Below are 56,377 nucleotides of genomic sequence, written 5' to 3'. Positions count from 1 at the left end.
GTCGCTGGAGTCCGCTCTAGCCAGCGATGTTTATGACACGGACGGATCCGCGCACGCTCAGGGCATCGACGGGGACCGGAACGACCGCGCCGCGTCGCAGGTGGCCACCCTCCTGTTCATCTCGTCGCTGTCGGACAACACAGACGGGATCCGGGGCCTGCCCCGCGACACAGTCGTGGAGTACCTGGTCTCCCCCGGCCAAGAGCCGACGCGGTTCATCGAGGCGTTCGACCAGCTTCGGGACCGTTGCTGGTACCTGCATAATCGGGACGGGGATCGGTGGTACTTCTCCGACATCGCCAACGTCCGCAAGCAGATCGAGGACAAGGTCGGAAAGATTCCGCAGGACCGGGTCGACGAGGAGATGCGTCGCCGCCTCACGGACATCTTCCGTCCCGTCAACAAGCTCGCCTACTCTGAGCTGGTGGTCCTTCCGCGGGTCGATGAAGTGAACCTGACCCCGTCTAAGCGGACCTGTCTGGTCCTCTCCCCCGACGCGAAGTCCCCGCCCGCTGCGGCAGCGCGGTTCTTCGACGACGTGGTTTACAAGAACGCGTTCTGCGTGGTCGCCGGGGACGGGTCGAAGATGGCCAGCGCGGAGGACAGCGTCCGTCGCCTCCTTGCGATCGCTGCCGTGAAGACGATCGTGGCGGACACCCCCCGGCACCAGCGGGAAATTGAGACGGAGCAGGAAACGACCGAGATTGGGTTCAACTCCACCGTCAAGAGCCTCTTCAACGCGGTTTGGTACCCGCAGACGAAGGAGCTGAAGAGCGCCCGGATCGACCTCGGCCACTTCCAGGAGCGGGGAGTGATCCAAGGGGAGAAGGCGGTTGAGGCGGCTCTCGCGGGAGGAGGGGCAAAGAAGCTCGTCGAGCTGGACCCGGAGAAAACGGACGGGCTGATCCAGCGCTGCGAAGACCAGCTGTTCCCGGAGAACCAGTCCCGCACCCGCTGGTCGGACGTGCTGGAGCGGGCCGCGTCGAACCCTCGCTGGATATGGCTCCCCCCGAAAGGAATGGAGGAGATCAAGGCAGCCGCCCTCGCGGAGGGCCGCTGGGTCGAGGAGAACGGCTACGTAGACAAGAGCCCGCCCCCACCACAGCCACTGATCAGGGTCACTCGGATCGGCGGGGACGAGGCGACCGGGGAGAGCGAACTGGAGCTCGCCGTCTCGAACGCCGGGCGGGCACCCGAAGTGCTGGTTGCACCGACCCGGGAGGGGCTGGACGCCGGTGAGATCATCACGGACCGAACCTATCGGACCACGGAGGTGGAACTCTGGTTCCAGGCCCGTAACCCGGAAACAGGGGAGGTGAGCGAGCCGTACCGCTGGGCCGGGTCTATTACGATCACTCATGAGCGGCGTGATAACGCGGGCATGTGGCAGGTGACCCTCGCAGCGCGTCCCGAGGCGGAGCTGCGCTGGAACACCTCGGGGATCAACCCGAAGGACGGGTCGCTCTATAATGGCGGAGCGATAGAGATCGACGGGAGGCAAAAGACCACCCTCTACGTCTACGCGGTCAAGGGGGGCGTGTCCGCGCAGCGGACCTTCGCCTTCGACGCGGTCGGCGCACAGCGAACCATCAACAACGAGCGCCCCGCCAAGGCGAAACGTGACTTCCAGTTCGCCTCCAAGGGGGAGGTTCTCCGGGTCGTGCGGGCCGCGAAGGGGAAGGAGAGCGTCCGGTTCCACGGGGTCAGCGTCACTGTTGGTGAGGGGGAGCGGAGCCTCCGGGTCCGCAGCGGCGGGGACGTTGCCCTGTCGGGTGCGGACATCGAGACGATGATCGACGGGCTGCGCGGTGCGCTCGGGCAGCCGGACGCGGAGGTGCAACTCCGGTTTCGGGAGGCGGACTTCCCTGATGGGTATGCCCTGAAGGACTTCGCGACCCAAGTCGGGATCGACATCCCGGTTGAGGACGTGGAGCAGGAGGCCTGATGGCGGATAAGGTGATCACCCATGGGTTTGGGGTCCCGAACGACCCCCTGCCGCACCAGTTCTTGGTCCGGATCCCAGCGGGCCGCACGGACACTGTCGAGGTCTGGGAAGACTTCGGCGCAGCCGGGGTCGGGACCGCCGCGCAGCGGCTCTGCCGGGCTACGGTGCAGCGCGACACGTGGCGCCAAGTGGCGGAGGGGGTGAAGGCCCACCTAAACCGGCGCCTGAAAGAGAAGGACCTGAAGGCATCTCGCTTCAATGCTGGGGACAACCGGGTCGAGCGGATCCTCGGGCGCGAGCTCTGTGTACTCGCCTGGGCGATCGAGGACGCGACCCCGGACGAGGCGGCGATCGCCTTCACCCGCTGGTCTTCGCACCGGCCGGAGGAGCTCTGGTGGCTTTTCCAGCAAATCGACCGGGACGGGGGGGAGTGGGACAGCCCCAAGACCGGGTGGCGGGTCGCGATCCGGCACGCCCTGATTCGGGACGGGGAGGAGGCGCCGAAGACGCCCCGTCGCCCGCGTCCGGTGGATCCGGCCGAGAAGACACCTGACCTGTTCAGCAAGTTCTGAGGATTGATGATGACGATGACCGCCACCGAGAAATCCGCCGTTGTGCCGTTAAGCTTGCGGGACGCTCCGTCCCTAATCGAGCGGGCCTGGCCGACGGCGAAGATCTCGGCGGAGACCCAGAAGGAGCGGAAGGCGGTTCAAGGGCAAACATTGACCGGGCTTGGTTCCTACTGGAAGGGACGCAAGCCCCTGATTTTAACCCGGGCCTGCGTCCTCGCGGCACTGATGCCGGCAACCGATGATCTGGAACGGGACGTCGAGATCTTCGAGAAACTGATGGGGATGGCGGACGAAACGTTCGGTCGTCGGTATGACGGTGGGCCGACTGCCTTCGTGAAGACGTTCCCGGATCACGCGCTTGAGGTGGCCGAGGATACAGGGCGTTCTTGGGTGTGGCGCGATGATCTTGACCCGCGTGAACGTCAGCGTCGGATCGCGCAAGCCTTTATCGACATCCCTTACGGACAGCGCCTGGAGAAGGTGAAACGTCCTGAGGAGTTGGCGGAACATGAGCTGCTAGACGGGATCTGGGGCGAGGTGAACGCTCATCTGCGTACGCGTGCCAGTTCGATTGCCGAACTGGTTGAACAGCTCGGGGTCATGCGGTTTGGGCGACGCCCCCTTTTGGCCGACACCTTCTCCGGTTCGGGATCGATTCCCTTTGAGGCGGCCCGGGTCGGCTGTGACGTCATCGCGTCAGACCTGAACCCGATCGCCTGCATGCTGAGCTGGGCCAGCTTCAACATAGTGGGTGCCAGTCCTGAGCGGCATGCGGAGATCGTGCGCGAGATGCGTCAGATCGCAAACAACGTGGACAAGGCGATCACGGACATTGGGATCGAGCATGACGCCGACGGGAACCGGGCGAAGCTCTACCTTTACTGCGTTGAGGTCCGGTGCCCCCGGACCGGCTGGATGGTGCCTGTTACCCCCACCTGGATGATCTCCAAGAAGCGGAACACCATCGCCCGGCTCATCCCCGACCACGCGAACAAGCGCTATGAGATTGAGATACTTAACGGGGTCACGGATAAGGAAGTCGAGGCGGCGGAGGTCGGAACGCTCCGGGGCGGTCGTCTCCATCACCCGATGCTAAACGATGACCTAGGCATTTCCATGAAGGAGATCCGGGGGGACTTCCGGGTTGACGACGGCACGAGCGGAAACCGGCTCCGGCTGTGGGAAAAGGATGACGTCCGGCCCCGTCCGAACGACATCTTCCAGGAACGCCTCTATGCGATCCAGTGGATGGACGGGCAGGACATCAAGAAGGGGAAAGCTAACCCTAGAACCTGGTTCGCTTCCGTGACGCCCGAAGACCTCGCACGTGAGGAGGAGGTCGTCGAATATGTTGAGCGTCATCTGGCCGAATGGCAGCGGGATGGGTTCGTTTCTGACATGCAAATTGAGCCTGGGAACAAGACAGATGAACCGATCCGGACACGCGGCTGGACCTACTGGCACCATCTGTTCTGCCCACGGCAAATTCTCTTTACAGCTCTAATACTGTCTGAGGCAAAGATGTCGCCAGAAGGCCGCGCCTTCGCAGCAAAATTCATTGATTGGAACTCTAAGCTCTGTCGCTACGGGACAGGCGCCGCGCGAGAGTCTGTGGCCCAAACCTTCTATAATCAGGCCCTCAACACGTTCCCAAACTACGGCGTGAGGTCATTCGGTTTCGCCCGCTCGTATCTAGAAGACGTGCCCAATAATTCCCCGCTATCTGGCCAGAGTAGGCTGATCAGTCGTCGTGCAAGTGAGGCTGATGAGCACGTAGACATCTATCTCACAGATCCTCCCTATGCGGACGCGGTCCAATATGACGAGATCACCGAGTTTTTCATCGCATGGCTGCGGAAGAATCCGCCTGCACCGTTCGATAAGTGGATCTGGGATTCCCGCCGGAACCTCGCCATCAAGGGCGAAGGGCAGTCCTTCAAGACAGCGATGATCGACGCCTATGGCGCGATGACCAAGCATATGTCGGACAATGGGATCCAGATCGTGCAGTTCACGCACCAGGATGCCAAGACCTGGTCCGACATGGCTCAGATTTTCTGGGGCGCGGGTCTTCAGGTGGTTCAGGACTGGTACGTGTCGACTGAAAATATGACTGAGCTAAAGAAAGGTGGCTACGTCCAAGGGACCCACATGATCGTCCTAAGGAAACGCCAGGGCGAGCAGTCCGGCTACCAAGATGAAATTGTCCACGAGATCCGGGACGAGGTGGAGCGCCAGATCAAAGACATGATCGGGCTGAACGACCAGATGGACGCGGCGCGCGGCGAGAATATCTTTAACGACGCCGACCTTCAGATGGCCGGCTACGCGGCCGCCCTCAGGGTTTTGACTGCTTACACGAAGATCGATGGCAAGGATATGACGCAGGAAGCGCTCCGCCCACGCAAGAGGGGAGAAAAGACCCTGGTCGACGAGCTTACTGAGTTCGCGGTCCAGACTGCCAACGAATTCCTGGTCCCGGATGGGCTGGAACGGGAGCTATGGCTCGAGCTGAACGGAGCCGAGCGGTTCTATCTTAAGATGATGGACATCGAGGAGGCCGGTGAGGCCAAGCTCGACCAATTCCAGAACTTCGCCAAGGCGTTCCGGGTTGGGGACTACGATGACCTGATGGTTTCGAAGACTCCGAACAACTCGAAGCTCAAAACCGCCAAGGGTCTCGGCCGCGGCGCCATGGCCGAGGGGGTTCAGTTCGGCCGCGACAGCACTGTCCGGCTCGCTTTGCGCGCAATTTGGCGCGTCGGCAAGGAGGACGAGGTGGAGGACGTGCTAGACGAGCTACGCGACCTGATCCCGGACTACCTACGCAAGCGGGACGTGCTCCGCCAGATCGTGGCCTACGTTGCCACGAAGCGGGAGCGGAATGACCCGGCAGAAGCGAGCGCAGCTCGGATCCTCGGGACCGCGATCCAAACGGAGCGGATCTAATGAGGAGACGCGCGTCGTGCCTGACCTGATCTCCCGCTTTTCCTCGCGCAATCACCGCCTCTCCCATGTCTTCTTGAAGGACCGGCTGAAAGGGGCAGAGACCTATGACCGGATCGCCGGGTATTTCCGCTCCTCCATTTTCGACCTGATCCACGAGGAGATCAGCACAATCGGTCGGGTCCGGATCGTCTGCAACGCGGACCTAGACCCGCGTGACCTGACGGCGGCCACGCTCAGTCAAAAGGCTCGCGACCAGGCGCAGGTCGAGCGGTGGCACGAGCAAGGGGACGAGGTCGACGCACTCTTGGAGCGGCCCCGCTGGCGGCGCTTGCACGAGCTGTTGACCGCCGGGAATGTAGAGATCCGGGTCGTCTCACGCGATAACGCGCCCTTCCTGCATGGAAAGGCGGGGGTAATAACCCGCCCCGACGGGACCACCTCTAGCTTCATTGGGTCCATCAATGAGACCGCAAATGGGTGGGTGCAATCCTACGAAATGATCTGGGAGGACCAGTCCCCAGAGGCGGCCACTTGGGTCCGGTCCGAATTCGACTGGCTCTGGAAAAAGGGGGTGCCCCTTTCACAGGCTGTGATCGACGAGATTGGTCGGACAGCCAACAAGATAGAAGTTCAGGTGGAGGAGATGCAGTCCGACCCGGTCGGACTGGCTAAATCCGTCACCGTCGAGAGCCCCCTCGTGCGCCGTGGAGAGGGACTCGCCCCATGGCAGAAGGCTTTCGTGAAGATCTTCGTAGAGCACGACCAGAAATACGGGGCAGCTCGTCTCCTGCTCGCCGATGAAGTAGGGGTCGGAAAAACCCTATCAATGGCCGCAACTGGCGCGCTCTCGGTCCTGATGGGGCACGGGGCCTTCCTCATCCTCTGCCCGGCCACCCTGACCCTCCAATGGCAGATGGAGCTCTGGGACAAGCTGGGTCTCCCTTCCTGTGTCTGGGCGCGCGCGCCTCAGAAGGGTTGGTTGGACCATCGTGGCCACCTCTACCGGTCACGGGATCCTGATGACGTGCTGCGCTGCCCAGCGCAAATCGGGATTGTCTCAACCGGCCTCCTTGTACGCGGCGGCCCGGAGGCACAGGCACTGTTGCGCGGGACCTACGGAATGATAGCGCTCGACGAGGGGCACAAGGCTCGGGTCAAGCGTGGGATCGGGATGGATGAGCCGGAGCCAGGTAAGCTCTACCAGGCCATGGAGCGCCTTGCCGGGCGAACACGCCACCTAGTAATCGGGACTGCAACCCCGATCCAGACGCACCGGGAGGAGATCTGGGACCTTATGAAGCTACTCGCCTACGGGCAGGATCATGTCCTTGGGCGGCCGAGCGCGTCTCGGTGGTGGGACTCAGAGCAGGCACTCGACCTAGTTTCTGGTCGGACGGCCCCGCCGGAACCAGAAGCGGCCTGGCCTTGGCTCCGCTCACCACTCCCGCATGCCCGCGAGGCAGCCGTGTTCCGGGCGATACGAGAGGACCTGAAGGTCCGGGAAGACGAGTTTTTCACTGACCGCGGCCTCGCGGATCTGGACGATTTCACCCGCGAGGACCTGGCGGAGGTGCTCGAAATGGGAGAGATCGCCCGTAAACTGCCGTTCATGCGGTACCACAACCCGCTTGGCCGCCATGTAGTCCTGCGCCGCCGTAAGACGCTTGAGGAAGCAGGACTGATGGACCGGATCGCGGTCAACATCCACCCGCGCCCTAGCACCTCCCCGGCGGTGTTCGAGCGTGGTGCGGTCCGCACACCGCATTTCTATGACCGAGCTTACGAGGAGGTCCAACTCTTCACAAAGGCAATGAAGGCGCGTCAGGCTGGAACTGGGTTTCTCGGAAATCTGATGATGCAGCGCATATGCTCCTCCATCGCGTCCGGAATAGCGACCGCTACGAAGATGCTGGAGCGCCGCCGCGAGGGAATTCTAGCCGAAGAGGCTGAAGATCCTGACCTGCTGGAAGCGATCGAAGAATTGGGAGCGGAGGCTTATGCTGCCGCTGTGGATGTCGAGGCGATCCATCTCGAACGGGTTTTGGAGATTCTGTCTTCGGCTAAGCAGGAAGATCCAAAGGGACGTGCTGTCCTGCACTATCTTGACCAAGAGGGGTGGCTTGCGCTCGGCTGCATCATCTTTTCCCAGTATTATGACACTGCTCGCTGGGTAGGTGAGTTAATCAGCGAGACGCACCCCACAGAGCCGGTCGCGGTATATGCCGGGGTTGGAAAGTCAGGTGTCTTGCTTGGCGGGGAGTGGCGGTCGATCGACCGCGAGGACATCAAACGGGGGGTCAAGGAGCGGAAGCTTCGGGTCGTCTGTGCGACTGACGCCGCCTGTGAGGGTTTGAACCTCCAGACTTTGGGCACCCTAATCAATGTCGATTTGCCGTGGAATCCGTCTCGTCTGGAACAGCGGATCGGTCGAATCAAACGGTACGGCCAGCAGCGTCGCGAGGTGGATATGGCGAACCTGGTGTATTCAGGCACTATCGATGAACGGGTTTACCAACGTCTCTCGGAGCGCATGCAGGACCGCTACGACATACTTGGCTCGCTGCCCGATACCATCGAAGACGATTGGATCGAGAATATTGAGCGACTTGAGGCGGAGCTCAAATCTTTCACCAAGCCGGAAAGTCCGGCTGATGTTTTCAGCTTGAGGTATGGAGATTTTCTCGAAGTTGGCGATGGCGACGCTGACTGGGAGCTTTGGACTAAAGTAGTTTCACGCAGAGATATCGAGACTTTGCTTGAGCGTCCCTGGGGCTCTGGCAGGTGAACGGCCATGCGATACCGACCTCAAGGGGAACCGCCTTTGCACGCCGGTTACCGCGGAAACATGGGAATATGCCTTTAGCCCAGCAGAGAGTGCATTCTACGAAACGCCGAGTGCATTCATCCTTGATGGGCGCGCCTATGCATCGATCCTCGATGGGTGGGCCCAATCCGCGAGGATGCACTCACTCATAGCACTGCAGACGCTAGCGGCGAGTTCGATTGCTGCGATCCAAAGCGCTTTGACCAAATGTTTGCCGACCGTCGCGGACAGTATGACCCGTCCCGGCATCCGAAGCGAGATGATGCTCTTGCCGGATCAAAACGCCGATACGTGACGGCCTAGACCGAATTGGAGGAGAGGCTGCGCACTCACCGCTGCGGGGCATGTTTTACTGGTTACTGTCCTCGTTTCTGCTATGTTCCAAGGAGCAGCGAGATGAATGCGATCATGAGCAACTTTGACATCGATACTGGCAACCGATCTGCATCCCAGAATTGGGAGGGTCTGTCGGAGCTTGATCAGGCGCTCCGCGAGAATCGTCTGATGGAGTATCGTATCAAGAAGGCCTGGGCCGACCCTTGGGGGCGTAAGCTGACGATCATCGGCGGCTTCGTCATTGTTGCCGTTTTCGCATTCTTAGCGGGCGCGTCATTCGGACTGTGGTGACCGTTGCAGGTCACCACTCCTTCACATCATCGGCTGCTTCTGCACTGGCACCTTGGGCTCCCTTGGTGATCGCGTCTAGACGTCCCCTAGAGCCGGTAATCTTCTGGCGACCGGCCGCCTGAGCCTTTTGCACCTCTTCATGAAGATTGCCGGCACCCACGCGGGGCACTGAATCGGAACCCCCGCCGCCGGTCTGTGCCCGGCCGCGCACTGAGCCCGCGCTTGAGATAGCCGGTCGGGATACGGGCTGTCCGGGGACGAGTACGAGGCGATCGTCGATTCCGTCGCGAAGCTGCTCGGCATAACTTTCAATGAACTTTGCCTGCAATGCTTGGCCTTCCGGGCTGAGCTGGAACGTGACATCGTCGAACCGCGCATTGCCATAGAAATCGCGGTTGCTTTCGATCTCGGCGAGACCCCATTCGCGGTAGGCTTGGGACAAATTGAGGCTGCCTGCAGCGCTGTTTCCTTCGTAGAAAGAAGCCTGGCTCTCGAGACGATTGGCAAGCTCCTCGGCCCGACGAGCTTCGATTGTGAAGCTCTGGGCTTCTGTCAGAGATGCGTTCATGCCGCTCGCGGTGCTCGAGATCGACGAGCTTGATGAAGTGCTGACTGAGCGAACGAACCCATCGCGGGTGCTCGACCAATTGCGGCTGTCAGACATCTGGGACAGGCTCCCAAAGATGCGTGAGCGGTCTTCGGATGCGATACCGATGTCGCTGTCGGTCCATGTGCGTGTCCCACCGCCCTTCGCTCCTACGCTTCCCGAGAGCACGCCATTAGAAATCCCAGCTTTTGCCCCGGCCTCGCCACCCAGGAACCAAGCGGTAGAGATGTCATCTGCGGCCCTGCGCGACAGCCCGAATTGCCGCTGCAGACTGGTCGATGCCTGATCGACCTCGCTGAATGCGGTCTGTATGCTGTCGGAATTCGAGGTACCGGTCGCGCTCTCGAAGGATGCGCCCCGGCTGAACTGGTCCCTGAGCTCGCGGAACTTCGTGACCGCGCTGGTCGTCGATTCCGTTGCGAAATTGGTATAACTCTCGCTGTTGGCGCGGGCCTGCGATGCCATCGTCGAAAGGCGCGCCGTGAATTCCTGGCCCAGCGTCGGCGTGAAGGGATAGCTGGAGGTCGGGATCTGGTCGTAGCTGCCGTCCGGAAAGCTCGTGGTCATTGCCCCGGTGTCGCTGAAGGTCCGCGTCTGCGGCGCGCCGTACGTGAAGCTTGGCGCGATCGTGCCTTGTGCGAATTGGCGGGTGAGGACGCTCGAGTTTTCGAAGCTGGTGTTGCCGAGCGAGACGTTGCCGGTACTCGCCTCCCGGGCCGCTTCCTCGGCCGCGTTCTGGCTCGGATTGAGGTAGCTCGTGGCGTGGTGGGAAATCGCCATGGCGCCCTTGGCCACACCGCCTGCCAGGAACGGCACCGATGCGATGAGATAGCCGGCCAGCAGACCGATATCGCTGTTGACGTCGGCCATTCCGGTAAAGCTCGCCAGGCTGAGGCCGTTGCTGCCTGTGACCGCGCTCATGTCGGCCGCGCCCTTGTACATCAGCATCATGTGGAGGATCACGAACAGCGGCCCCCAGGCCGCGAGATAGAAGAAGCCCGTCACATAGCCCTTGAGTGCGACAGGTCCCGTCTTGGGGAGCAGGAAGAGCGGGAAGAGCACCGGAAACAGCGCATAGAACAGCACGGTCAGCACGACGTTCAGGAGTGGGGCCCACTTCATGGCGTTGCTCGCAATCGAGCCATAGGTCCGCTCGGTCTGAATGTCGGCGCGGGTCTGGGCGTAGACGTCGACATTGCCCGCGCCGCTGGTGCCGGACATCGAATGCATCGCCTGGCTCATCGCATTGATAGTCAGCGTCTGCTTGAAGATTTCGGTCGCGTTGGCCGAGACGCCGGTTAGGTACTGATAGGCCACTGGCAGGTCGGCAAAGAGCTTCGCCTTGGCGAGCGCGGTCGTCTGGTTGGGGTAAAGCTGACGGCCGAACACCGATCCCATCGCATCGACGAGGCCGGCCCACTGCGCATTGAGCGTGTCGTAGGCCTCGCGGCAGGTCACGATGTTCGAGCTCACCTGGCCTGAAGTGGCATCCCGGGTCAGGAAGCGCTGTGCGCGCGCCTGGCTTCCCGGCGCGATCGTCGCCCAGATGTCGCCGGTTTCTGCCAGCTCCTTCATCGAGTAGCGGCCGAGCAGGACGTCGTAGAACACGCATTGCCGGAAATGCTCGTCGAGATTGGCAGCAAACTCCGGATCGGAAATCCGCAAGGACCGGGTCGCATCGTAGAGCCGCGCGCCGTAGATCATCCCGTTTTTCGAATAGTTGAGATCTCCGGGCAGGCCGAACACCACTTCTGCCGAGCCCGTCAGATAGTCGCCGACCTGGCTGGTAAAGCTCGCCATCAAGGCCAGGCCCAGCGGCACGTTGCTGACATTGGCCGGGGCAAGGCTCGGATTGAGCCGGTCGGTCACATGGACCTCGAGCCGCGGCACCATTAGGCAGGAGTAGATGAGCGTTGCGCCGAGGAACCAGTTGATCCAGGCGCGCCAGTCCTGGTTGAACGCAAGGGTCAGGGCAGACAGGCCAAGCCCCATTACCATCACCACCTGGAGCAGGCTCTTGTAGCCCCCGTTGCCGGTCCAGGCGGCGACCGCCTGGAAGACGTTGACCAGATAGTCCCCGCCGCCGACCGTGAAAATCTCGACCATGTCTGTTGTCCCGCCTTGATGTGGTTGGCCCGGTCAGTGGGTAAGGGCGCGGCTCTGGACGCCGCGCGACCAGTCCAGCGATGCGGCCATTCCGGGCGACATCGAGGCGGCCAGCACGTTCTCGATGAACGCCGTCTTCTCGATGATCTGCAGCACCGCATTGACCTTGAGATGCGTGTTGGCCTGCCGGTCAGCGAGCGCCTGACGCACGACATTGACCTGATTCTGCCACATGGCGATCTTGGCTTCGTCGGCCCCGATGAAGCTCGACATCGAGCGGCCCGCCTCGCTCACTATCCGGTCGAGCACAGCAAACAGCAGGTCGACACTGGCGATCTCGGCCAGGGTCTCCCGGTCGTCGGTCGGCATGCCCCGGCCATAGGCCGCCTGGACGGTCAGGATCTTGTAGAGCGGGATAGACGCGACTTGCAGCAGTTCCTTTTGCTCTTCGCTGATCGCGGTGTCGTCGCGGATGGCCTGAACCATACCGCCGATGAGCGCAGCCACGCGCGGCCGCAGCGCTTTCGATGCCGGCAGGCTCAGCGACTTGAAGCCCGGGTTGAGGCACTTTTCCGGCTCGTCGCAGTCGAAAATGAGGACATTGCCATTCGCCGTGCCATCCAGCAGCGAAGTCACGAGGGTGGACGAGGCTTCGCCGACGATTGGCACGAACTTGCCCGGCTCATCGTCCTTTGGGGGCACGTATATTATCGTGCCGAGCAGCGTCATCGCATATTCGGCGAGCTCTTCGTCGAACCGGCCGCCTGGCGAGAAGAACGCCGACTTCTTGAGGATCGTCCAGGTGTAGTTGCGCGGCACCCCGGGATTGACGTCATCATATTTGCCTGAGCCTTGCGCGGTCGTGCTCGATCGCTGCCCCTTGGTGCCGCACCCATGCTTGGCCGCGGCATAGTCGGTGAAAATCCCTTCGGAGTTGCCGATCGCTTCGCAGATCGCCTTGTCGGCAAGGTCGCCCTTGGGCCAGATCCCGCCCACCAGACCCTGGGCCATCTCGCAGGAGTTGATGTTGAGGTTGTTCATGAGCTGAGCCTTCTGGCTGAACTCCTGCATGATCTTCGAGCATTCCGGGCAGACCGTGTCGATCGCTAGGCTGAAGGCAAAGCCGACAGCATTGTTCGCGACTGCCTTCAGCATCGCGACGATCTCGCTCGCGTTGATGAAGCTGAAGGACCCCGCAAAGATGTCGATGCCGCCGCAACCGGCGCGAGCGCGCGGCAACTGCAGATTGGCGATGTTGGTCGTCTTCTGCGGGAACCGCGTCCAGACATTGCCGAGGCTGTAATAGCCGGCCGACTGCCCCTGGAACGCGGTCGGTCCGTTGACGTTGGCAGCGCCCCCGACGTCGTTCAGAAACGAGTCCATCGAACTGCCGACGTCGGCCGATGCGCCAGACAGCGGGAGGGCGAAGGGGAGGGCGGCTGCCAGAAGCGCAGCGATGGCTCTTTTCATCCTAGTAGTCACGTCCAGCTTCCTTCGATGTGAGGAGGTAAATCCGGTCCTGAAGCTCGTCGGCGCTCATGACGCCGTAGCCGATCGGAATGGGGCGGCCGGTCTGCGCGTCCCAGAGCACGACCGCTGGCGTGATCTTGGGCTCGAGCCCCATGCGGCTGCGCTGGTTGGTCTCGACCGTGTAGTTCGGGAAATGCCGCGACGGGCCGCCATCGGTCGAAATCGCGCGCACGGCGATATGCCAGGTCGAGGCAACGCTCTGCACGATTGGCGACATGACTTCGCAAGCGCCGCAGCTCTGGGCGAAGAAGTAGAACAGCCCGTAGCGCTCGGAAAGCTGGGCCATCGCGGCGTTCCGTTCCGCGCTTCGCGAATCCTGCCACTGGCGCTTGCCAAGTGTCGAGACCGGGCGCTGCAGCGTGTAGTCGAGCTCGGGATCCTGCCAGATCGCCCGCTGCCAGACGTCGCTGAAGAGCGATGCCCGGTCGAGCTGCGCGCGCTGGAACCGGATATAGGCCGTCACATTTGCCGGCGTCGGCTCGAGGATCGCCTTGGCCTTCAGTTCGCGCAACGTCGCCGTGATCGCATCAAGTTGACTGGTCGCGCTGGCCGCAGGTGCTGGCGAGGGCGAATTCTGCTCCGGCGTCTTGGGCCGCTCGCAGTAGAACCAGTATCCGAGCCGCCGTTCCTCGCAATAGAAGCTATCTTGGCGCTCGGCCGATTGTGCGCTGGGCGGCGCATCGGTCCGGCTTGCGACCGACTGGGCGGTCGCCGGAGACAACTGGCAAACGGAATTGGCAATCGCGCAGGCGGCAAGCAGCCACCACGCGGCCTTACTGGCGGGCGCGGGCATAATAGTCCTCGATCTTCTGTTGGATGTCCTGGGTGGCCTGCAGCTCGTCAGGCAGGCGAGCAGCGTCGGTGAACTCGGCGTAGACCTCGCTGAAGTCCATTTTCGAGAGGTCGAGCCGGGCAAACTCGTCGATGGTGAAGCCCTGGCATTGCTCGGTCTTCGGCTTGCCCCAGGGCTTGTTCAGCTGCTGGCGGCCCTGCTCCTGAAGGATCCGCGAAAGCTTGGATTCAAAGCAGCAGTAGACCTTGCGCTTGGTCAGGCACACGCCAAGGAACGAGGACGAGCAATAGGTGCCGACGTAGGCGCACAGACCCTGCGCATCCTTCTGATGCAGCAGCATCTCCTCGCGGCTGCAGCCCAGCGCCACGAGCAGCTGGATGCCCGGGATAAGCGGGAAGCCCTTGCCCTTGCAGCAGTTGAGCACGCCGAAGACCTTGGACGAGCAGCTTTCTCGGGTCCCCTTGAACAGAGTGAGATTGTTCGGATCGAATTCGCGGCGCGCCTGGTTCATCGCGTTCAAGGCGACGGCCGCGTCCTTGAACTCGTCGTTAGCCTCGCGCTGAATGGTCTCGCACGAGCCATCGATGCAGTAGACATCACCGTCGCAGATGAACTGGCCGGTCGTTGCAGGCTGGTCTGGAACTGGGCAATCATAGACCCGCTCCCAGGTGCGGCAGGGCTCGCCCGCGAGGCAGTCTTCGCGCATCAGCTTGCAGCCTGGAGTGGCTTCAAGTGTCTGGCAGTCCTGTGCCTCGATGAACTGCGCACAGCTGTAACTGCGGCTCCACGCCCAGCACGGCTGCGTCACGGCGATGCCATCGATGATGCGGGTCACCGGATCGCTGTCCGTGCACGTCTCGGTGTCCTCCTGGCACGAGTTATCAGCCGCAAGACCAGCGCACAGGCTTTCATCGCGCGTGGTCGTGACGACGTTCTCGCCTGTCACCGTGTAGGGCGTCGCGCCATCGACCGGCGCCGTGCAACTGACGAGATCGACCCTCAGATCGCCCGAGTTACAGCCCCAGTAGATCCCGAAGTAAGGATCGCACAGGTTGATCGGATAGGACTGCGTGACCGTGCATTGCGGCGCGGGGTAGCGGTTGCAGTTGTAGACCGAAGCCGGGTCCACACCGCTGCCGCCTACGCAATAGTAGCCGTAGACCTGCCGCTGCTCGACACGCGCGGTCAACGTCACTGGGCAGGTCCGCGTTTCCTGTGTCGCCGTATAGCCGACATTGCAGGTCGCTATGTAGCGCGCCGCGGTTCCGCTGGCGGGCGGCAAGGGCACGCACCGCCCTTGTGCGCCGCCAATGGCCATTCCGCTCGTATAGGCGAGCGGGTCATCGCTGATCATATTGCTGCGCGCGATCGTTGCGTCGAGATCCTGCGGCGCAAACCGGGCGCGCCGGTCCATCGAATCCCGCATGGCCTTGTAGCCAGTGTTGGTCGTCGCATGGCTCGCCGCTTCGCGGCTCATCCGGTCAGGATCGTCGAAGTAACCCGACTGGCTCGGCGTGCCGCCGAAATTGGGAATGCGGCTTGCATCCGGGTTCGTCGTTGCCGCGCTTTGCGCCGCGGCTGCCTTGTCCCGCCCGAAAGCCTTGCCGTCGGCCTTGGCAGCATCGGTTGTGGTTTGGGCGTGGAGCGGGCCGACGAGGGCGAGAAGAAGCGCGCCCACGCCAGAGAGAGAGAGGACCGATCGTTTCATGGGACCTGCCTTTCAAGACGGGCGAGGTGCTGGGCGGCGAGCAAAGCGCCGGGGCCGCCGCCGCGCGCGAAGGTCTCGAGCGCGTAAGCTGCGCTGACATTGCCGCTCATCCGGTCGTGCGGCGGAACTTGCGTCCGGCAGTCGAACCCGTCGCATAGATCGAAGTCGCTGCTGGTGACGACGTAGGTGGGAACCGCCTCGATTCCGAAGGCGCGGAACAGCCGCGGGTCGATGCCGACGCCGTCCAGCTGCTCGCCGGGCTTGGCAACTTTGGCCAATGCCGTGGTGAGAGCCTTGACGCTGTTGCCGGGCAGCCCGCGCAAGGCAACAACACCGCCAGCCTTGGTCACGTCGTCGATCATCGCACGCAGCGCTGCAGGCGGCATCGATAGCGAAGCAAAGGCGATGAACCTCGGCGCCTCGCCCATGCCTTCGCTGGTCATGGCGCCTGCATCGGCCACCATTCGGTCAAAATCGAATGTGCTGGCCTCACCAGGCTTCGTGTTTGCGGCGGCCTCACGCATGTAGCGGCGAGCGTGCGCCTCGGCCTCGTCGGAGCTGGTCCTCGCCTCCCGCGCGAGGGCTTCGGCTCTGGCGCGGGCATTGGCGGACAGCGCGTCGGCATCGGGGGCACCAGCACTGGCCCGCGCCCGGATAGCGGCCAGATCGAGGTCCGGTTCGGCCGTCTGCGCCGAGGCGCCAGCCAAAGCAGCAAGGCTGGAAAGCGACGCGACTACAAGAAGATGAGGAAGTTTGTTCATAGCGCACAGCAATTCCGCTTGCGCCAGACCAGATAGCCCATGTCCTCGCCAATCGCGGGATAGACCTGGCCTGCCGACATGAAGGTGGTGGAGGCACCAATGGGCGCGCAGGCGTAGCGGCCCTTGGTCTGCGGATTGGGATTGGTGGCCTGGAAGCGGTACTGCTGCTTGCGCATCACCGGCATCAGGTACTTGCCGCAAAGCCCTTTGCTGCCCATCGTCCCCCAGGCGACGAGCTCGCGGTGGAGCTTGTAGGAGAAGCGGGCGAGTGCGAGCCGTGAGGCCTGGACATGGCCAATCGTTGCCGAGACATTGCCGTTGAGCGGATACATCGTGCCCTGGCAGCCCGCGCACCAGAACAGCTCATCGGTCGGCAGCTTGGCTGTTGCCGCCACGCAGTCCGCTGCACAGGCGGCAAGCGCCAAGGGATTGGCGAAGAGGACCGCCTCGGGATTGATGATCGCGGTGAGCTCGCTGTCCTGCCACAGCGGATCAATCTCGGTGATGTAGAGGATGTCGATCGAGCCGGACTCGAGGCACAGGAAATCGGCGACGATCTCCATCCAGTATATCAGCGGATAGGCATACCAGTGGACATGCCACTGCGAGTTGTACTGCGTGGCGCCGCCAACCGCCGATGGCCCCGCCATCGACTTGAAGCCGATGTCGAACCCCGGATCGAGCTTCATCCCGCCGAGATTGACAAAGCACCATGGCTTCATGCTGACGTCGGCAAGCCGGACCGGCTCCCAGAACCCCATGGCGATGCCGGGCCGCAAACCGCAGAGGCAAACAGGGAGAGCCGGGTTGCTCGGATCGGGACGGCTTGACGGCCAGATCTTCAGGCCACCGATCGAGATCGGAAACAGGCACGACCAGCAGATGTCCGTGATCGGATTGACGAACTTGCCAGTGCAGCGCCCGGGGCCGGCCGCAGCCTGGGCAGGAGCACTGGACACGACGCTCAGGCTGGTGAGCAGAAGTGCTCCGCAAAGCCATGACAGAAGGCGTTTTTTCTTGCTCATGACGGCGCACGCTCCTTGAGAGGCACGGGCTGTTCGGTGATGATGAGCGCGCGGCCCTGCTGCTCGACGGTTGCGGGCACCGCGCGAATGCCAAAGTGTTTCACCAGCGTGCCGCCCTGATCGAAGTAGAAGCGCCGCTGACGGGCCTTCATGAGGTCGAGCGGCGCACCGGCTACGAGGATAAGCTTCGCCTTGGTGCTGGCATAGCGACGGGTGGCCCAGGCGAGTTGTGCCGGGTCGTCCCCATCGAGAAAGACGAGAGGTGCGCGCAGCGGCACGGTATCGAGCGGATTGACCCGCGTGCCTGCAGCAATGATGACCCGGCCCTTGTCGTCGGCAATATCGCGCGGGGCGGTGATCGTCGGATCGAAGCGCCAGCTGCGCAGCGCCGAGGCGAGGGTAACGCCAGCAACAGGCTCTGGCCGGTTGACCCGGGCGATCGTACGCTGCTTCAGCTCTTCGTTGAGACGGGCCGTTTCGCCGGTCTTCTCAAGCCGGGTGAGCCTGGCATGGATCTGCTGAAGCAGGTCCGGTTCGATGACCGGCCATACCGCGCCGTGCTGGCCGTAATCGCGAGCCATTGCCTGTGGTGCGATGGCCAGCGCCAGCGCAGTGGTGCAAACCGGCAGAGTGAGGAGCCTCACAGGATTGGCCTCCCGACCCCGAGTATGCGCGGTCCACAGATCCAACCGATCGCGGCATAGCGGCTGTCAAAGCCATCCTTGTGTTCGCTGGTGACGAAGTAGCAGCCTTTCGGCACGCGCCCCGTAGGTCCAAGCGCCAGCGGTTCGCCGAGGCGGCTCTCAAGCTTGGCCTTGGCCACGGCCTCACCGTTGACGAAGTAGATGCGGTTTTGCTCGGTGATGATGTCGCCCGGAACACCGCTCACCCGCTTGCCGAACGGCTTGGGCTTCGCCCCGAAATGCTTGACCAACAAAGGCGAGGTGGGCGGGTCGAACAGGATAATGTCCCCGCGATGCACGGGTGCCCCCCGCGTGACCCAGATGGCCCAGTAGGGCAGGCTGGGGCTCACATTGATCATAAGCGCATGGCCCTGCGCGAAGGCGGCAAGCGAGGAGAGCGCCAGTGCCCCGGCGCCGAGCCCGCCCCAAAGCACGAGCCGGCGCGCCGAAGCTGAGCGGATCAAGAGATCAGCGGGCAGCATCGGGAAGGGCTCCCATGCGGCGCATGACGTCGGCACGCACAGACCCGGTCAGGTCCGGCGTGCTCCCGGCGACCACTGCTTCGGCAACCAGAACTGTCCGGCCTTCGCGTCCGAGCGTCTGTACCGAGGCCTCCACGGCCTTGAGGTAGGCCTGGACGCGCAGTCTGGTTTCTTCAGGCGGCCGACCGGCACGCGCTTCGGCTTCGATGAAGTCGCCCATGATCCGGCTCAGCTGGACCGTGACGACCTCGCGTTTTTCCAGGGTGAGCAGCTTGTCCGTCGCCCAGACACCCCACAGAACCTGACCGACCATGCCAGCGCCGACCACGACAGCGGTGAGATTGATCGCTGAAAGCCGCCCCCGCAGGCTTGATGTTGCCAGAATGTTCTTCACAGCTTTTCTCCCGAAAGTTCGCGGTCGAGATCGCGGATGAAGCGCGGCATGCGCCACACGACGACGAGCGTCGCGAGACCGATCAGAACGAGCTTGCACTGGCCGAGGAATGTCACGCGCCGTGCGAGGTCGGCCGCCAGGAAGCGGTCACCGAGATTGGCAACATGGGCGAAGAAGGCATCGGGACTGCCGCCTGACAACAGCAGGAAGAACAGCAGCGGCAGGCCCAGCGCCATCAGATAGGATGAGCCGAGAAACAGGCAGCCGCGAAGCAGGATGTAGCAGCCATCGGCCATGCGCGAGCGCAAGGTCTGCACCTGCGGGCTGACGGGCTGTTCGTCTTCGGACGGGTCGGTCCGGTCGAACGGGGTGACGAGGTGGAGAGGCATGGAGATAGGGATCCTTTGGTGATGGGGTGTCAGCGGTTGGGATGAGCGATGCGCTCGATGGCATCGGCGAGCTGGTGCCCGCGCGCGATCTCGGCATCGATGGCGGCGAAGGTTTGGGGCGAACTCGAGAAGAGCGTTGCCGAATAGTCATCGAGCACGAGCCGCCCGATCGCCTCGGTCTCCGGCCCCTTGATGAACACCTCGGAATAGTCGCTCCCGGAGCGCTTGAGACTGCGGATCAGCGTCTCGGTGCGATCGTCCATATCGAGGCGCTTGCTCGCCTTGAAATCGGCGATCGTCTCCGGCTTCTGCTGGAGGATCAGCATCCAGTCGCTGTTCTCGAGCGCCGCCGTTGCCCCGTCGGACTTGTAGTAGTCGTTGAGCGACTGGGTAGCGGTCGCCAGCGCGCCGCCATACTTGCGGCAGGTGCGGGCGTAGGTTTCGACGAATTCACCCATCGAACCGCCCTTGAGCATCGACCAGGCTTCATCGATCAGCAGAAGCTTGCGCAGCGACCTTGGGCTTCGCGTCATGGCTTGGCTGGTCATGAACATGATGGCTGAGAGGACGACGCTGCGCAGATCCTCCCGGCTCGCAAGGTCGGACATCTCGAAGACCGTGAAGTCCGCATCGAGGTCGAGGCTTGCCTGGCCTTCGAAGAAGGCGCCGTAAGTTCCGCCCGCCATGTAGGGGGCAAGCGCGGTTGCGATATCAGCGGCAGTGTCATGGCCGAGACTGGCCAGCATCTCGCCTACAGTCGTAACTGTGGCAGCCGCGCCGTGCTGCGCCCAGACGAGGTTGACCGCCCGGTCGATCAATCCGCGCTCGGTATCTGTCAGCTTCGCGCTGTGGCGAGCCATTTGCCCGACGATGGCCTTGATCATCCCGAAGCAGTCGAGGCGGTAGTCCTCGTCTTCGGCGGCGCGGGTCGCATCGATCATCGAGAACGGGTTGAGGCAGAAGCCCGCTGCAATCGTGAACTCGACAAAGCGGCCGCCCTGCAGCTTGACCGAGTGCTCGAAGCTGCGGCCATCGTCGATCACGACAACCTGTGCGCCGGCACCGCGCAGCGCGGCGCACATCTCCTGGAGCAGCACCGACTTGCCCGATCCCGACTTGCCGCAGATCGCGACATTGTGGTTGCCGGCCTCGTTCTCGAACGGGGACCAGAAGAAGGGCTGGCCGCGCCGCCCGACGAACAGCAGGTGGGGGTGGGCGCTGCCGAGATACTCGCCCTGCATGGGCGCGATATTGGCGGCGGTCGTCGACAACACAGTCTTGAACCGCTTCAGCCGCTCCATGTCGGTGCCGAGCCCGTCAGCCAGGGTGAGCGGCATCGCGGCGAGCAATCCCTGGATCTGGAGGTAGCGCTCGTCGGTAAGGTCCCAGCCCGCCGCCTTGTAGATCGATTTGATCGCGCGTTCGTGGCGATCTCCTTGGCCCAGCGGTGAATAGGTCGTGACACCGTAGAAGACCCGTACGAGACGGCGGCCTTCCTGGAGCTCGGCCTGAACATGCTGCCACTCGGCGGCCTGTTCGCCGATCCGAGGCAGGAACCGCGCGCTGCGGGTCCCGGCGAGGCTGGTCGTCCGCATGAACTTGAATCCGGCCTTCGCCGATGCAGCCTCCTGGTCCGGATAGACGAGACACAGCATGGTGGCGGCGGGGCAGGGGAAGCGCAGCTTGTCGGTGAACAGGTCGCCGATCAGCCGCGCGCATTCCCACGGGGCCCAGCGCGATGGCATGTTGCGTACGGCAAAATGCCGGACATCGAAGGCATCGGGATAGACGGTCCCGATCTCGGGCACGCCGTCATTGACCTTGCCAGTGGGACGGAAACGCTCGGTGACGAGCCGCATGCGGTCTTCAGCCACCACCAGTTCGATGTCGTGGCGGATCGCCTGGGATGCGATTGGATCATTCGGGTTGTAGGGCACCGCATCGTCCTGCGGAGCGGTGGTGGGCGAAGTCAGATCATCGATGACAGCGATGAGCTCTTCCGGCCCGACTTCGACCACGCCGAGATTGAGCGACTTGAGCATCGCCACCAGGCCATCGCGGGTCTGCTTGAGATCCTCATTGCTGACCGACTTGGAGGTCGGCACCCCGACTGAGACGATCACCTGGTGATGCCGCGCATGGAAGGGCGCGTCCGGCGAGCCGGACTCCCATACGAGCGAATAGAGCCGCCGCGCCCGGTGCCGGGCAATTGCCTCGTACACGCCGCCCTGGATGTATCGTGGGCCGAACCACGGGGCGATGATCCTGCTGATGCGCGGGCTTGCAAGGTGGAGTACCTGAAGGCAGGCGCCTGCTGGCAGTCCTTCCGAGAAGAACTGTCCCAGGATTTCCCCGGTACGCTCGTCGGCTCCGATCAGCGGCGTAACCGAAAGGACAAAGCCCTTCGAGCGTGCGTTGAAGTACAGGCGGGTTGCCGGATCGTAGACCCGGTAGGGGAGCCAGTCGGAGAGCATGTCGACCATGAGCTGCGGGCGGGCTTTGTCGGCGTGCTCGGCATCACCCAGCAATCCGCTGAGCAGCCGATCGACGACGGTCTTGAGTTGTTCGGCCATCACTTGGGCTCCTTGGGCTGCGAGGTGCTGACGATCGGCTGTTCGCCGGTTCTGACTGCCGGGCGGATTGCAGCTTTCGCGGCTTCAATCGCCGCTGCGCTGGGGAACAGCGGAGCGCTCTGCCCCGCCTCAGGCCGAGGGGCTCGATCACGCGGGGGAGGCGACGTGTCGAACCCCTCGACCGCCGGTGCCTTGGCACCGGCAACGGCCTCGCGCGCCGTGGAGGGGAGGACCAGCGGCGAGGCATCTGAAGTTTCGTTGAAGGGACTGGGGGCATCGGCGCCCGAGATGCCGCCAGCCTGACCCGCGTCGTCGCGTGCAGACGAGAAGGGCGACGCCTCATCAGGTACGTTCGGGTCTCCCTCCGCGCCGTCCGGTGCAGGGGCTCTCTGAGCGGCTTTCAGCTGCCGACGGACCTGGCGCATCAGGGATCCGCCCTGGTCCTCACCCGCCTTGCGGCGCAGCTCGGTGGCCCAGCGCGGATTTTCGACGACGGTCCAGGCGACCGCTTCATCGTGCAGCGTTCCAGCTTCATCGACATGAGCGGGGAAGACGACGCGCAAGGTGCGTTCCGCCGTGCGGCTGGTGTCGGCATCCACGACGCCTGACCTCTGCCGCCCGTCAGCATGGAGCAGCGTGCCATTCGACAGATTTTCCGTCGCCTTGGCATCGATGACGTGAGCCGGAGCGCAGTCGCCTTTCGGCGCGCGGCATGTGAAATCGCCCTCGACGTTGGTACCGAACGTGGCGCAGCCACTGGCAAGACCGGCCAGACAGGCGCAGGCAAGGAGACGTGTCGGAAAACGCATGGGTCTATCCTTTGGGAGCAGGGGTGGTGGCAGCGCGCAGGAATTCCCGGAGCACGGCGGCAGGCCGGAAGCCCTCGAGAACAGCGCCATCGGCGGGGCGCACGATCACAGGCGTGCCGCTAAAGCCGTGGGCTCGCGCGAAGGCCTCGTTGGCATCGAGCCCGCTCGTGTCGCAGGGTTTGGGATTGGCGAGCGCCAGACCCGAATAGGCCATATGCAGCGCCAGCTCAGGCCGCGGCGAGCACAGAACCCGTTCGGCATCGCGCCGGCTTTCCGCCCCGAAGATCGAGATCGGCCGCTCTTCGACCCGCGCTCCGATCGCCTTCAATTCGGCCTCGAGCTTCTTGCAATACCCGCAGTGGAAGTCCGAAAAGACGACGACACGCGGACCGTTGGCAGGACCCCAGGTGATCGCGCCTTTGGCGGGAAGATTGCCGAGCGGGACATGGCGCGGCGGGGTGTTCCGGGCTGACGCTGCGGCTGCGCTCGGGCCGCCTTCCGATTGCGTCTCGGGATTGCTGCGCCGCGCTGCCCCTGCTGCCAGCAGGTCCGGATTGAGGGCAAGCAACCGGGCAGCCGTCAGATCTTGACGGGCTTCCATGTCGTAGACCCGGCCGATCACCAGATACTTTGCGGCCCGGTCGACGTAGAAGAGCGTCGATTTGGACGCGACCTCGCACAGGCCGCCAAGGCCCTTGCAGTTGATCGCGTCGATCGGCGTCTTGGGCAGGCGCAGCTTGAGCGCATCTCGAACCTTCGCCGTGTCCGGAGCGGCAGCAGGAGCAGCAAGGCTTGCCACACCCCATCCCGTCGCAGCCGACAAGGCGATGATGGCCACCAGTCCGGCCGCCGTGCGCAACCAGCGGCGCCGACCAATGCCCTGCTCGAGGAGAGTATTTTCGATCATTGGGAATTCCTCACGTAGACGCCGTCGAGGAACACGATTTCGACATCGATGCCGGTCGGCATCTCGACGACGGGTTGGTACTGTTCGGCGCGCTCGATCAGGTATTTGCTGACCGTGTCGGCAGCGTCGGCGGCGCCCTGGCCAAGCCCGCCACCGAGAATGTCGCCGGCCGAGAGCTTGGAGCGACTGCCGTCGGGGTTGGTCGTGACGCCGGAGAAGACGCTGTTGGCGTTGGCCGAGAAGCCGCGCCCGAAGCCGCCGACGATCCCGGCCAGCAGGGCCTGGCTGATGAGGCTGCCTTCGCGGCTGACGACGCGGCCGCGGACCCCGGACTTGCCAGCGAAGCTGATGAAGCCTTTGACCTCGCTCACTGCGACCCTGCCGCCAGGCTGATCGCAGGTCATCCGGGCGAGCTTTACATAGACCTTCTCACTGCTGAGATCCCCGCGTGCCGCGCCGTTGACAACGCAGCCCTGGATCCGGGTGGTCAGAACTTTTCCGTTCTGCATGACCGAACGAGCAGGGCCGGTAATCCGAAGCACCACAGGCAGCGGATCGGTCTGGCTGGCGACGCCTGCCGAGGCATCAACGCCGACGATTACGCGTGCCGGCGCGTAGGAGTTGGGCGGCAGATATTCGGGCGAATCCTCGATGACGACCGGTGGCGCATCGGGCCGGCCTACTCTCAGACCACTGGTCCCTACCTTGTCGGAGCTGAAGCTCATCAGCTTCACCTCGCCAGGCAAAGGGATCATGCCGCCCTGCGGATCGCCGGCTGCGGTGCCGGTACTGGTTTGAGGTGACCGAGCCCTTGCGTCATAGCCGCCTGCCTGCGGCCCATAAGCCGGTGGTGGTACAGCCGGTGCAGGTGATGCAGGCTGCGCGGCAAGCCGGGTCTTGAGCTCGGCGTTCTCTGCCGAGATAGCATCGATCGCAGCCTGTCCATCGACACGCATGGCCTGGTTCTCGGCTTTGAGAGCCGCCAGCTGCGCTTCGATCTCGCTTCGCGGGATGCTGCCGTCTTTCAGCGCCTTCTGTTCGCGCGTGACTGCATCCAGCCGGTTGCCATAAGTCGCGACGAACTCGCGCTGGGACAGGTCGCGGTTGACCAGGCCTGCCGTGTCGATCGTCTGCGCCGCATTGGGATCGCCGGTCTTGGCCTTGTCGTCGCCGCCAAGGATGAACCAGCTTCCGCCGATGAGGGCGAGTGCTCCCAGCGACCCCAGCAGCAGCTTCTGACGGCGCGCGGTGCGGGCGTTGAGCCCGGAAAGTTCGGACGATGCCGCGCTCTCGGCCTGCAAAGGGGCAGTGCTTGGCGTATGGGTTGCATCAGTCATTGCCGGTCTCCCCGCTTGCGCCGACAACAAAGGCCGTGGTGCTGGCCCCGGGCTCAAGCTTCGGATCGGCGATCGAGACGGCGAGCGTGTCGCGCGGTGCGAGATCGCGTTCGGCGAGCGTCACGGGTTTCGTTCCGCGATTGTGGATGCGGACGACCTTCCCAGTGAGGCTGGCGCCGCGATAATCAGCGATGAGCTGGACTTCGAGATCGCCGACCCGTGCGGGTATGGCAGTCGATTGGCGGACCTCGAAACCGTCGACCGTCCGGTCATTGGCCATCGCCTGGATGAGCCTGACGGCGCTGGTCTCGATCGGGGTCTGGCTTTCCCAATCCGCCGCCCGGTTCTTCGCGATGACGGGGTTGGTGATGAAGACCTGGGTCGCCGGAATTTGCTCAACCCGACACGCGACCTTGTAAACGAAGCCCTTCTTGGTGGTGGTGAAGAAGCTGATCGACCGCGCCGCGTAAGTTTCCGGCACCGACACATAGATGTCGCCGCGCACCGGCTCGTTGGTCACTGCAAAGTCGTTGTAGGGCGTGCCGGTCGAGATCTTCGAGACGCTGGCGAACTGGTCGTCGACCAATGCGAAGCGGGTCAGCTCGCGCGCTGAAACGCTGCACTCGATTCCGGCGCCGTCAGCCGTTTGCTTGAACTGGTCGGCGGCATGAGCGGGGGATGCTGCGGTGAGCAGAGCGGCCGCGCTCAGAAATAGACCCCGTGTATGGGTCCCTTTTCGGTAAGCCATCACTGGGCCTCCTTCGATTTGTCCTGCGGGGGGAGCTGGGCAAACCCGGCGAGCGCCAGGCGCAGGCCGCGGTAAGTCCAGCTGAAGCGGAAACGGCGCTCGTCACTGGCAATCACCTGCGCGCCGACGAAGGTCTTAAGCGTGCCGGTCACATCCGATGTCAGACCCTTGGGATCGACCGTCATCGACCGGATCACGAATGCCTGGGTGACATCCGAGCCCCGCTGCTCTTCAACGATCCGGACGAGCTCGGCCTTGAGGCGGCCATAGCTTGCGGGATCTGCCAGCTTCAGGATTTCGTTCATCCAGTAATCGAGGCCTTCCGGACTGCGATTGAGAAGAACAAGGGCCGCATCGCGGGTGACGAGCTCGAGATAATCGGCCTCGACCCCGGCACTGCTCACGGTGAGCGCTTTGGGAACAGTCGGAACCAGCACCACTTCGCGGTCGCGGGTGGCGGCAAGGCTCCCGGCGACGACCAGTGCAAGGCCAAGGCCGGCGCTGGTGAGCGCAAAGAGGTTCCGCTGGCGCAGCAGCGATTGCTGCCGTTCGTGGGATATGTCGGAATACATGGAAGTGCCCCTCAACCGGCGAGTAGTCGGCAGTGGGAAGGCGGCGTTGCCTTTAGGCCCAGAAATCCTGCAGGCAGATACCAGTATGCGGCGTGGGCTACCCAGGAGCTGGCGCGTCCTGCTTTTGCCTTTCGCAATGCGAACCAGGCGCCGAAGGCGACTATGATGCCGATAAAGATATGCTGGGTGAGGATCCCCCAGGTGAAGGGGGCCAGCATTCCCGCGAACTCGTCGATGGTCCAGAAGCCGATAAGCTCCGGGTCATCGAGCCGCCGAGGAATGATGTAAGGGTCTGCCATGGCGACGCCGCCTTCCCTTGCCGCGCTCAGATGACCGCAGTCACGACCGAGGTGACGATCGGAACACCCGTGCCGACACCGATGCCGACACCCACCGGAACGGCGACCTGGCCGAGCGAAAAACGCCCGGATGCCAGACCGATCAGGCCACCAGCGAGGCTGAGAACCGTGATGATCTTGCCGCCCGACCCTTCCAGAAAGTCGGTGAACTTCGTGAGGGCAGGGGTGAAGGTCGTGTCAGCGCCGGCATAGGCGGCGCTCGCTGCAAGCGCCGCGATTGCGACCGGGATGGCAATGTTGAGGGTCTTGCCGAGACCCTTGACGCTGGCGCGCCGGGGGAGGGTGAGAGACTGCATGTGAAGCTCCGGTTGGAGGGGTGGTCACAGCGTTCTTGCGTTCGCTGTGTGTTCCACATGCATCTAGGAAATGTTCGTAGGAAAGTGTTCAGCGGCAATGCCGTCGGGAGGTGGAAGGATGTGGACGCATCTTTTCCGGCTCAACGCATAAAATCGACGATAAGGGCGTAAAGTCAGTCTTTCTGTGTCGGTGAAAGCCGTCACGGCAGCCGGGATTTGGCGACGACTCGGATAGAGGAAGTGATTCGCCTCTAAACGAGATGTTCCATATATGTTCTTTTCATTTTCCTACATGGGATGCTTCGCGATATGCCTGCGACTCGAACCAGTGCAGATGCAAGGAGACAACCATGCAGCATCCAACCACCGTTGCCAGACCGGCCAATGAAAGTCTGGCTCGCGTCCTCGCCCATGCGATCGATGTCGGCGGCAAACCCCGCCATAGGATTGCCAGTGAATGTGGGATGCACCGCGAGACCCTGCTTCGCGTAGCGCGTGGCGAGCGGCCTATCGGGCTCGACGAAGCGGCACTTGTGCTCGCCGCCTGTGGAGCGCACCCCCGCGCGACCATGATCCTTGCTCTTGCTGGGCAAGAAGAGCTCGCTTGCGAGTGGATGCATGGCGAGATGGGCGAATTTCTCGAAGAGTTCTTCACCAGCCTCCCAGTCCACCTTCAGCGGACCCTGGGACGGCGGATTGAGGATCTGCGGCCTCGGTGGGCCAACGGCACCTCACAGCTCGTGGCACGAATGCTTGCCAAGCACATCGATGATTTCGTGGGCCGAGACATCACGATGTCAATGCCACGGTAGCCTGAGAGTTCGGAGGGGACCGAACCCAAGCAAATGAGATCAACAATGCCACATGCAATGCCAGATGAAATGCACACGCCGCAACCGCCCGAAGCAGCGCCGCCAGCGAGGCTTTTGCGCCTGCCGGAAGTGATCGCCCGCGTCGGACTGCGCCGCTCCGCCATCTATCAGCGTATGAGCGAGGGGCGGTTCCCGAGATCGCGATCGCTGGGGCCGAAATGCGCAGTTTGGGTTGAAGCCGAAATCGACGAGTGGATCCGCGAAGTATCGCGAATTTCAAACTGATCTCACAAGGGTCTTCCACATGAAGACCTTCGCCGATTGGCATATTTTGCCAGCCTGAGAAGAACTGACAGATTTGGGCCAGATCATGACATGTGGCGTTGTTAAACGACCAACAGCTATTGCTGGAACCGCCATCACCTCACATGGTCTAACCGTTGGGCAATCATGCCTACGTCGATCGCAATGCGCTGTCAGATGGGCATTGCTTGAGAGCCATTGGTACCAAACAAAGGACGGGGGGTTACGTTTGCGGTCGTCGCGGGAGCACGGTCTGCCTCCGGCAACGAACGATCGCACTATCCACACTGGTGCAAGAATTGGTAGGCTAGCGGCTCTGCGATGCAATAACATCGCCGCTAGGGCTTGGGGGGAATCGCGTTTGTCGCTTGCTGCGTCTATTTCGATCAAAGATACGCTGGTGCTTCTCGATGGCCAGTATTCCGGCGTCGCAACCGGTATTGTTCAAGGTTCTTACGCGCTTTGGCTTGGCTCGGGCATCTCTAGAGACCGAGTTATTGGCCTCGATGGCGTGCTCGCGAAACTGATTGAATTCTTGCGAGGCAAAGTCACAGCGAATGCAGATTGTGGTTACCGCGTCGCTCTTAACAAGATCATCGACATGGCCGCCCCTGATGCGACCGAACGTGCACAGATCGACTTTAACGTCCCCAGCGACCAGTGGGCTTGCATTAAAGCCATTCTCGGCCGGCTTTGGGGCCAATATTCTGCAGTCCTGTCGGTCGAGCTTCCCGACGAACCCTTGGACTACCTCCTGTGGGATGGCCTGGATTTCACCGCGACTTTTGCGGCGCAACAAGCCGATGCCGAACATTTAGCAGTAGGCATGCTGGCGCTTGAGGGGACCGTCACCGACCTGGCGACCGCAAATTGGGATGGGCTGCTTGAAGCCGCAATGAAGGAACTCGGATACGACGAGACCTTCTATAGGATCACAGTGACCGGCGAGGATCTTCGCAATCCCGCTGCGGCGGCAAAACTCTACAAATTTCACGGCTGCGCTTTGAGGGCGATTGCCGAAGAGGGTACATATCGTCCTCTCCTTATCGCGCGTTCAGCCCAAATTACCGGGTGGAACGCCGATAATCGGTTCACAATCGTTCGCGATCAACTCCATGCGCTTGTTCAAGCTAAGCGCACCCTAATGATCGGGATGTCCGCGCAAGACGAGAACATCAAGCACCTTTTCGCCAAGGTAAATCAGCAAAACGGGTGGAAGTGGACGGACCCGCCTACACCAATCGTTTTTTCCGCCGACAAGATCGGTGACGACCAACGCGATCTGCTCATCGTCGTTTATGGCCAGCAGGAGTACGAAGCGCATCGGGATGATATCTGCAACGAAGCACGTCTGCAGGCATATGCCAAGCCGCTGCTACTGGCACTCGTCCTGTACGTCCTCGCTGCCAAGCTTGAGGTGCTCGCCAACGACGTCCATGCTCCAAATCTCGATGCAGCCGCCCGGACAGCGATTTCAACGGGGATCAAGGTATTGCGCGACCGTGTCGCCGACGCCGGCAATGGTGATCGCCTTGGCCTTGCGCGAGCAATTGCGGCGGTTTTGGCCCGGGCGCGGCATCAATTGCAGGACGGTACGAGCGCCGCCGGGGTCCAACGCTATTTTCCATTGGACGACCAACCTGCACATCTCATGCAAGGCAAGCCCGCGCTCAAGAGTTCCGGCCAACGGGAGGCGGCCGTCGCGCTCGGGCTGGTTGGCCTCGAAGAGGCTGCCGCCTGGACGAGTTCGGTGGACGATCCCGAAGACCCGCGATCGGGGGCACTCCGCCTAACATCATCCGGCGCGAGCGCTCGCGTGTTCCTCGCCGCCAACGACGATAACATCACCAATCTCTTGGACTGCGGAGCATTTGATGAAGGAGATAGCGACGCGGTCGTCATATGCTCTGGACGCGTGGCTGAGCGGCAGCAACGAAGCCCAAGCGGAGATCGAAGAGATGGCTCGCTTGGCCCGCGTTACATCGCCCTTGGCCCAATGCTGTCGGAGGCAGCAGATCTCGATGACCTCCGCGATCGCTTTCGCGGGGAGGTCGGGCTGTGAGCACGAGTGATCGCGTCGTCGACATCCTCACCCAAGAAGGCGGCTACAAGCCGCTGCCGAAGCCGTTCAAAGTGGGCTCGCAATCGTTCGATTTCACCCACGCTCTTGTCGCTGGCGAGCGAGCCAATGACCTCGTGATCGTCATCGAGTTGCGAGGAGATACGGCCGACGAGGCTGTAATTCGCAAAGTCTTTGCGCTCACTCGCGCGCTCGACGTCCAGCGCTCGAAAAGGCCGGTCACGGCCGTGCTGACATCGGGGCAACCGCGCTCGGAGACGGTTCAATCGATCAGCCGGGTTTGCCGTGTCCTCCCCGTCGGCGCGCCGGCAGGGCCTGATGCGGTCGAGGCCGTGCGCGACTGGCTATCCGTCCTTCTGCCGCTGACACAGCCTCCGGCTGTTGACACCATGCTCGATTGGGAAGGCGATCTGCGCGCAGTCACTCCAGATACTGAAAAGGGTCCGTTGATAGATGCCCTCGTGGCGGCGGCAACTCGCGGGAAAGCAGCTGTCGAAGCGGTGCTGGCGAATGATATCACCGCCAGCGTCAAGGCGGTCCTCGATGACGAAGGAGATGGGCAATGACCGGTCCGCGGCTGAAGAGCCTGATCATCGAGAATTTCCGGAGTCTGCGCGGCAAGGTCGTGATCCCGCTCGATGCTCAGGTTGTGCTCGTCCACGGCACGAACGGCATGGGCAAGACCAGCGTACTGTCCGCGTTGGAGTTGGGCCTCACCGGGAAAATTGCCCATCTGGCGGCGGATGGAGAAGGCTACAAATCGTATTTGACTACGTTGGATTCCGGTGGGGGTTCGATTTCGCTCGCAACCTCAGCACCGCATTGCGAGGGCGGACGGACGGAAGGCACCCTGAAGTTTAACGACGAAACATTTACGCCAGCGCCATTGCTCGATGCGCGTGATGGTCGCTTTTTCGCGGAGCGTTGCTATCTGCCCCAGGCGACCCTGGGCCGCCTGCTCGAAATCTATGACGACCAGAAGACCGATAGCACGTCGCCTTTGACGCAGTTCGTGAAGGAACTTCTCGGGCTCGATCCGTTAGACGCCTTGGTTGATGGCCTGGACCCAGCTTTCAATGTGACGCGCATTCGCCGGATCGCGCCTGATTATCGTCGTGCGGAGATGCTGAAGACATCGCTGCAGGAGCAGGTCGGCAAGTCTGATCGCTCCATCGCTGCGGCAACAGCGGAGGCCGAGGCTCGTCGTGCCAGAGTAAACGAGATTCTGGGTAACATTGGAGGCAACGCGCCACTGATCGTTACGGACGAGACCGATCTGAGCGCGATGCGTGCTGATATTAGATCAGCGCAGGACGAAGATCGCGGCCTTAGCGATCTCAGCCGGCAGCGTTCGGAACTGCGGGGATTGCTTGAGCGGTGGCAGTCACTGCCCTCGGATGATGCCAGCCGAGACATTGCTGGAAAAGAGCGCACCGACCAAGCCGCGTCAAATTCGTTCATGCTTTGGCGATCCGACGAGCGAACGGGGAATGCGCTAGATCGAGCTATCGATTCTGTGCGGTCAGCCTTTTCAGACGTACCGTCGCTGGACGATGGTCCGGAAAAGGCCCGAAGCGAAGCTTTGCGCCGCGCCGCAGGCGAAGAAAAGCGCTTGGAGTCGCTCCTTGCCACTCACGCAGCGGCCACCGAAAACATCGAGAAGCTAAACGCCGTCGTGCAGCGCTCCTCGAGCCGCATCGAGGAATTGAACAAAGACCTGGCCAGTTCTGCGGAAGATGCGAGATCGCTCGCCTCTGCGCTGGCCGGCGTCGTCCCGCATATTCACGGCGAGACATGCCCGGTTTGCGATCGTGATTTCGCCCAACAGGACGTCGGACCGCTATCGTCACATATCGCGGCCAAGATCGCGTCTCTCACCAGCGAGGCCGGTCGCTTGCAGGCGCTTGCGGCCGCGCGAGCGGAGGAGAGCGCGCGCTTATCCAAAGCGCAGCGCGATCTTCTGGGAGCGGGCAATGGCCAACTCAGCCCTGAGGATGTTGCAACTTATACCGTCCGCAAGGCGCAGATGGCAGATTTGGCCCAGCAACTGCGGAATCTTGAAGTAGTTGCTCAGGAAGGCGTCCGCCTGCTTGCCGCATCTGCTAACGCGCGCCAAACTTTGGTGCTCGCGAGGCGCCGTGACGAATTGTCGGTATCGATGCTCCCCGAGATCGAGACCGCGGTCCAGGCCGCCTTGGGTCAATCGCCGAGCGCGTATCCGGAGATAGAGGCCGCACTCAATGAAGCCGTTCGGGCCACCGAAGCGAAGATAGCCGCAGCCGAGCGAGTGGGTTCACTCCGCATCGAAGCGCTTGCCGAACTGGATAGCCGCATTCGCGACTTGGAGAAGCTGCGGACGTTGCAATCCGAGCGAGACCGCGATCAGAAGCGACTGACTGATGTCGAAAAGGCGCTCAAGAACGTCGAGACCAGCAGAGGGCACGCGAAGAAAGTATCTGAAGCCGCGGATACGGTCCGCTCGGAAATCGTGAAAAAGGTTTTCAGCACGTCGCTGAATAAGGTCTGGCGCGATTTGTTTGTTCGGCTGGCCCCGTCCGAGCAGTTTGTGCCGGCCTTTCGGCTGCCGACGGGTTCGGGCGGTAAGGTCGAAGCCATCCTGGAAACGTTGCATCGATCAGGCAAGGCGTCCGGATCCCCCGGAGCGATGCTCAGTCAGGGAAATCTGAATACCGCTGCGCTGACGCTCTTCTTGGCCCTTCACCTATCAGTGCCGGTGCGGATGCCTTGGCTTGTGCTCGACGATCCTGTTCAGTCCATGGATGATGTCCACACGGCACAGTTTGCGGCGTTGCTGCGAACTTTGGCCAAAGGCATGGATCGGCAGATCATTATCGCAGTGCACGAACGCGCTCTGTTCGATTACCTCACCTTGGAACTGAGCCCGGCCTTCCCCGGAGACAGCCTGATTGCTGTCGAGATAACGCGAAACTTCGACGGGCACGCCGTCGCAATGCCTCGTGCCTTTTCGTTCGAAGAGGATCGTGCGATTGCGGCCTAGCCGGGCGCACCGTGGCTCGACCTGCTAAAAGGCCGCCGGACACGGGATCAGACGGCAGGCTTGGCCCAATTACCTACAACGGGATCTTAGTCCCAGAAATCCGTACGGGGTCCAAGCCTGCCTGCTCCGGGTGGAGCAACCGTCGTTTCGATTTGTCTGGATCAAACGAGGCGCCCGTCTTCCACATTGCCATCATGATCACAGCGAGCTTCCTTGCCACGGCAACGCGAGCCTTGAGAAATCCGATCTTTGTTGCCAGCCGGAGGCCCCAAGTGCGCAATGAACTTTCGGTTTTGATTGTGCGAAGCAGCACGGTGGCTGCCGTGATTAGGTGGGACCTGGTCAGCTTGTTTCCGTAACGGCTGATACGGCCGCGGCGCGCGGTGGCGCCGGATTGATAGAGATTGGGCGTTAGGCCGAGATAAGGCCCAACATCTCGATTGCTTCTAAAGCGGTACGGGTCTCCGACGGCGCTGTAAAATGACAGCGCTGTAATTGTCCCAACGCCAGGAATCGTCTGAAATCTGGCGCAAACCGGGATGCTGGCGGCCATTGTGCGCATCTTTCGATCCATATCCCAGATTTGAGAGCGCAGATATTCTCCCATCCTGACCAGGGGATCCAAATCGACGCGGATCGTCACGCCGTTGGCGCTCAAAAGCCTGAGTTGGTTCGCGACTTCAGCTGCGAGCGATCCCCGCCCATTCAGGAGCTTGATACTGGCACCGTGCAATCTGAATATGGACTGGAGCAGCGCATCCGTTCTGGCTCGATGCTTTAGCAGGTTTCGACGGATGTTGATCATTATCCGGATGTCCTGGTGCTCCACCGGTTTGATGAAAACATGGGGACCGAAGGACTGCGCCAGTCGGCCAAGCTCAGCGAGACCTTTGGCATCATTCGCATCAGTCTTTTGACGTCGGATCGCCAGGAATTTGCTTGATTTGCGAACGTCGACGACTTGAACGGGAAACCCGAACGAACAGAGATCCCGAACCATTTGAGTGCCGACACCGGCCTCGATCGTAATAGACTGGACAGGCTCAACGCCGAACCGTCGAAGGATATCTCTTATCGGAGCAGCGCGGGTCTCAGTCATTGCCTCGAAGAAAACGTGTCCTTCGGCATCGACGAGGCAGACCGCAGTCTCCAAGTGACCGGCGTCGAGGCCGACCCAGTAGCGCTGGTGCCGTGGCATTGTGCTCCCGTACGACGTTTGTTTCTTTCGCTTGCCCTACTGACCTTGTCGGGGCTGTCCGACTAGGATTCGTCCTCCGGCATGTGATAGAGAGGTAGGAAATCGAAGGAGATGATAGGATGGAGCCGCGGGAGGCGTTGGATAGCCTAATCAGCGAACGAGGAGAGACCTACGCATCGATTTCGCGGCTCCTCGGAAGAAACTCGGCATACATCCAGCAGTTCATTAAACGAGGTTCTCCAGCCCGCCTTGACCAAAGCGATATAGCGCTGCTGGCATTGCATTTTGACGTGCCCGTAGTGATGCTCGGTGGAAAGGAGGGGCCGACAGTCGGGCAGCGTTCGATAGTCAAAGTCCCCTTGCTGAACGGGACAGGTAACGATTCACGCTCACAATGGCGGCTGGTTGATGCGGCTTGGCTCGGTCGGCTGTGTGATCAGCCCGCCAGTGTCGCAATCTTGCCAATTGTTGGTGAGGCGATGGAGCCGACCCTCTGCAATGGCGACGAGGTTATGATTAGCCGAGTTCGCTTCCAGGAGAGCGTGCGTGAAGGCCTTTACGCCATCCGTGGGTCTTCTGAAATCTTCGTAAGGCGAATAGCGATCGACCCAACGAAGAACCGTCTGACCGTTCTTACCGACCACCCTGCATATCCGAGCTGGCAGGGCATCCAGCGCAAGGGCGTCGATATTGTCGGCCGGGTGATCTGGATCGGAGCTCGGGTGGCCTAGCTGTCATTATGACACCGCGCTGCCTGAGGCTCTAAGTGGCCACCCCAGCGTGCGATGCTGGTGCGGAGCAAGATGGGTAGCAGTCGCGCTGGCTGGGAGGTGAAACGACGACTCGCTCAAACGCAGTCGGACAAAGCGCAGGCCATGAATCTTTCACCGTGAACGCTGATGTGCGGAGGCTGAGCAGCCGCGGTGCCGAATTAGCGCGCTGCTACCTAGAGAGCTACCTAGCACAGAAATGCTCTCAATCGCCCGATCCGACGAGCTTAGTATCTGATTGAAAAGTAAGAGAAATGTGGTGGACGCACTAGGGCTCGAACCTAGGACCCGCTGATTAAGAGCAATCTTTCCGTCCGGATGTGTTCGCGAGCGACCGCATCGATGTGCAGGTGTCCAGAGGATCTGGTCAACTGACTGCGATCCCGTCGAGGATCGGACAATCGGGTCTGCTGTCGCCGCTGCACCCTTCGGCCAGTTCCAGCAAGGCGCGCCGCATGGCTTCAAGTGCTGCGGCCTTGCGACCAAGGTCATCGGCATGCGCCAGGGCAACGGCCTTCACTTCACTGCTCGTCCGCTCGCGGTTGTCCCATAGGCCGAGGAGAGTGGTGATCTCCTCAAGCGAGAAGCCAAGGCCGCGGGCGTTGGCAATGAAGCGCAGGCGCTCGATCGATTGCGGCGAATAATCCCTGTAACCATTGTCGCGTCGGTCAGGGGGCGGCATCAACCCTACGCGCTCATAGTGCCGGATCATCCGCTCCGACACGCCAGTGGTCTTCGATGCCTGTCCGATGTTCATGGCCGCTGTTCGCCGAACTTCGGGTAGCGTCCTTGGTGGTGGCCGCCATGGAAGAAGTGCAGCAGCGGGCAGGCGAACAGGAATGCGTAAGGGATCAGCCCGAAGAAGTGCTGCCGGTGTTCCGGATAGAGCAGGAAAGCGGCGATCAGCGCGCCCGATGCCGCGGCCAGCAACCACGCGCGCTTGCTGGAAAGGCTCATAGCGCAATCCTCCTGAGACGCAGCGAATTACCGATGACGCTGACCGAGGAAAGCGCCATTGCCGCCGCTGCGATGATCGGTGAAAGCATGATGCCGAACAGTGGGTAGAGCGCGCCTGCAGCCACCGGGATACCAGCGACGTTGTAGGCAAAGGCGAAGAACAGGTTCTGCCGGATGTTGGTCATGGTTGCATGACTGAGGTGCCGGGCACGCGCTATCCCCGTCAAATCGCCCTTGAGCAGGGTGATCCCTGCGCTTTCAATCGCAACGTCTGTGCCGGTGCCCATGGCGATGCCGACATCGGCAGCGGCAAGCGCAGGGGCGTCGTTCACACCGTCGCCTGCCATCGCCACGATCCTGCCTTCGTCCCTCAAGCGCTTCACGATCGCGCTCTTCTGGTCGGGCAGGACATCGGCTTCGATGTCGTCGATACCAAGGCGCCGGGCGATGGCGTCTGCCGTGACGCGGTTGTCTCCGGTCAACATGATGACATGGATGCCCGCTTCGGCCAGTGCCTTGAGCGCGCCAGGCGTAGTCTGCTTAACCGGATCGGCAATGCCGATAGCACCCGCAACACGGCCATCGATGCCAAGGAAAATTGCGGTCGCCCCGTCAGCGCGCAGGGCGTCGGCACGTTGCGCCAGTTGGGCAGTCGAGATCCCTTGCTCCTCAAGAAAGCGGGCATTGCCAGCAACAAGCCGATGTCCATCGACGATTCCGGTGATGCCTTTGCCGACTGGCTGATCGACGTCGCCCGGTTCGCTGATTGCCAGTCCTTTGGCTTCGGCATCCCTGACAATGGCGAGAGCCAGCGGATGCTCGCTGCTGCGTTCGAGGCTGGCGGCAAGGCGCAACACCTCGCGGCTGTCGAACCCCTCGGCCGTCTCAATCGCGACCACCGCAGGCTTGCCTTCCGTAAGCGTGCCGGTCTTGTCCACGACAAGCGTATCGACCTTCTCCATGCGTTCGAGCGCCTCGGCATTCTTGATGAGAATACCGGCCTGGGCACCGCGTCCGACCCCCACCATGATCGACATCGGGGTTGCGAGGCCAAGCGCACAGGGGCAGGCGATGATCAGCACGGCCACCGCGGCAATCAGGCCATAGCCCATTGCCGGCGATGGGCCGACCAGGGACCAGACGACGAACGCGATCGCTGAGACCGCGATCACCGCCGGCACGAACCAGCCCGACACGGTGTCGGCAAGCCGCTGGATCGGCGCACGACTGCGCTGGGCTTCTGCTACCATCTGGACGATGCGCGCCAGCATGGTATCGCGCCCGATCTTCTCGGCGCGCATCACGAGGCCGCCGGTCTGGTTTATCGTGCCACCGATCAGCTTCGACGATGCCTCCTTGGTCACCGGCATGGACTCGCCAGTCACCATCGATTCATCGACGGTGCCGCGGCCCTCCAGCACCACGCCATCAACCGGAACTTTCTCGCCAGGGCGAACGCGTAGCGTGTCGCCGACCAGAACCTGGTCGAGTGTGATCTCCTCGTCACTACCATCGGGACGAACCCGGCGGGCGAGCTTGGGCGAAAGGTCGAGCAATGCGCGGATCGCACCGCTGGTTGTTTCCCGGGCACGCAGTTCAAGCAGTTGGCCAAGCAAGACCAGCACGGTAATGACCGCCGCTGCCTCGAAATAGACCGCGACTGAGCCGTCTATTGCGCGAAACGCGGCCGGGAAAATGCCGGGCGCGAGCGTCGCCGCCATGCTGTAGATCCAGGCGACGCCCGTTCCCATTGCGATCAGGGTGAACATGTTGAGGTGACCGCTTTTCACCGAGGCCCAGCCGCGTTCGAAAAATGGCCAACCCGCCCACAGGACCACCGGCGTCGCCAGAACCATCTGGATCAGGTTGGCGATGTTTCCATCCAGATAATGGCGCAGTCCAGTCAGATGCCCGCCCATTTCGAGTGCAACCACCGGCAAAGCGAGGATGAGGCCGATTACAAAGCGCCGCTTCATGTCGGCATATTCGGGCGACGGTCCATCGTTGAGCGTCGGCGTCATCGGTTCCAAGGCCATGCCGCAGATCGGGCAGCTTCCCGGCCCGGACTGCTGGACCTCCGGATGCATCGGGCAGGTCCAGATCGCGCCTTCTGGCACCGGTTCTGTCGGGCGCGGCGCATCGCTCATATAGCGCTCTGGATCAGCCCTGAACTTGGTTAGACAGGCAGCGCTGCAAAAGTAGTGATGGACGCCGCCGTGGGTCGTGACATGCGGCGTGGTCGCCGGGTCGACGCTCATTCCGCAAACGGGGTCGATAGCCGTTCCCGGGGTTTCCGGTCCGGAATGGGCGCAATGCGCGTGGTTGTGTTGCGACTCGGTCATGCCTCATGCTCCTCTGGTCGCCAGCTTCATCAACCCTGACATCATGTCAGGGTCAAGCAGTAATTCATCCTTTCGCGATGGCAAGCTCCAGCGTACCCAGCCAGGCCACCAAGGCGAGGATCGTAAGGGCAGCAGACGACTCCAGAACCAGGCTTTGCCGAAGACCGCGTAACGCGTGGGCGAGGTCGTCTTGTTCGATTGCTGCACCTAGTGTGGGCGTTAGGCGCCAACAGTTGGCACTCGCCAACACCAGCATGGCAGCGAACAGTCCGAGCTTGATGAGCAGGAGTTTTCCGTAGCGCGAAGCGAACAAGGTGTCCGGATGAGGCAAGCCCATCAGGCTCAGGCTGTTGATGAGGCCCGTGAGAACGATCAACCCGACCGCAAGCGTCCCAACCCGCGAAAATTGTTCAAGAGCCCGATGCGCTATCCTGATCTGCGCATCGGATTGGTGCGCCATTGGCTGAAAGAGCAGCCAGGCGAACGCGGCAATTCCGCCGATCCAAACAGCCGCCGCCAGCATGTGGACGATGTCGCTCAGCCGGTGGAGAGTTCCGGTCCACCCTTCGGTTGCGCCGGCATGGCCCGTCCAGACCAGCGTGGCGATAGCCACCGCCGTCGAAGCAAGCAGCCAGTATCTTGCAAGGTGTGGGCTTCGGCCAAGCGCGAGGGCGGCAACCAAGGCAATTGCAACTGCCACCATACGCACGACCCAGGCGCTGCCAATGGCGCTCTGTGTGACGATTTCCCCGATGACCGAGGCATCGGCTGCCCAGAGGCTTGTCCCCATCATGGCTGCGACAAGCGCAATCATGCCGGCGCCAGACAGCAGCAGTCCGAGCAGCGAAAGGATGAGGGCAGGTTTGGCCAGCGGCAGCAAGGCAGTGCCTCGCTCCTCGGGTTTCAGCGCGTAAAGCGTGAAGGCCGTCACACCTGCCAGCACCATCAGATCGGCGTAAAGCGCGAACCGGATGGCGATGACAGGCAGGTTGTCCATGTCTTCAGCGCACGGTGAAGCTGAAGTTGCCGCCCATGCGATGTGTGTCGGCTCCGGCCGCGCTCCAGGTCACGCGGTAAGTCCCGCTGGCCAGCGGCCGACGGAGCAGCAAAGTCATCGATTTCCTGTCATTGCCGAGCCGGGCGGTGAAACCCGTGATCGGCATCGGCGCATGGTTTGGCATACCCGGCATTCCGGTCATTGCGATCTCGGCCCTTGCCGTTGCGCCGATCACGGCCTCATTGAAGCGCAGTTCGACCTTTGTCGGCGCTGCGACCGTGGCATTGGCTGTCGGGGTCGAAGACACGAGCTGCGTATGCGCGCTGGCAACCTGCGGCACGATGAGCCCCAGAGTCGCAACGGCAAAGGCAAGGCTGGGCAAACGCATCAGTTATCTCCTTGGAAATGGCTATCAGGTTGAGATACGCGGCCCGGAACAGCATCCCTCAAATTGGGCTGGTTCAATTTTTCTGAGGGATCGGGGATATGGCTGCGTATAGGATCACAAGACCTCGGGAGACCCACCATGTCCGACCTTGATCAGGCGCTCCGCCGCCTGGGCACACTTCCGGCTCCTTCGGGGCTGGCGACTATCGACGATGCTGTGCTTGCCGGACTGGCTGCGAGCCGCCGTGAGGCTGCGGCTGGGTCGCGGCTGATGGGTTTTGCCGCAGCCCTGGCGCTGGTGGTCGGCGTAGCCGGTGGCGGACTAGCGGGCGGCGAACCCGCCACGGCTCAGCCCATCTCTCCCTTTGCGCCTGACAATCCCCTCGCACCTTCGACCTTGCTGGATGTCCACCCGTGAATTGGACCACGCGGCTGATCCTGATCGCGCTTGTCGCATTTGCAGCGGCGCTGGGCGGCACTTATGCTGGCCGCGTCCTGTTCGCACCGGAAAGGCAGAGCGAGACCGAACTCCACGCCTTGCTGCACAGCGAGCTCGAACTCGATGCCGCACAGGAAGCAAAGATCGAGGCAATCGAGCAGCGTTTTGCCACACGCCGCAAGGCGCTCGAACTCGAGATGCGGGCCGCCAATGCCCATCTGGCCGAAGCGATGGAATTGGAGCACGGCTATGGTCCGCAAGTCACCACCGCCATCGACCACACCCACAAGGTCATGGGTGAAATGCAGAAGGAAACGCTTGAGCATCTCTTTGCCATGCGCGCCGTCCTGAGGCCTGATCAGGCGGCCAAATTCGACAGGTCGGTTACCAGAGCCCTTACCCCAGAAGTGCGGTGAGCCTTCCGCTGTCCGAGGGGAGCGACGGCGAGCTCGCGGCACTGGCGCTCGCGGGCCGGCAGGACGCTTATCGCGAATTGCTGGCGCGCCACCGTGACGCTGTGTTTCGCTTGGTGCGAGCGTCAGTCGGCGATCCGCACGAGGCCATCGACGTCACCCAGGAAACCTTCATTGCCGCGTTCTCGGCCCTTGGGCGTTACGACCATGGGCGACCGTTTCTGGCATGGCTCAAGCACATTGCGCTCAACAAGTGCCGGGACTGGGGACGAAGGCGCAAGGTGCGCGCCTTCTTCACGCGCGCAGTGCCGCTCGAGATGGCTTTCGATGTTTCAGACGATGCCATTCCCGCCGATGTGCAAGCGGCAGACCGGGCCGAGCTGGCGCGCGTGACCACTGCCATATCCCGCTTGCCATCCCGTCTGCGCGAGGCCCTGGTCCTCCGCACGATCGATGGCCTCGGCCAGGCCGAAGCTGCCGAGGTGCTCGGTGTCAGCGAGAAGACGGTCGAGACCCGCCTCTACCGGGCCAGGGCGAAATTAAAGGCGATGATTGGCGACCAGATCTGAGGGCTAGGGAAAGCGGCTGCGTAAAGGACGATGAAGCCGTCAATCTTACCGGATACCACTCATGCATTCTTTTGCGCTCGATCGCCGTACCCTCATTCGTTCGGCTGCTTTGGGGGGCGGGGGCCTCGCGCTTTCGGCAGCGCTCCCCGCGTGGGCGCGCAGTGGAACTCCTGGCCTCGCAGGCCCGATGTCCGTGGTGTCCGGGGAGCAAATCGCACTATCCATCGGTCATGCCTCGCTCCGGGTCGGCGGACGTGATGGGCATGCCATCGGCATCAACGGTGCGACACCGGGCCCGGTCATCCGGTTAAAGGAGGGCCAGAAGGTTCGCCTCGCGGTGAACAACACGCTGAACGAGGAAACCTCAATTCATTGGCACGGGCTGCTCGTGCCCTTCCAGATGGACGGCGTGCCGGGGGTGAGCTTTCCGGGGATCAAGGTCGGCCAGACCTTCGTGTACGAGTTCCCCGTCAAGCAGTCTGGCACCTATTGGTATCACAGCCACTCCGGCATGCAGGAAGCGATGGGCATGTATGGCGCGATCGTCATCGATCCCGCCGCGCCCGATCCGGTCGCCTATGACCGTGAACATGTAATCATGCTCGCCGACTGGAGCTTCATGCATCCGCATACCCAGCTGCGGAAGCTGAAGGCGCAGCCTGGCTACTTCAACATGCAGAAGCAGACCCTCTCAGGCCTGCTCGCGGGCAAGGACCAGTCGGCCTCCGAACGCCGCATATGGGCCGGGATGCGGATGGACCCGACCGACATTTCCGACGTCACCGGCGCAACCTATCATTTCATGGTCAACGGCCATGACAGTGCCGCGAACTGGACCGGACTGTTCGCACCTGGCGAGCGGGTGCGCCTGCGCATCATCAATGCAGCCGCCATGACGAATTTCAATGTCCGGATTCCGGGTCTCGCGATGACGGTGGTCGCCGCAGATGGGCAAAACGTGCAGCCGGTCGAGACCGACGAATTCCAGATCGGCATCGCGGAGACCTATGACGTGATCGTCGAACCCAGGGCCGACGAGGCCTATGGCTTCATTGCCGAGGCCATCGATCGCTCCGGTCAGGTGCGCGCGACGCTTGCTCCGCGCCTCGGCATGGTCGCGCCGATTCCGCCAATCCGCGAACGTCCGCTGCTCACCATGAAGGACATGGGCATGGGCGATATGGCTGCACCCGGTGCCGATGCGAGTACAGCTGATCACGCAGCCATGGGCCACGCCATGCCCGGGATGGATCACGGCTCGATGAAGATGCGCGATCCCGCGGTCGCGCCGCAGGTCAAAATGGGACCAGGCGTTGCGACGCTTTCGCCAATGCCCATGGACCGCACGGGCGAACGTCCGACCGGTCTTGAGAAGGTCGGGCACCGGGTGCTGACCTACCGCGACCTCAAATCGCTCGCGCCCAATCCAGACAAGCGCACGCCGTCACGCGAGATCGATCTGCACCTGACCGCCAACATGGAGCGCTACATGTGGTCCTTCGACGGCGAGAAGTTCAGCGAAAATACGGAGCCAATCCCGTTCCGCCACATGGAGCGGGTGCGCATCAATCTCATTAACGACACCATGATGCCCCATCCGATTCACTTGCACGGACACTTCTTCGAACTGGTTACTGGGAGTCCCGGCCATCATCCGCTGAAACACACGGTCAACGTCCTGCCCGGCGGCAGGGTCTCGTTCGATCTGACTGCCGATGAGCTCGGCGACTGGGCATTCCACTGTCACATGCTGCTGCATATGATGTCGGGGATGTTCCGGGTCGTGACCGTGCGCCATGAGGAGGACGCGGCATGAAGGCGACCCTTCTCATCAGCGCTGCTGTCTTGTTGGCAACGCCCGGCTTTGCGGTGGCCCAATCCTCCATGCCAGGCATGGAAATGAAGGATGCGCCCGGCACAGTTGCTCGAGGCGAGGCAGCGCCGGCTGCAATGGACCATTCCGGCCATAGTCAGCCCGAAGCTGCAGTTCCCGCGCCTGTCGCAGTCGATCCCCATGCCGGACACGCTGCCGAGCCTAAGCCAGCCGGTCCGCCACGGCCTGAAGCCATCGATCACTCCGGCCATGATATGAATGCCATGACGGGCATGTCCGAGGGTGATCCGGCTATCGGAACTGCTCCCGCCCCTGCGCCGCCAGGCGACCATGCCGCGGATACCGTGTTCGATCCCGCTGAGATGGCGCGCGCGCGCGAAGCTTTACGGCGAGAGAATGGAGCCTTCAGCGGGTCGATGGTGCTCTTCGATCTCGCCGAATTCCAGGCGCGCAAGGGTAGGGACGGTTATCGTTGGGCAGGCGAGGCCTGGTTCGGCGGTGACGTCGAGCGCCTCCTGATCAAAACAGAGGGCGAGGGCGCATTCGGCGAGCCGATCGAGGATCTGGAAATCCAGGCACTCTATTCACGTGCCATCTCGCCGTTCTGGAATGCCCATGTCGGCTTGCGGCACGATATAGTGCCCAATCCCTCGCGGACTTATGCCGTGCTCGGGGTAGAGGGAATCGCGCCTTACTGGTTCCATTTGACGGGGCAGATGTTCCTCTCCGACAAGGGTGACATCCGGGCTCGCCTTGAGGGAAGCTACGATGAGCGGATCACCCAGCGCCTGATCTTCCAGCCTCGAGCGGAACTTAATTTCTCCGCTCAGGACATGCCCGTGATCGGGGTGGGATCAGGACTCACCGACTTCGAACTGGGTGCGCGCTTGCGCTATGAGATCCGACGCGAGCTCGCGCCCTATGTTGGCGTGGAATGGAGCCGGAAGGCGGGTGACACCGCGCGTTTGGCACGGCTCGCAGGAGAAGATCCAGATGCGGTCAGTTTTGTCGCTGGCGTCAGGGTTTGGTTCTGATTCTGATGGCAATGCACAAAGACTTTGGCTGGACCGACGGGTCGCAACGGAGCAGGACTTGATGCTATGAAATCGGTCGTCGCTCTCATTGTTGCGCTAGCATTGGCGTTCGGCGCAGGACCGCTTTGTGCCGCCCCGGCAGCGGCTTCGATGCAGACTGCTAACATGGAATGCGGCGACATGCCGGGAAGCGGCGACCGCTCACATCATCATGGCGCACCGGACGTGGCGCGGGTCTGTCATGCGTGCCTCTTTGCTGCGCCTGCCATCGGCACCAATCTGAATGCCATACGATGGGACTGGATCGGCCCGGAGATCCGGGCGCCCCAAAGCCTGTCCGGATTGAAGTCCGAGCCACCGACACCGCCCCCGCGCCAGCCGGTTTCCCGATCCGTTTCAATCTTATCTGGAGAATACACATGAAATCCAAGTATCTTCTGGGCGCCCTGGTGCTCTCGCTTTCTACAGCCGCGTTTGCAGCCGAGCCTGCACCGACGCCAGAGAAGTCGTGCTGTTGCTGCAAGAAGGACGAGCTCGGCCAAATGGCCTGCTGCAAGGAGCATGGCGAGCAGGCTGGTGAGCATGCTGGTCACGACATGAGCGGCATGGATCACAAGTAAGCAATGGTGCGCGGAGGGTGGTCCGCTACCCTCCGCGTATTGCCATGTGAGTACTGGCAAATGCGGACTGGACCTTAGTTTACACCGGAGCGGTTCAGCGGCCACCCGCGGATAAGGAGATCACATATGCGAAAGCTCGTTTTGGCACTGGCGCTGTTTTCGACCCCCGCGCTAGCGGCAGGCGACATCCTGATGCATCGCGATCCGGGGTGTGGGTGCTGCGAACAATGGGCTGCGCGGGTTCGGCAGGCCTTCGGCAGAAATGTGCGAATCGTCGATGACGCGAACCGTACCGCGTTCCAGCGGCAGGTGGGTCTTCCCGCAAACCTGGTGTCATGCCACACCGCGATCGTGGACGGGATCGCCTTCGAGGGACACGTTCCTATTGCGGACATGCGCCGCGTACTGGCGAGCCGCCCGAAAGGTGTTCGTGGGCTTGCAGTTGCGGGAATGCCCATCGGATCGCCGGGCATGGAGGTGCCGGGTGTTCGCGCGCAACGGTATAACGTCATTGCCTTCGGGGCCGCGCGCACCAGCGTATACGCACAGCATTAGTCGTCGCATTAAAAGCGAGCGTCTTAATCTCCGCTCCCGCGAAACCCGGAGCACATCCGGGCAAATCGAATGAGAGCGGGGCAAGATGCTTCCGCGAGTTGTGTTACGTTTGGAGCGGGGGCGTTTTCGCCTTGATCGCGATGAAGGCCGCGCCTGCAGTCGTCCTTCGCCCAAGCCAGCCCGCTCGGACGTACCACGCAATTCGGAGAGGCGCTTTCACAGCCGAACATCCCAACGAGCGAGTAACGCCGCCATGCCGACGTACAGGACGATGGTGAGAGCGCAGCCGGCCGCGAGTGCGGGCCAGAACGCGAAGCCGCGCTTGAGCAGAACCGGGATCAGCAGGAAGATCGGCAGGCTCGGAAGAACGTACCAGAACGTGGCTTGCGAATAGCTGGCCGTACGCGCTGCGTCGCCAGTGTCGCGCCAGAGCCAGATCATGCTGAGCACGGCGACAAGCGGGAGCGATGCCAGCAATGCGCCAAGTCCAGCGCTCCGGCGGGCGACTTCGGAAACCACAACAATGATGATCGCCGAGATAGCGGTTTTGACGACCAGATAGATCATTCGTGGTCTCCGTTGCACATGGTGTGATCCCCCAGCGCCTCGATCACGCGACAATCGGCGGCAAGTCCGCCCCGGCAGCGACCGATAATGCGCGATAGTTCGTCGCGCAGGGTAACGAGTTGGCCGATCTTCTCTTCGACCTGCGCCAGATGCCGGGTGGCGATCCGGTCGGCCTCGCAGCACTCGCGCTCGGGATGGTCGGCCAGATCGAGCAGCGAGCGCACTTCCTCGATGGTGAAGCCCAACTCGCGTGAATGACGGACGAAAGCGAGCCGCGTGCGATGCGCTTCGCCATAGGAGCGATAATTGCCCGCAGTCCGGGCCGGTTCGGGCAACAAACCGATCCGCTCGTAATAGCGGATCGTCTCGATGTTGGTGCCGGTCGCCCTGGACAGTTCGCCGATTTTCATCGCTTGACCCTGTAGTTGCTACAGGGTGCATATAGAGGGCCGACTCGAACGAACCAAGGAGTTTCGGCCATGGCGGACAGTTGCTGCGCCAGTTCCTGCAGTGACGACACCGCGCGCAATGATCCTGCGTGGCGCAGGGCGTTGTGGATCGCGCTCGTCGTCAATGCCGTGATGTTTTTCGTCGAGATCATCGCGGGTGCCGCATCGGGATCCCGCTCGCTACAGGCTGACGCGCTCGATTTTCTGGGCGATGCCGCAAACTACGCGATCAGCCTTGGCGTCGCCGGAATGGCGCTTGTCTGGCGGGCGCGGACCGCGCTGGTCAAAGGGCTGACCATTCTGGCCTTTGCACTCGGGGTGATGGTCTCGGCGGTCTGGGGCCTTGTTGCTGGAACCCAGCCCGATCCTTGGGCGATGACAGGCATCGGCGCTCTCGCGCTGGTGACGAACATCTCGGTGGCGCTCCTGCTCTATCGTTTCCGGTCGGGTGACGCCAACATGCGATCAGTCTGGGTCTGCTCGCGCAACGATGCGATCAACAACCTGCTGGTGATTGGCGCGGGCTTCGTGGTGCTGTGGACGGGCAGCGGCCTCCCCGACCTCGTCGTCGCGCTCATCATGGCGCTTCTCGGGCTTCAAGGTGGATGGCAGGTGGTTCGGCAGGCTCGATATGAACTTGCGGCAAGAGGGGTTCCGGTATGAAGCAGCTCGAAACCGCATATTGGGCGGAGATCGGTGCTTTCCGGCAAGCGAGGGCTGGCCAGGACGCGGCCGATGCCTGGCACTATCTGGAACGCGCGCATATCCTTTCTCAGCAGATCCTGCGGCTCCACCTCCATGCCCATGCCGTCATGCTGATCTTTGCCATTTCCCGGCGCGAATGGCGCGAAGCGCGCGGACAAGTTCTGCGTCTGATGCTTGCACCCCTCGGCGCGCTGCTGGGCCGCATTCCTCTGGGGAACACTGGTCGAGCATCGGTCAGCGCCTTCGTGCCCATGTCGATCCCAGAGGAGCTTCGTCATGTTCTGGGCCAGGAACAGTGCAAGTGATGCGTTTGCTGCTGCTGTATTGCTCTGCTAGGTGGAAACGATGAGGGGCATTGTTCTCCAGTTCCTGATTCTGTTCTCGGTGCTTTGCGCCGGTTTTCATGCGCCTGCCGCTGCCCATGACGACCACGGTCAGGCCACAGTTCTTGTGGCTGATGCGCACCATGCTGACGCCCACGAAGATTTCTCCGACGATTCTTCCTCGGATCCCTCGCAGGAACTCTATCATCATCACCATTGCCCCATGACGACGGTATTTGATGGCAGCGACGGCGCGATGCTGGCCTTCGCAAACAAAGAGTTGCTCTGGCCGAGCAAGGCTGCGGCGCTCGCCTCGCTGATGCCAACTCCGCCAACCGAGCCCCCAGCAGCCTGAGATCCCAGCTTTGCGCGCGCCGGGCAGCCCGGCGTTGAATCTGGTATTTTCAGGATTATTTCCACATGCGATACTTGCTTATGGGCGCAATTGCGCCTGCGGCGCTCATGGCCGCTACCCCCGTCGATGCGCGCCCGGCCCGTGTTGATATCCCCATTCAGATTGACCCGAATTCATCGGTCTATGTGCTTTGGGTCAAAGTAAAGGCTGAAGGCGACCACACGATTGTCAGTGGCTACGTTCGCCAAAAGCGCTGGTTCGCCCGAAGCCGCGGCCATCTTCACATCGCGTTCATGAGGCAAGGCCAGCAGGTCGCCTGTCAGGAAAGCGACTGGAAGAAGTACCGATATCGTTCCCGGGGGCAGTGGCGTTTCACAAGTTCGGTGCAGATTGCCGCCTCTACAATCGATAGTGTCCAAATCTCGCACGTTGACCATGAACGGGTGCCCGACAGCACCCCGATATCCATGACAGTCTGCCCGGGATCGACTGTAGACACCGAACATCATGCCGGCGGTGCATAAGATGGCATCCCGATTGTTGATGGCTTCAACCATTCGAATGAGTGATTTGCCGGTCGGGGGTGCCGAGGTTTCCCTGATTGGCTGGCTTTCCCGACGTGCCCTGAATGCCCCGCGTGTCGAAGACACGCGCGAGCAAACTGAAAGCGTTTCAGGAGTGTTCCCATGACTTTGACATTGCGCGCCGGCCTATTGGCCGGCTTGGCGCTGGCCTTGCCCATAGCGGCAAGTGCGGAACCCGTAAGTCTGGACGAGGCCGTCCGCCGCGCCATTGCGGCATCGCCCGCGATCCAGGCCCAGGAGGCAGGCATCCGGTCTGCAAGGGCGGGGCGCAGCCAGGCCGATGTTCGTCCCAATCCCGTCCTGTCAGTCGAAGCCGAAAACATCGCCGGCACCGGCGCCTATGACGTCTATCGGCAGGCCGAGACGACCGTCACTTATGCCCAGACCATCGAACGCGGGGGCAAGCGCGATGCGCGGATCGCCTATGCCGAACGTGACATCGGTGTCGCGGAGGCTTCGGCGCGCCTCACCCGGCTCGACCTCGCCGAAGCAGTGCAACGCACATTCATCGACCTGCAGATCGCCGAAGAAGTTGTCTGGCTTGCCGAACGACGCCTCGAAACCGAGCGCGCCATGCAGACCGAAGCGCTGCGCCGGGTACGCGGCTACAAGGATCCGCTCTTCGTCGAAACCCGCGCCGAAGCTCGCGTAGCCCAGGCACGGCTTGCGCTCGACGAGGCCCGGTCACGCCGCAATGCCGCCCGCGCGAGGCTGGCCTCGTTCTGGGGCGGCAAGGCAGAAGATGTCGAGGTGCCGCGCGGGATCGAGAAGCCGGACGATCACCTGCACCAGTTGGCCGCTGCCGACAGTGCGCTTGCATCTGCCACGGTGGAACGGGCGCAGGCGGCGGTCGTGGTCGAACAGACGCGCGGCGTGCAGGATTACACGGTGAGCGGCGGCGTGCGGCATCTGCGCGAGACGGGCGATGTCGCACTGGTGGCCGGGATCTCGATCCCGCTGGGCCGTTTCGACCGCAATCGGGGCAACATCGAGCGCGCGCAGGCCGAGCGGCAACGGATCGAACTGCTGGCCGAAGCGGCCCGCCTTGACCGTCTGCGCCAGTTGGCCTCGCTCAGGGCCGAGGCTGATGCCGCCCGGATGCGCGCCGACGGGATCATGCAGGATGTCTATCCCAAGGCGGTCCGCACACTCCAGCAGGTCCGCGAAGGCTACAATCGCGGCGGTTTCCGTTTCAGCGATGTGCAGGACGGTGCCGACGCCATCATCGAGGTTCAGTCGCAGTGGGTCGAAGCAATGACCCGCTACCGCGACATCCTGTCCCAGATCGACCGGCTGACCGGACGCTTCGACGTCGTCGCCGGGGAGGAAGTACAATGAAAAACATCCGTTTCACCGCCGCTATCGCGGCACTCGCTCTTGCCCTCCCGCTTGCCGCCTGTGGTTCCGGTCCGGCACCCGCGGAACATGGCGAGGAGGGGGCCGAAGCCGAGCAAGGCCCCAACGGCGGGCGTCTCCTGAAGGATGGCGATTTTGCCGTTGAGGTCACAGTGTTCGAAACCGGGCAGGAACCGCAGTTCAGGGTCTATGCCAGCCGAGGTGGCCAACCGGTCGATCCGGGGTCCGTGCAGCTGACCATGACGCTCCGGCGACTGGGGGGCGAGGTCAACACTTTTGCTTTCAAGCCCGAAGGCAAGTTCCTTGCCGGTCAGGGCGTGGTCGAGGAACCCCACAGCTTCGACGTCGAGGTGGTCGCGGTCGAAAACGGCAAGCGGCACGTCTGGAAATACGCCAGTCCCGAAGGCCGCACGCATATCACGGCAGAGGCGGCCAAGGCGGGCGGCATCGAGATACTGACCGCAGGTCCGGCGTTAATCGGCGAGACACGCGAACTCTTCGGCACTGTCGCACTCGACCCATCTGCCCGTTCGGAAATCCGTGGCCAGTTTCCGGGCCGCGTCGTCAGCGTGACCAAGGCCGTGGGCGACTATGTCCAGCGGGGGCAATTGCTGGCGCGCATCGAGTCGAGCGAGAGCCTGCAAGTCTATCCGGTCTATGCGACCGTCAGCGGCGTGGTCGCCGAGCGTAACGGCAACCCCGGTAACGTGACCGGTGATCGCGCGCTCTATGTCATCACCGACCCCGCCCAGACCTCGGTCGTCTTCAACATCTTCCCCAAGGATCTGGCGGTGATCCAGCCCGGCATGCGGGTAGAAATCGAAGCCATGGACGGCACGCCCGTCGCGGCCAGCCAGCTCGGGGGCTATTTGCCCGAAGGTAATGCCGAGGCCGGAACGGCGCTGGTGCGAACCTCTGTCCCCAATCGGGGGGGGCGGCTCCGTGCCGGCATGGCATTGCGCGGCAAGGTGGTGGTGAATGCCGTCACCGTGCCACTGGCCGTGCGGACCGAAGCCATCCAGCCGTTCCGCGACTTCAAGGTCGTCTTTGCCAATTTCGGCCAGGACTACGAAGTTCGCATGCTCGAGCTGGGGCGCTCATCGCCCGAGTGGACCGAAGTGCTGAGCGGCATCAAGCCGGGCACGCCTTATGCCGCCAAGGGCTCCTTCCTCATCCGCGCCGACATCGAGAAGTCGGGCGCGAGCCATGATCATTGAGCGGGAGAGATAGCGCCATGCTTGCCCGCATCATCGGCTTTTCCATTCGCCAGCGCTGGTTCGTCCTCGCGGTTGTCGCCCTTTTATCTGCCATCGGCGTGTGGAGCGCGACCAAGCTGCCCATCGACGCCGTACCCGACATCACTAACGTCCAGGTCCAGATCAACACGGAGGCCGAAGGCTATTCCCCGCTCGAATCCGAGCAGCGCATCACATTTCCCATCGAGACGGCGATCGCCGGCGTTCCGGGTCTTTCCTACACGCGCTCGATCTCGCGCTATGGCCTGAGCCAGGTCACGGTGGTGTTCGAGGACGGCACCGACACCTATTTCGCCCGCCAGCAGGTCAACGAGCGCCTGCAAGCGGTCAGGTCGCAACTGCCGGCCGGGATCGAGCCGGAAATGGGGCCGATCGCCACCGGGCTCGGCGAAATCTTCATGTTCGCGATCGAACCAAAGCCCGGCGCAACCAAACCCGATGGCAGTCCCTGGACGGCAACCGATCTCAGGACCCTGTCCGATTGGGTGGTGCGGCCGCAGATGCGCACCATTCCCGGCGTGGCCGAGGTGAACACTATCGGCGGCTACGAACGGCAATACCATGTCACGCCCAACCCGGCGCAGTTGGCCGCGCTCAATCTGTCGCTGAACGATCTTGTCGAGGCACTGGAACGCAACAACGCCAATCGCGGCGCGGGCTATGTCGAGCGCGGCGGCGAGCAGATCCTGATCCGCGTTCCCGGGCAGGCGGCCAATGAAGCAGACCTCTCGCAGATCCTCGTTGCGACGCGCGGCGGCGTGCCGATCCGCGTCGGTGACGTGGCCGAAGTTGTGATCGGGTCCGAACTGCGCACAGGTGCCGCAACCGAAAATGCGAAGGAGATCGTGCTCGGAACCATCTTCATGCGGACTGGCGAAAACCCCCGGATTGTTGCCCAGGCTGCTGCGGAGAAGCTCAAGCAGGCGACAGCTTCGCTACCCGCAGGCGTGGTGGCGCACCCGCTCTATGACCGTACCGAACTGGTCGACCGCACGATCGCCACTGTCGAGAAGAACCTCGCCGAGGGGGCATTGCTCGTGATTGTGGTCCTGTTCCTGCTGCTCGGCAATTTCCGGGCGGCTCTGATCACGGCTGCGGTGATCCCGATCGCCATGCTCATGACGCTGACCGGCATGCTGGCGACCCGAACCTCTGCGAACCTGATGAGCCTGGGTGCGCTCGATTTCGGCCTGATCGTCGACGGAGCGGTCATCATCGTCGAGAACTGCCTGCGACGATTGGGCGAAGCCCAGCATCGAATGGGCCGCTTGCTCGATCGCGACGAGCGGTTTGGCCTCGTGGCCAAGGCGAGCGCCGAAGTCATCCGCCCCTCGATCTTCGGCATCGTCATCATTACCGCGGTGTATCTGCCGATTTTCGCGCTTGAAGGCATTGAGGGCAAAACCTTCCATCCCATGGCGACCACCGTCGTGCTGGCCTTGACGGCGGCGCTGATCCTCTCGCTGACGCTTGTGCCCGCTGCCGTTGCCCTCTTCGTCACCGGCAAGGTGGAGGAAAAGGAAAACCGCGTCATGCGCTGGATGAGCGAGCGGTACGCGCCGCTCCTCGACAAGGCCTTGGCTCGGCCGAAGCTCGCTGTTGCCTTTGCCGTCCTGCTTGTCACCCTCAGCGCTGCGGGAGCAACACGGTTAGGGTCGGAGTTCATCCCCAACCTCGATGAAGGCGACATCGCGATGCACGCGCTGCGTATTCCGGGCACCAGTCTTGGCCAGGCAGTGCAGATGCAGGAGTCACTGGAGAAACGTATCCGGCAGTTCCCGGAGGTGGAGCGCGTCTTTGCGAAGATCGGTACGGCCGATGTCGCGACCGACCCCATGCCACCATCGGTCGCGGACAATTTCATCATGCTCAAGGACAGGAGCGAATGGCCCGACCCGCGCAAGCCGCGTGACCAGCTTGTGGCCGAACTGAACAAGGCGGTGTCGGAGATTCCCGGGAACAACTACGAGTTCACCCAGCCGGTGCAGATGCGCATGAACGAGTTGATCGCGGGCGTGCGCGCCGATGTGGCGATCAAGCTGTTCGGCGACGACCTCGAGCAGCTGCTAAAGAGCGGCGATGCCATCAACGACGTGGCGGCGTCTATCCCCGGGGCTGAGGATGTGAAGCTCGAGCAGGTCACGGGCCTGCCGATGCTCTCGGTCACACCGCGCCGTGACATGCTCGCACGCTATGGCATCAGCATGGCCGAGGTTCAGGATGCCGTGGCCACGGCAACTGGCGGCCGCAAGGCGGGCGAGGTGTTCGAGGGCGACCGGCGCTTTGCCGTCGTCGTGCGCCTGCCCGAAGCGCTGCGGACGGACTTACCGGCACTCGGCAATCTGCCCGTTCGGCTTGCAGCCGGCGGGACACTACCGCTGTCACAACTGGCTGACATCTCACTCTCGGCCGGACCCAATCAGATCAGCCGTGAGAACGGCAAGCGCCGCGCCGTGATCACCGCCAACGTGCGCGGCCGGGATCTGGGATCCTTCATCACCGAACTGCGGGAGAAGGTCGGCGCCGAAGTCGAACTGCCGACCGGCTACTACGTTGAATACGGCGGCACGTTCGAACAGCTCCAGTCGGCCAAGACCCGGCTGCAGGTGGTCGTGCCGCTTGTGCTGCTGTTGATCTTCGGGCTGCTGTTCACGCTGTTCGGATCGACGAAGGATGCGGCTATCGTCTTCTCGGGCGTGCCGCTCGCATTGACTGGCGGGGTGGCGGCCCTGGCATTGCGCGGGATCCCGATGTCGATCTCCGCCGGGATCGGGTTCATCGCCTTGTCGGGTGTTGCGGTGCTCAACGGTGTCGTCATGCTGTCCTTCATACGCGACCTGCGCGAACGCGGCCTGGGAGCACTAGAGGCGGTGCGCGAGGGCGCGCTGACACGCCTGCGCCCGGTGATGATGACGGCTCTCGTGGCATCGCTCGGCTTCGTACCGATGGCGCTGAACGTCGGTGCCGGTTCCGAAGTGCAGCGGCCGCTCGCGACTGTCGTGATCGGCGGGATCATTTCCTCGACGATACTCACATTGCTCGTTCTTCCAGCGCTCTATGCTCTGGTTCATCGGAAAAAGGACGAAGAAAATCTCACGGACGTGGGACCAATGGAGCCTCAACCGGCCAGCGGGGGATGACGCACGGCATCAAGGTGCTGACGATGAACAACGCAGACGACTGCATTCGGGTGCAGTTTGACAGCAGTTCTTGTTGGCACCTTGAAGCTGTGAAGCGCACACTCGATGGAACGCCAATCAGTCACTGCGCGTGCGGTGGTTTGATTGCCGCAAACAGCTGGCGAGTCGGCGTGATAGGCTGATTTGGCCGAACTGCTGAATTTGAGAGGATCAAAGATGACGTACTATATGGCCGCCAAGCTTCAGGGTCCGTTCGATGATGCCATTGCGCGCACCGAAGCTGCCCTTAAAACCGAAGGGTTTGGTGTCATCAGCCGGATCGATATCCAGCAGACACTCAAGTCGAAGATCGACGTCGATTTCCGGCCTTACACAATTCTTGGGGCGTGCAATCCAGGCCTGGCCCATGAGGCGTTGCAGGTGGAAGACAAGGTCGGGCTGATGCTGCCCTGTAATGTCATTGTCCAACAGTACGGCTCCGGCGAGGTCGAAGTTGCCGCGATTGATCCGGTGGCCTCAATGCAGGCAATCGATAATCCAGAATTGACGAAGGCTGCGCAGGTAGTTCGTGACAAGCTCTCGCGGGTTATCGAACTTTTGCGTCAAGGCGCATCTGAATAATGTCTCGGTCCCATGCCAGAGACGGTGCCGCTGGCAGCGCCAGCTTCTCGCATACGGACGCCGCATTTAGCACCATATTCTATGCAGGAAGGGCCTGCCGCACCCAGGTGACAATGGCAGTAGCTGACATCGCGCCAGATTGGCGGGCAACCTCACGCCCCTTTGAAAATAGGATCAGGGTCGGGATCGAGCGGATTCCATAGCGGGCAGCAACGGCCTGATCGGCTTCCGTGTCCAGCATTCCTAGACGCACTCTGGGTTCGAGTTGGCCGGCGGCCGCAGTGAAGGCGGGAGCCATCTGCTGGCAAGGACCGCACCAGGTTGCCCAGAAATCAACGAGCAGCGGAATGTCGCTTTTGGTAGCGTGTGCACCAAAGTTGGCTGCGGTGAGAACCAAGGGCTGCTTTAGGAATAGCAGCGATCCGCATCGGCCGCACTTGCCTCCCGCGAGAAGCTTATCCTTCGGCACCCGATTTGCAGTCGAGCACGACGGGCAGATCACGATCATCGCACCCGAATTTGTCATTTGGTCACCTCGTACCGCAGGGATGGGATCGCGGAACTCTGACCTGACCCCCTGATTTTCCTCCAAGCTTGATTAGAGTCCGGCCCATTGGAAGGACGGACAGATGAAGCGACTGAGGTTCACGGAAGAGCAGATCATTGGCGTGCTGAAGGAGGCCGAGGCGGGAGCGAAGACCGCTGACCTTGCCCGGCGGCACGGGGTGTCAGAAGCGACGATCTACAACTGGAAGTCGAAGTATGGCGGTCTGGAGGTCTCCGATGCCCGGCGGCTCAAGGAGCTGGAGAGCGAGAACGCCAAGCTCAAGCGGTTGCTGGCCGATGCGATGTTGGACAAGGCTGCGCTGAAGGATCTTCTGGCAAAAAAGTTCTGACGCCCGCCGCGCAGCGGGAAGCTGTCGCTCATCTTCAGGCATGCCACGGGATGAGCGAGCGGCGGGCGTGCCGTGTCATCGATGCCGATCGCAAGAGCGTGCGTTACCGTTCCACCCGGGACGATGATGCCGGTCTGCGAGAGAAGCTGCGGGAGCTGGCCAACCAGCGTCGCCGGTTCGGCTATCGCCGTCTGCATATCCTGGTGCGTCGAGAGGGGATCATGATCAACCGGAAGAAGACCCAGAGGCTCTACAAGGAGGAAGGCTTGGCGGTGAGGCGTCGACGCAGCCGCAGGCGCGCAGTCGGCACGAGGGCACCTGCTCCGGTGCTGGCGCTGCCGAACCAGCGCTGGAGCCTGGACTTCGTCCATGACCAGATGGCTTCTGGCAGACGGTTCCGGGTGCTCAATGTGGTCGATGACGTGACCAGAGAGTGCTTGGCAGCGGTGCCGGATACCTCGATCTCGGGGCATCGCGTCGTGCGCGAGCTGACCCAGCTGATCGCCCAGCGCGGCAAGCCGGGCATGATCGTCAGCGATAACGTCCTAGGTTGGGAAGCAGCGGCGGAAAACGGCCAGCAGGTCTCGTTGCGCCGATTGTGATCGGCGCTGGTTGCGTTCTGATCCAGATGGCTTCCATCGTCAAGGAATGCGCTCTCGGCCATAGCAAACACAGGATCCAGCGAGCGCTCGGGTCGTGGTCCTCACCGTCCTTAAAATGAGATGCGGATGCCAGATGGAAGGCCCGAACATTATCTACAGGGTCGCCGTAGCGCCCTCACGGCACGACAGAGAGGGGTC

Annotated in this window: 54 protein-coding genes and 1 pseudogene (1 of these 55 cut by a window edge); 28 read left to right on the top strand and 27 right to left on the bottom strand. The window is 62.3% G+C overall.

Features of this window, described 5'->3' with window-relative positions:
* From IQ25_RS00275 to IQ25_RS00255, 5 genes are all read left to right on the top strand, one after another.
* Window positions 1-1,945, top strand: partial view of an anti-phage-associated DUF499 domain-containing protein gene (locus IQ25_RS00275; protein ID WP_144901136.1) — the 3' portion only. It extends 1,160 nt beyond the left edge of the window; 1,945 of the gene's 3,105 nt are visible here — the last part of the coding sequence; its start codon lies off the left edge, out of view; it ends in the stop codon at window positions 1,943-1,945.
* The gene (locus tag IQ25_RS00270; RefSeq protein WP_011445822.1) at window positions 1,945-2,517 is read left to right on the top strand and encodes an anti-phage-associated DUF3780 domain-containing protein; all 573 of its coding nucleotides are present in this window, start codon (window positions 1,945-1,947) and stop codon (window positions 2,515-2,517) included. Before IQ25_RS00275 ends, IQ25_RS00270 begins: the two co-directional genes overlap by 1 nt.
* A gap of 9 nt (window positions 2,518-2,526) precedes the next feature.
* A complete protein-coding gene (locus IQ25_RS00265; RefSeq protein WP_144901134.1) occupies window positions 2,527-5,466 on the top strand; it encodes an anti-phage-associated DUF1156 domain-containing protein in 2,940 nt (979 codons plus the stop codon).
* A 16-nt stretch (window positions 5,467-5,482) separates the two neighbouring features.
* Window positions 5,483-8,251, top strand: coding sequence for a phospholipase D-like domain-containing anti-phage protein (locus tag IQ25_RS00260; RefSeq protein ID WP_011445820.1), 2,769 nt, complete (start codon window positions 5,483-5,485; stop codon window positions 8,249-8,251).
* 435 nt (window positions 8,252-8,686) lie between these two features.
* Entirely contained in the window at window positions 8,687-8,917 is a 231-nt protein-coding gene (locus IQ25_RS00255; protein WP_011445818.1) for a hypothetical protein, read from the top strand.
* Window positions 8,918-8,927: 10 nt separating this feature from the next.
* Here IQ25_RS00255 and IQ25_RS00250 read toward each other — a convergent pair whose 3' ends face one another.
* The 18 genes from IQ25_RS00250 to IQ25_RS00165 are packed head-to-tail and all read right to left on the bottom strand — an operon-like array spanning window position 8,928 to window position 26,996.
* A complete protein-coding gene (locus tag IQ25_RS00250) occupies window positions 8,928-11,630 on the bottom strand; it encodes a conjugal transfer protein TraG N-terminal domain-containing protein (protein WP_144901132.1) in 2,703 nt (900 codons plus the stop codon).
* Between the two features lie 33 nt (window positions 11,631-11,663).
* Complete coding sequence (locus IQ25_RS00245; RefSeq protein ID WP_144903005.1) at window positions 11,664-13,100, bottom strand: conjugal transfer protein TraH; 1,437 nt, start codon at window positions 13,098-13,100, stop codon at window positions 11,664-11,666.
* A 1-nt stretch (window position 13,101) separates the two neighbouring features.
* Window positions 13,102-13,953, bottom strand: a complete 852-nt coding sequence (locus IQ25_RS00240; protein ID WP_144901130.1) for a conjugal transfer protein TraF — start codon at window positions 13,951-13,953, stop codon at window positions 13,102-13,104.
* Complete coding sequence (locus IQ25_RS00235; protein WP_144901128.1) at window positions 13,934-15,661, bottom strand: conjugal transfer protein TraN; 1,728 nt, start codon at window positions 15,659-15,661, stop codon at window positions 13,934-13,936. The genes IQ25_RS00240 and IQ25_RS00235 overlap by 20 nt, the downstream gene beginning before the upstream one ends.
* A complete protein-coding gene (gene trbC, locus IQ25_RS00230) occupies window positions 15,658-16,422 on the bottom strand; it encodes a type-F conjugative transfer system pilin assembly protein TrbC (protein WP_144901126.1) in 765 nt (254 codons plus the stop codon). Before trbC ends, IQ25_RS00235 begins: the two co-directional genes overlap by 4 nt.
* Entirely contained in the window at window positions 16,419-17,447 is a 1,029-nt protein-coding gene (gene traU / locus IQ25_RS00225) for a conjugal transfer pilus assembly protein TraU (protein WP_144901124.1), read from the bottom strand. Before traU ends, trbC begins: the two co-directional genes overlap by 4 nt.
* Complete coding sequence (traW, locus tag IQ25_RS00220; protein WP_011445814.1) at window positions 17,444-18,091, bottom strand: type-F conjugative transfer system protein TraW; 648 nt, start codon at window positions 18,089-18,091, stop codon at window positions 17,444-17,446. The genes traU and traW overlap by 4 nt, the downstream gene beginning before the upstream one ends.
* Entirely contained in the window at window positions 18,088-18,612 is a 525-nt protein-coding gene (locus tag IQ25_RS00215) for a S26 family signal peptidase (RefSeq protein ID WP_011445813.1), read from the bottom strand. The genes traW and IQ25_RS00215 overlap by 4 nt, the downstream gene beginning before the upstream one ends.
* Window positions 18,599-19,006 (bottom strand): type-F conjugative transfer system protein TrbI, encoded by a 408-nt coding sequence (locus IQ25_RS00210; protein WP_144901122.1) that lies wholly within the window; start codon window positions 19,004-19,006, stop codon window positions 18,599-18,601. Before IQ25_RS00210 ends, IQ25_RS00215 begins: the two co-directional genes overlap by 14 nt.
* Window positions 19,003-19,395, bottom strand: coding sequence for a hypothetical protein (locus IQ25_RS00205; protein ID WP_011445811.1), 393 nt, complete (start codon window positions 19,393-19,395; stop codon window positions 19,003-19,005). Before IQ25_RS00205 ends, IQ25_RS00210 begins: the two co-directional genes overlap by 4 nt.
* 29 nt (window positions 19,396-19,424) lie before the next feature.
* Window positions 19,425-21,968, bottom strand: a complete 2,544-nt coding sequence (traC, locus tag IQ25_RS00200) for a type IV secretion system protein TraC (protein ID WP_144901120.1) — start codon at window positions 21,966-21,968, stop codon at window positions 19,425-19,427.
* Window positions 21,968-22,777 carry a conjugal transfer protein TraV gene (locus tag IQ25_RS00195; RefSeq protein ID WP_144901118.1) on the bottom strand — a complete coding sequence of 270 codons (810 nt, stop codon included), beginning with the start codon at window positions 22,775-22,777 and terminating at the stop codon, window positions 21,968-21,970. The genes traC and IQ25_RS00195 overlap by 1 nt, the downstream gene beginning before the upstream one ends.
* Window positions 22,778-22,781: 4 nt before the next feature.
* Entirely contained in the window at window positions 22,782-23,684 is a 903-nt protein-coding gene (locus IQ25_RS00190; protein ID WP_144901116.1) for a DsbC family protein, read from the bottom strand.
* Complete coding sequence (locus tag IQ25_RS00185; RefSeq protein WP_144901114.1) at window positions 23,681-25,021, bottom strand: TrbI/VirB10 family protein; 1,341 nt, start codon at window positions 25,019-25,021, stop codon at window positions 23,681-23,683. The genes IQ25_RS00190 and IQ25_RS00185 overlap by 4 nt, the downstream gene beginning before the upstream one ends.
* Window positions 25,014-25,769, bottom strand: a complete 756-nt coding sequence (locus IQ25_RS00180; RefSeq protein WP_144901112.1) for a type-F conjugative transfer system secretin TraK — start codon at window positions 25,767-25,769, stop codon at window positions 25,014-25,016. The genes IQ25_RS00185 and IQ25_RS00180 overlap by 8 nt, the downstream gene beginning before the upstream one ends.
* Window positions 25,769-26,341 (bottom strand): type IV conjugative transfer system protein TraE, encoded by a 573-nt coding sequence (locus IQ25_RS00175; protein ID WP_144901110.1) that lies wholly within the window; start codon window positions 26,339-26,341, stop codon window positions 25,769-25,771. Before IQ25_RS00175 ends, IQ25_RS00180 begins: the two co-directional genes overlap by 1 nt.
* A gap of 11 nt (window positions 26,342-26,352) precedes the next feature.
* Entirely contained in the window at window positions 26,353-26,640 is a 288-nt protein-coding gene (gene traL / locus IQ25_RS00170) for a type IV conjugative transfer system protein TraL (RefSeq protein ID WP_020819170.1), read from the bottom strand.
* A gap of 26 nt (window positions 26,641-26,666) precedes the next feature.
* On the bottom strand, window positions 26,667-26,996 hold the full coding sequence (locus IQ25_RS00165; protein ID WP_011445803.1) for a hypothetical protein: 330 nt from the start codon (window positions 26,994-26,996) through the stop codon (window positions 26,667-26,669).
* A 350-nt stretch (window positions 26,997-27,346) separates the two neighbouring features.
* On the opposite strand from IQ25_RS00165, the gene IQ25_RS00160 reads away from it, so the two are divergent.
* The 5 genes from IQ25_RS00160 to IQ25_RS00140 all read left to right on the top strand — a co-directional run bounded on the left by IQ25_RS00160 (window position 27,347) and on the right by IQ25_RS00140 (window position 33,210).
* Window positions 27,347-27,808: a transcriptional regulator gene (locus IQ25_RS00160; RefSeq protein WP_144901106.1), complete on the top strand. Its 462-nt coding sequence runs from the start codon at window positions 27,347-27,349 to the stop codon at window positions 27,806-27,808.
* Window positions 27,809-27,853: 45 nt separating this feature from the next.
* Complete coding sequence (locus tag IQ25_RS00155) at window positions 27,854-28,093, top strand: AlpA family phage regulatory protein (protein WP_407070574.1); 240 nt, start codon at window positions 27,854-27,856, stop codon at window positions 28,091-28,093.
* A gap of 379 nt (window positions 28,094-28,472) precedes the next feature.
* The gene (locus IQ25_RS00150) at window positions 28,473-30,173 is read left to right on the top strand and encodes an SIR2 family protein (protein ID WP_144901104.1); all 1,701 of its coding nucleotides are present in this window, start codon (window positions 28,473-28,475) and stop codon (window positions 30,171-30,173) included.
* Window positions 30,170-30,757, top strand: a complete 588-nt coding sequence (locus IQ25_RS00145; RefSeq protein WP_144901102.1) for a hypothetical protein — start codon at window positions 30,170-30,172, stop codon at window positions 30,755-30,757. The genes IQ25_RS00150 and IQ25_RS00145 overlap by 4 nt, the downstream gene beginning before the upstream one ends.
* Window positions 30,754-33,210 (top strand): AAA family ATPase, encoded by a 2,457-nt coding sequence (locus IQ25_RS00140; protein ID WP_144901100.1) that lies wholly within the window; start codon window positions 30,754-30,756, stop codon window positions 33,208-33,210. Before IQ25_RS00145 ends, IQ25_RS00140 begins: the two co-directional genes overlap by 4 nt.
* Window positions 33,211-33,283: 73 nt before the next feature.
* Here IQ25_RS00140 and IQ25_RS00135 read toward each other — a convergent pair whose 3' ends face one another.
* Window positions 33,284-34,408: an IS110 family RNA-guided transposase gene (locus tag IQ25_RS00135; RefSeq protein ID WP_144901097.1), complete on the bottom strand. Its 1,125-nt coding sequence runs from the start codon at window positions 34,406-34,408 to the stop codon at window positions 33,284-33,286.
* A 119-nt stretch (window positions 34,409-34,527) separates the two neighbouring features.
* Here IQ25_RS00135 and IQ25_RS00130 point away from each other — a divergent pair, with 119 nt between their 5' ends.
* On the top strand, window positions 34,528-35,139 hold the full coding sequence (locus tag IQ25_RS00130; RefSeq protein WP_144901094.1) for a S24 family peptidase: 612 nt from the start codon (window positions 34,528-34,530) through the stop codon (window positions 35,137-35,139).
* Between the two features lie 406 nt (window positions 35,140-35,545).
* Here the strand turns inward: IQ25_RS00130 and cueR are convergent, their stop codons facing one another.
* The 5 genes from cueR to copC all read right to left on the bottom strand — a co-directional run bounded on the left by cueR (window position 35,546) and on the right by copC (window position 39,862).
* Entirely contained in the window at window positions 35,546-35,935 is a 390-nt protein-coding gene (gene cueR / locus IQ25_RS00125; RefSeq protein WP_011445792.1) for a Cu(I)-responsive transcriptional regulator, read from the bottom strand.
* Window positions 35,932-36,135 carry a DUF2933 domain-containing protein gene (locus tag IQ25_RS00120; protein WP_066556611.1) on the bottom strand — a complete coding sequence of 68 codons (204 nt, stop codon included), beginning with the start codon at window positions 36,133-36,135 and terminating at the stop codon, window positions 35,932-35,934. Before IQ25_RS00120 ends, cueR begins: the two co-directional genes overlap by 4 nt.
* Complete coding sequence (locus IQ25_RS00115; protein WP_066556612.1) at window positions 36,132-38,477, bottom strand: heavy metal translocating P-type ATPase; 2,346 nt, start codon at window positions 38,475-38,477, stop codon at window positions 36,132-36,134. The genes IQ25_RS00120 and IQ25_RS00115 overlap by 4 nt, the downstream gene beginning before the upstream one ends.
* A gap of 64 nt (window positions 38,478-38,541) precedes the next feature.
* Window positions 38,542-39,474: a copper homeostasis membrane protein CopD gene (gene copD / locus IQ25_RS00110; RefSeq protein ID WP_066556613.1), complete on the bottom strand. Its 933-nt coding sequence runs from the start codon at window positions 39,472-39,474 to the stop codon at window positions 38,542-38,544.
* A 4-nt stretch (window positions 39,475-39,478) separates the two neighbouring features.
* Complete coding sequence (gene copC / locus IQ25_RS00105) at window positions 39,479-39,862, bottom strand: copper homeostasis periplasmic binding protein CopC (protein ID WP_066556615.1); 384 nt, start codon at window positions 39,860-39,862, stop codon at window positions 39,479-39,481.
* Between the two features lie 138 nt (window positions 39,863-40,000).
* Between copC and IQ25_RS00100 the strand changes: the two genes are divergently transcribed.
* From IQ25_RS00100 to IQ25_RS00065, 8 genes are all read left to right on the top strand, one after another.
* Window positions 40,001-40,279, top strand: a complete 279-nt coding sequence (locus IQ25_RS00100; protein ID WP_066556616.1) for a hypothetical protein — start codon at window positions 40,001-40,003, stop codon at window positions 40,277-40,279.
* Window positions 40,276-40,716 (top strand): periplasmic heavy metal sensor, encoded by a 441-nt coding sequence (locus IQ25_RS00095; protein ID WP_066556618.1) that lies wholly within the window; start codon window positions 40,276-40,278, stop codon window positions 40,714-40,716. The genes IQ25_RS00100 and IQ25_RS00095 overlap by 4 nt, the downstream gene beginning before the upstream one ends.
* On the top strand, window positions 40,713-41,282 hold the full coding sequence (locus tag IQ25_RS00090) for an RNA polymerase sigma factor (protein ID WP_066556621.1): 570 nt from the start codon (window positions 40,713-40,715) through the stop codon (window positions 41,280-41,282). Before IQ25_RS00095 ends, IQ25_RS00090 begins: the two co-directional genes overlap by 4 nt.
* Before the next feature lie 61 nt (window positions 41,283-41,343).
* Entirely contained in the window at window positions 41,344-43,098 is a 1,755-nt protein-coding gene (locus IQ25_RS00085; RefSeq protein ID WP_066556623.1) for a copper resistance system multicopper oxidase, read from the top strand.
* Complete coding sequence (locus IQ25_RS00080; RefSeq protein ID WP_066556625.1) at window positions 43,095-44,150, top strand: copper resistance protein B; 1,056 nt, start codon at window positions 43,095-43,097, stop codon at window positions 44,148-44,150. The genes IQ25_RS00085 and IQ25_RS00080 overlap by 4 nt, the downstream gene beginning before the upstream one ends.
* A gap of 66 nt (window positions 44,151-44,216) precedes the next feature.
* Window positions 44,217-44,573 (top strand): hypothetical protein, encoded by a 357-nt coding sequence (locus tag IQ25_RS00075; protein ID WP_144901092.1) that lies wholly within the window; start codon window positions 44,217-44,219, stop codon window positions 44,571-44,573.
* Entirely contained in the window at window positions 44,570-44,770 is a 201-nt protein-coding gene (locus tag IQ25_RS00070; RefSeq protein ID WP_066556628.1) for a hypothetical protein, read from the top strand. The genes IQ25_RS00075 and IQ25_RS00070 overlap by 4 nt, the downstream gene beginning before the upstream one ends.
* 126 nt (window positions 44,771-44,896) lie before the next feature.
* Window positions 44,897-45,325 carry a DUF411 domain-containing protein gene (locus IQ25_RS00065; RefSeq protein ID WP_066556631.1) on the top strand — a complete coding sequence of 143 codons (429 nt, stop codon included), beginning with the start codon at window positions 44,897-44,899 and terminating at the stop codon, window positions 45,323-45,325.
* 216 nt (window positions 45,326-45,541) lie between these two features.
* Here IQ25_RS00065 and IQ25_RS00060 read toward each other — a convergent pair whose 3' ends face one another.
* Together IQ25_RS00060 and IQ25_RS00055 are read right to left on the bottom strand one after the other, a co-directional pair.
* Window positions 45,542-45,892, bottom strand: coding sequence for a DUF3147 family protein (locus tag IQ25_RS00060; RefSeq protein ID WP_066556635.1), 351 nt, complete (start codon window positions 45,890-45,892; stop codon window positions 45,542-45,544).
* On the bottom strand, window positions 45,889-46,302 hold the full coding sequence (locus tag IQ25_RS00055) for a MerR family transcriptional regulator (protein WP_066556650.1): 414 nt from the start codon (window positions 46,300-46,302) through the stop codon (window positions 45,889-45,891). Before IQ25_RS00055 ends, IQ25_RS00060 begins: the two co-directional genes overlap by 4 nt.
* 69 nt (window positions 46,303-46,371) lie before the next feature.
* Here IQ25_RS00055 and IQ25_RS00050 point away from each other — a divergent pair, with 69 nt between their 5' ends.
* The 8 genes from IQ25_RS00050 to IQ25_RS00015 all read left to right on the top strand — a co-directional run bounded on the left by IQ25_RS00050 (window position 46,372) and on the right by IQ25_RS00015 (window position 54,681).
* Window positions 46,372-47,004, top strand: a complete 633-nt coding sequence (locus IQ25_RS00050) for a cation transporter (RefSeq protein ID WP_027443900.1) — start codon at window positions 46,372-46,374, stop codon at window positions 47,002-47,004.
* Complete coding sequence (locus IQ25_RS00045; protein WP_066556653.1) at window positions 47,001-47,351, top strand: DUF3703 domain-containing protein; 351 nt, start codon at window positions 47,001-47,003, stop codon at window positions 47,349-47,351. The genes IQ25_RS00050 and IQ25_RS00045 overlap by 4 nt, the downstream gene beginning before the upstream one ends.
* A gap of 40 nt (window positions 47,352-47,391) precedes the next feature.
* Window positions 47,392-47,724, top strand: coding sequence for a hypothetical protein (locus IQ25_RS00040; protein ID WP_066556655.1), 333 nt, complete (start codon window positions 47,392-47,394; stop codon window positions 47,722-47,724).
* Window positions 47,725-47,789: 65 nt separating this feature from the next.
* Complete coding sequence (locus IQ25_RS00035) at window positions 47,790-48,248, top strand: hypothetical protein (protein WP_144901090.1); 459 nt, start codon at window positions 47,790-47,792, stop codon at window positions 48,246-48,248.
* Window positions 48,249-48,410: 162 nt separating this feature from the next.
* Window positions 48,411-49,646 carry a TolC family protein gene (locus IQ25_RS00030; protein WP_144901088.1) on the top strand — a complete coding sequence of 412 codons (1,236 nt, stop codon included), beginning with the start codon at window positions 48,411-48,413 and terminating at the stop codon, window positions 49,644-49,646.
* Window positions 49,643-50,881, top strand: coding sequence for an efflux RND transporter periplasmic adaptor subunit (locus IQ25_RS00025; RefSeq protein ID WP_066556664.1), 1,239 nt, complete (start codon window positions 49,643-49,645; stop codon window positions 50,879-50,881). Before IQ25_RS00030 ends, IQ25_RS00025 begins: the two co-directional genes overlap by 4 nt.
* 17 nt (window positions 50,882-50,898) lie before the next feature.
* Window positions 50,899-54,060 (top strand): efflux RND transporter permease subunit, encoded by a 3,162-nt coding sequence (locus IQ25_RS00020; RefSeq protein WP_144901086.1) that lies wholly within the window; start codon window positions 50,899-50,901, stop codon window positions 54,058-54,060.
* A gap of 228 nt (window positions 54,061-54,288) precedes the next feature.
* Window positions 54,289-54,681 (top strand): DUF302 domain-containing protein, encoded by a 393-nt coding sequence (locus IQ25_RS00015; RefSeq protein ID WP_258536916.1) that lies wholly within the window; start codon window positions 54,289-54,291, stop codon window positions 54,679-54,681.
* A 79-nt stretch (window positions 54,682-54,760) separates the two neighbouring features.
* On the opposite strand, the gene trxC is transcribed toward IQ25_RS00015, so the two are convergent.
* Window positions 54,761-55,207, bottom strand: coding sequence for a thioredoxin TrxC (gene trxC / locus IQ25_RS00010; protein ID WP_066557096.1), 447 nt, complete (start codon window positions 55,205-55,207; stop codon window positions 54,761-54,763).
* Window positions 55,208-55,310: 103 nt separating this feature from the next.
* Here trxC and IQ25_RS00005 point away from each other — a divergent pair.
* A pseudogene (locus tag IQ25_RS00005) lies at window positions 55,311-56,119 on the top strand (IS3 family transposase); the annotation flags it as partial.
* Window positions 56,120-56,377 lie beyond the last annotated feature (258 nt).

Origin of the sequence: Novosphingobium taihuense (assembly GCF_007830315.1) — a bacterium.
In the GTDB taxonomy this organism is placed as follows: domain Bacteria; phylum Pseudomonadota; class Alphaproteobacteria; order Sphingomonadales; family Sphingomonadaceae; genus Novosphingobium; species Novosphingobium taihuense.
Note: the sequence above shows the minus strand (reverse complement) of the source record. Positions and strands in the feature narration are given on the sequence as shown.

Bases quoted from the DNA above. Each gene is read 5' to 3' on its own strand.
- traU (WP_144901124.1), bottom strand. From the start codon at position 17,447: ATGAGCAAGAAAAAACGCCTTCTGTCATGGCTTTGCGGAGCACTTCTG.
- cueR (WP_011445792.1), bottom strand. From the start codon at position 35,935: ATGAACATCGGACAGGCATCGAAGACCACTGGCGTGTCGGAGCGGATG.
- IQ25_RS00035 (WP_144901090.1), top strand. From the start codon at position 47,790: ATGCGATACTTGCTTATGGGCGCAATTGCGCCTGCGGCGCTCATGGCC.
- IQ25_RS00075 (WP_144901092.1), top strand. From the start codon at position 44,217: ATGAAATCGGTCGTCGCTCTCATTGTTGCGCTAGCATTGGCGTTCGGC.
- IQ25_RS00235 (WP_144901128.1), bottom strand. From the start codon at position 15,661: ATGAAACGATCGGTCCTCTCTCTCTCTGGCGTGGGCGCGCTTCTTCTC.
- IQ25_RS00270 (WP_011445822.1), top strand. From the start codon at position 1,945: ATGGCGGATAAGGTGATCACCCATGGGTTTGGGGTCCCGAACGACCCC.
- IQ25_RS00205 (WP_011445811.1), bottom strand. From the start codon at position 19,395: ATGCCTCTCCACCTCGTCACCCCGTTCGACCGGACCGACCCGTCCGAA.
- IQ25_RS00265 (WP_144901134.1), top strand. From the start codon at position 2,527: ATGACGATGACCGCCACCGAGAAATCCGCCGTTGTGCCGTTAAGCTTG.
- IQ25_RS00060 (WP_066556635.1), bottom strand. From the start codon at position 45,892: ATGATCTATCTGGTCGTCAAAACCGCTATCTCGGCGATCATCATTGTT.
- IQ25_RS00040 (WP_066556655.1), top strand. From the start codon at position 47,392: ATGAGGGGCATTGTTCTCCAGTTCCTGATTCTGTTCTCGGTGCTTTGC.
- IQ25_RS00190 (WP_144901116.1), bottom strand. From the start codon at position 23,684: ATGATCGAAAATACTCTCCTCGAGCAGGGCATTGGTCGGCGCCGCTGG.
- IQ25_RS00025 (WP_066556664.1), top strand. From the start codon at position 49,643: ATGAAAAACATCCGTTTCACCGCCGCTATCGCGGCACTCGCTCTTGCC.
- traL (WP_020819170.1), bottom strand. From the start codon at position 26,640: ATGGCAGACCCTTACATCATTCCTCGGCGGCTCGATGACCCGGAGCTT.
- IQ25_RS00120 (WP_066556611.1), bottom strand. From the start codon at position 36,135: ATGAGCCTTTCCAGCAAGCGCGCGTGGTTGCTGGCCGCGGCATCGGGC.
- traC (WP_144901120.1), bottom strand. From the start codon at position 21,968: ATGGCCGAACAACTCAAGACCGTCGTCGATCGGCTGCTCAGCGGATTG.
- copD (WP_066556613.1), bottom strand. From the start codon at position 39,474: ATGGACAACCTGCCTGTCATCGCCATCCGGTTCGCGCTTTACGCCGAT.
- IQ25_RS00115 (WP_066556612.1), bottom strand. From the start codon at position 38,477: ATGACCGAGTCGCAACACAACCACGCGCATTGCGCCCATTCCGGACCG.
- IQ25_RS00180 (WP_144901112.1), bottom strand. From the start codon at position 25,769: ATGGCTTACCGAAAAGGGACCCATACACGGGGTCTATTTCTGAGCGCG.
- IQ25_RS00155 (WP_407070574.1), top strand. From the start codon at position 27,854: ATGCCACATGCAATGCCAGATGAAATGCACACGCCGCAACCGCCCGAA.
- IQ25_RS00165 (WP_011445803.1), bottom strand. From the start codon at position 26,996: ATGCAGTCTCTCACCCTCCCCCGGCGCGCCAGCGTCAAGGGTCTCGGC.
- IQ25_RS00135 (WP_144901097.1), bottom strand. From the start codon at position 34,408: ATGCCACGGCACCAGCGCTACTGGGTCGGCCTCGACGCCGGTCACTTG.
- IQ25_RS00250 (WP_144901132.1), bottom strand. From the start codon at position 11,630: ATGGTCGAGATTTTCACGGTCGGCGGCGGGGACTATCTGGTCAACGTC.
- IQ25_RS00215 (WP_011445813.1), bottom strand. From the start codon at position 18,612: ATGCTGCCCGCTGATCTCTTGATCCGCTCAGCTTCGGCGCGCCGGCTC.
- IQ25_RS00030 (WP_144901088.1), top strand. From the start codon at position 48,411: ATGACTTTGACATTGCGCGCCGGCCTATTGGCCGGCTTGGCGCTGGCC.
- IQ25_RS00080 (WP_066556625.1), top strand. From the start codon at position 43,095: ATGAAGGCGACCCTTCTCATCAGCGCTGCTGTCTTGTTGGCAACGCCC.
- IQ25_RS00070 (WP_066556628.1), top strand. From the start codon at position 44,570: ATGAAATCCAAGTATCTTCTGGGCGCCCTGGTGCTCTCGCTTTCTACA.
- IQ25_RS00240 (WP_144901130.1), bottom strand. From the start codon at position 13,953: ATGCCCGCGCCCGCCAGTAAGGCCGCGTGGTGGCTGCTTGCCGCCTGC.
- IQ25_RS00100 (WP_066556616.1), top strand. From the start codon at position 40,001: ATGTCCGACCTTGATCAGGCGCTCCGCCGCCTGGGCACACTTCCGGCT.
- IQ25_RS00045 (WP_066556653.1), top strand. From the start codon at position 47,001: ATGAAGCAGCTCGAAACCGCATATTGGGCGGAGATCGGTGCTTTCCGG.
- IQ25_RS00185 (WP_144901114.1), bottom strand. From the start codon at position 25,021: ATGACTGATGCAACCCATACGCCAAGCACTGCCCCTTTGCAGGCCGAG.
- IQ25_RS00255 (WP_011445818.1), top strand. From the start codon at position 8,687: ATGAATGCGATCATGAGCAACTTTGACATCGATACTGGCAACCGATCT.
- IQ25_RS00050 (WP_027443900.1), top strand. From the start codon at position 46,372: ATGGCGGACAGTTGCTGCGCCAGTTCCTGCAGTGACGACACCGCGCGC.
- IQ25_RS00175 (WP_144901110.1), bottom strand. From the start codon at position 26,341: ATGTATTCCGACATATCCCACGAACGGCAGCAATCGCTGCTGCGCCAG.
- IQ25_RS00020 (WP_144901086.1), top strand. From the start codon at position 50,899: ATGCTTGCCCGCATCATCGGCTTTTCCATTCGCCAGCGCTGGTTCGTC.
- IQ25_RS00065 (WP_066556631.1), top strand. From the start codon at position 44,897: ATGCGAAAGCTCGTTTTGGCACTGGCGCTGTTTTCGACCCCCGCGCTA.
- IQ25_RS00130 (WP_144901094.1), top strand. From the start codon at position 34,528: ATGGAGCCGCGGGAGGCGTTGGATAGCCTAATCAGCGAACGAGGAGAG.
- IQ25_RS00015 (WP_258536916.1), top strand. From the start codon at position 54,289: ATGGCCGCCAAGCTTCAGGGTCCGTTCGATGATGCCATTGCGCGCACC.
- IQ25_RS00085 (WP_066556623.1), top strand. From the start codon at position 41,344: ATGCATTCTTTTGCGCTCGATCGCCGTACCCTCATTCGTTCGGCTGCT.
- trbC (WP_144901126.1), bottom strand. From the start codon at position 16,422: ATGAACAAACTTCCTCATCTTCTTGTAGTCGCGTCGCTTTCCAGCCTT.
- IQ25_RS00245 (WP_144903005.1), bottom strand. From the start codon at position 13,100: ATGAAAAGAGCCATCGCTGCGCTTCTGGCAGCCGCCCTCCCCTTCGCC.
- trxC (WP_066557096.1), bottom strand. From the start codon at position 55,207: ATGACAAATTCGGGTGCGATGATCGTGATCTGCCCGTCGTGCTCGACT.
- IQ25_RS00160 (WP_144901106.1), top strand. From the start codon at position 27,347: ATGCAGCATCCAACCACCGTTGCCAGACCGGCCAATGAAAGTCTGGCT.
- IQ25_RS00140 (WP_144901100.1), top strand. From the start codon at position 30,754: ATGACCGGTCCGCGGCTGAAGAGCCTGATCATCGAGAATTTCCGGAGT.
- IQ25_RS00195 (WP_144901118.1), bottom strand. From the start codon at position 22,777: ATGCGTTTTCCGACACGTCTCCTTGCCTGCGCCTGTCTGGCCGGTCTT.
- copC (WP_066556615.1), bottom strand. From the start codon at position 39,862: ATGCGTTTGCCCAGCCTTGCCTTTGCCGTTGCGACTCTGGGGCTCATC.
- IQ25_RS00055 (WP_066556650.1), bottom strand. From the start codon at position 46,302: ATGAAAATCGGCGAACTGTCCAGGGCGACCGGCACCAACATCGAGACG.